Annotated in this window: 56 protein-coding genes and 2 riboswitches (1 of these 58 only partly in view); of the genes, 21 read left to right on the forward strand and 35 right to left on the reverse strand. The window is 70.4% G+C overall.

The window, feature by feature from the left end; translation table 11 throughout:
- Window positions 1–153 precede the first annotated feature (153 nt).
- From ACFVDP_RS38985 to ACFVDP_RS38995, 3 genes are all read right to left on the reverse strand, one after another.
- Complete coding sequence (locus ACFVDP_RS38985; protein ID WP_383500893.1) at window positions 154–519, reverse strand: Rv2175c family DNA-binding protein; 366 nt, start codon at window positions 517–519, stop codon at window positions 154–156.
- A gap of 100 nt (window positions 520–619) precedes the next feature.
- Complete coding sequence (locus ACFVDP_RS38990; protein ID WP_383501031.1) at window positions 620–1783, reverse strand: NAD(P)/FAD-dependent oxidoreductase; 1164 nt, start codon at window positions 1781–1783, stop codon at window positions 620–622.
- Between the two features lie 158 nt (window positions 1784–1941).
- Complete coding sequence (locus tag ACFVDP_RS38995; RefSeq protein ID WP_383500896.1) at window positions 1942–2286, reverse strand: hypothetical protein; 345 nt, start codon at window positions 2284–2286, stop codon at window positions 1942–1944.
- Window positions 2287–2338: 52 nt separating this feature from the next.
- Window positions 2339–2452, forward strand: a riboswitch (TPP riboswitch).
- On the opposite strand from ACFVDP_RS38995, the gene thiO reads away from it, so the two are divergent.
- The 6 genes from thiO to ACFVDP_RS39025 all read left to right on the forward strand — a co-directional run bounded on the left by thiO (window position 2450) and on the right by ACFVDP_RS39025 (window position 8235).
- Complete coding sequence (gene thiO, locus ACFVDP_RS39000) at window positions 2450–3652, forward strand: glycine oxidase ThiO (protein ID WP_383500899.1); 1203 nt, start codon at window positions 2450–2452, stop codon at window positions 3650–3652. It overlaps the preceding riboswitch by 3 nt.
- Entirely contained in the window at window positions 3649–3849 is a 201-nt protein-coding gene (gene thiS, locus ACFVDP_RS39005) for a sulfur carrier protein ThiS (protein ID WP_111661808.1), read from the forward strand. The genes thiO and thiS overlap by 4 nt, the downstream gene beginning before the upstream one ends.
- Before the next feature lie 7 nt (window positions 3850–3856).
- Entirely contained in the window at window positions 3857–4651 is a 795-nt protein-coding gene (locus ACFVDP_RS39010) for a thiazole synthase (protein ID WP_383500902.1), read from the forward strand.
- Window positions 4652–4762: 111 nt separating this feature from the next.
- Complete coding sequence (gene pknB / locus ACFVDP_RS39015; RefSeq protein ID WP_383500904.1) at window positions 4763–6703, forward strand: Stk1 family PASTA domain-containing Ser/Thr kinase; 1941 nt, start codon at window positions 4763–4765, stop codon at window positions 6701–6703.
- A gap of 66 nt (window positions 6704–6769) precedes the next feature.
- Window positions 6770–7633, forward strand: a complete 864-nt coding sequence (locus tag ACFVDP_RS39020; protein WP_383500907.1) for a deoxyribonuclease IV — start codon at window positions 6770–6772, stop codon at window positions 7631–7633.
- A gap of 98 nt (window positions 7634–7731) precedes the next feature.
- Window positions 7732–8235: a DUF4396 domain-containing protein gene (locus ACFVDP_RS39025; protein ID WP_383500909.1), complete on the forward strand. Its 504-nt coding sequence runs from the start codon at window positions 7732–7734 to the stop codon at window positions 8233–8235.
- A gap of 26 nt (window positions 8236–8261) precedes the next feature.
- Here the strand turns inward: ACFVDP_RS39025 and ACFVDP_RS39030 are convergent, their stop codons facing one another.
- Window positions 8262–8894: a sulfite oxidase-like oxidoreductase gene (locus ACFVDP_RS39030; protein ID WP_383500911.1), complete on the reverse strand. Its 633-nt coding sequence runs from the start codon at window positions 8892–8894 to the stop codon at window positions 8262–8264.
- A 176-nt stretch (window positions 8895–9070) separates the two neighbouring features.
- Between ACFVDP_RS39030 and bfr the strand changes: the two genes are divergently transcribed.
- Window positions 9071–9550 carry a bacterioferritin gene (gene bfr, locus ACFVDP_RS39035; protein WP_383500913.1) on the forward strand — a complete coding sequence of 160 codons (480 nt, stop codon included), beginning with the start codon at window positions 9071–9073 and terminating at the stop codon, window positions 9548–9550.
- An 11-nt stretch (window positions 9551–9561) separates the two neighbouring features.
- On the opposite strand, the gene ACFVDP_RS39040 is transcribed toward bfr, so the two are convergent.
- Window positions 9562–9801, reverse strand: coding sequence for a bacterioferritin-associated ferredoxin (locus ACFVDP_RS39040; protein WP_383500915.1), 240 nt, complete (start codon window positions 9799–9801; stop codon window positions 9562–9564).
- 169 nt (window positions 9802–9970) lie between these two features.
- Window positions 9971–11323, reverse strand: coding sequence for a class II 3-deoxy-7-phosphoheptulonate synthase (locus ACFVDP_RS39045; protein ID WP_383500918.1), 1353 nt, complete (start codon window positions 11321–11323; stop codon window positions 9971–9973).
- Window positions 11324–11423: 100 nt separating this feature from the next.
- Here ACFVDP_RS39045 and ACFVDP_RS39050 point away from each other — a divergent pair, with 100 nt between their 5' ends.
- Together ACFVDP_RS39050 and ACFVDP_RS39055 are read left to right on the forward strand one after the other, a co-directional pair.
- Window positions 11424–11483, forward strand: coding sequence for a trp operon leader peptide (locus ACFVDP_RS39050; RefSeq protein WP_383501034.1), 60 nt, complete (start codon window positions 11424–11426; stop codon window positions 11481–11483).
- A 122-nt stretch (window positions 11484–11605) separates the two neighbouring features.
- Entirely contained in the window at window positions 11606–13489 is a 1884-nt protein-coding gene (locus ACFVDP_RS39055; RefSeq protein WP_383500921.1) for an anthranilate synthase family protein, read from the forward strand.
- Here ACFVDP_RS39055 and ACFVDP_RS39060 read toward each other — a convergent pair.
- From ACFVDP_RS39060 to ACFVDP_RS39080, 5 genes are all read right to left on the reverse strand, one after another.
- The gene (locus tag ACFVDP_RS39060) at window positions 13441–14439 is read right to left on the reverse strand and encodes a 2-hydroxyacid dehydrogenase (protein ID WP_383500924.1); all 999 of its coding nucleotides are present in this window, start codon (window positions 14437–14439) and stop codon (window positions 13441–13443) included. The two genes, ACFVDP_RS39055 and ACFVDP_RS39060, sit on opposite strands and share 49 nt — an antisense overlap.
- Before the next feature lie 94 nt (window positions 14440–14533).
- Window positions 14534–15562, reverse strand: a complete 1029-nt coding sequence (locus ACFVDP_RS39065; protein WP_383500927.1) for a 6-phosphofructokinase — start codon at window positions 15560–15562, stop codon at window positions 14534–14536.
- Between the two features lie 52 nt (window positions 15563–15614).
- Window positions 15615–16331 (reverse strand): response regulator, encoded by a 717-nt coding sequence (locus tag ACFVDP_RS39070; RefSeq protein WP_383500929.1) that lies wholly within the window; start codon window positions 16329–16331, stop codon window positions 15615–15617.
- 42 nt (window positions 16332–16373) lie between these two features.
- Window positions 16374–17594, reverse strand: a complete 1221-nt coding sequence (gene macS, locus ACFVDP_RS39075; RefSeq protein ID WP_383500932.1) for a MacS family sensor histidine kinase — start codon at window positions 17592–17594, stop codon at window positions 16374–16376.
- Between the two features lie 29 nt (window positions 17595–17623).
- Window positions 17624–18394, reverse strand: a complete 771-nt coding sequence (locus ACFVDP_RS39080; RefSeq protein WP_383500935.1) for a lysophospholipid acyltransferase family protein — start codon at window positions 18392–18394, stop codon at window positions 17624–17626.
- A 193-nt stretch (window positions 18395–18587) separates the two neighbouring features.
- On the opposite strand from ACFVDP_RS39080, the gene ACFVDP_RS39085 reads away from it, so the two are divergent.
- The 4 genes from ACFVDP_RS39085 to ACFVDP_RS39100 all read left to right on the forward strand — a co-directional run bounded on the left by ACFVDP_RS39085 (window position 18588) and on the right by ACFVDP_RS39100 (window position 21848).
- Window positions 18588–19406 carry an alpha/beta hydrolase gene (locus ACFVDP_RS39085; RefSeq protein ID WP_383500938.1) on the forward strand — a complete coding sequence of 273 codons (819 nt, stop codon included), beginning with the start codon at window positions 18588–18590 and terminating at the stop codon, window positions 19404–19406.
- Window positions 19399–20043: a hypothetical protein gene (locus tag ACFVDP_RS39090; protein WP_383500940.1), complete on the forward strand. Its 645-nt coding sequence runs from the start codon at window positions 19399–19401 to the stop codon at window positions 20041–20043. Before ACFVDP_RS39085 ends, ACFVDP_RS39090 begins: the two co-directional genes overlap by 8 nt.
- Before the next feature lie 148 nt (window positions 20044–20191).
- Entirely contained in the window at window positions 20192–20821 is a 630-nt protein-coding gene (locus ACFVDP_RS39095) for an RNA polymerase sigma factor (RefSeq protein WP_383500943.1), read from the forward strand.
- On the forward strand, window positions 20814–21848 hold the full coding sequence (locus ACFVDP_RS39100; RefSeq protein ID WP_383500946.1) for a CU044_5270 family protein: 1035 nt from the start codon (window positions 20814–20816) through the stop codon (window positions 21846–21848). Before ACFVDP_RS39095 ends, ACFVDP_RS39100 begins: the two co-directional genes overlap by 8 nt.
- Before the next feature lie 3 nt (window positions 21849–21851).
- On the opposite strand, the gene ACFVDP_RS39105 is transcribed toward ACFVDP_RS39100, so the two are convergent.
- From ACFVDP_RS39105 to ACFVDP_RS39130, 6 genes are all read right to left on the reverse strand, one after another.
- Window positions 21852–22622, reverse strand: coding sequence for an endonuclease/exonuclease/phosphatase family protein (locus ACFVDP_RS39105; RefSeq protein ID WP_383500948.1), 771 nt, complete (start codon window positions 22620–22622; stop codon window positions 21852–21854).
- A gap of 66 nt (window positions 22623–22688) precedes the next feature.
- Complete coding sequence (locus ACFVDP_RS39110) at window positions 22689–23642, reverse strand: ROK family glucokinase (protein WP_361548293.1); 954 nt, start codon at window positions 23640–23642, stop codon at window positions 22689–22691.
- A gap of 77 nt (window positions 23643–23719) precedes the next feature.
- Window positions 23720–24181, reverse strand: a complete 462-nt coding sequence (locus ACFVDP_RS39115) for a DUF5304 domain-containing protein (protein WP_383500952.1) — start codon at window positions 24179–24181, stop codon at window positions 23720–23722.
- A gap of 78 nt (window positions 24182–24259) precedes the next feature.
- Window positions 24260–25372, reverse strand: coding sequence for an ArsA family ATPase (locus ACFVDP_RS39120; RefSeq protein WP_383500954.1), 1113 nt, complete (start codon window positions 25370–25372; stop codon window positions 24260–24262).
- An 82-nt stretch (window positions 25373–25454) separates the two neighbouring features.
- The gene (locus tag ACFVDP_RS39125; RefSeq protein ID WP_383500957.1) at window positions 25455–25898 is read right to left on the reverse strand and encodes an SRPBCC family protein; all 444 of its coding nucleotides are present in this window, start codon (window positions 25896–25898) and stop codon (window positions 25455–25457) included.
- Window positions 25899–26002: 104 nt separating this feature from the next.
- Window positions 26003–26764, reverse strand: a complete 762-nt coding sequence (locus tag ACFVDP_RS39130) for a metallophosphoesterase (protein ID WP_383500959.1) — start codon at window positions 26762–26764, stop codon at window positions 26003–26005.
- Between the two features lie 300 nt (window positions 26765–27064).
- On the opposite strand from ACFVDP_RS39130, the gene ACFVDP_RS39135 reads away from it, so the two are divergent.
- The gene (locus tag ACFVDP_RS39135) at window positions 27065–28861 is read left to right on the forward strand and encodes an AMP-dependent synthetase/ligase (RefSeq protein WP_383500962.1); all 1797 of its coding nucleotides are present in this window, start codon (window positions 27065–27067) and stop codon (window positions 28859–28861) included.
- A gap of 204 nt (window positions 28862–29065) precedes the next feature.
- Here the strand turns inward: ACFVDP_RS39135 and ACFVDP_RS39140 are convergent, their stop codons facing one another.
- Entirely contained in the window at window positions 29066–30217 is a 1152-nt protein-coding gene (locus ACFVDP_RS39140) for a glycosyltransferase family 4 protein (RefSeq protein WP_383500965.1), read from the reverse strand.
- Window positions 30218–30309: 92 nt separating this feature from the next.
- On the opposite strand from ACFVDP_RS39140, the gene ACFVDP_RS39145 reads away from it, so the two are divergent.
- Complete coding sequence (locus ACFVDP_RS39145; protein WP_383500968.1) at window positions 30310–31551, forward strand: glycosyltransferase 87 family protein; 1242 nt, start codon at window positions 30310–30312, stop codon at window positions 31549–31551.
- Here the strand turns inward: ACFVDP_RS39145 and ACFVDP_RS39150 are convergent.
- Window positions 31515–32846, reverse strand: a complete 1332-nt coding sequence (locus ACFVDP_RS39150) for an MATE family efflux transporter (RefSeq protein ID WP_383500971.1) — start codon at window positions 32844–32846, stop codon at window positions 31515–31517. The two genes, ACFVDP_RS39145 and ACFVDP_RS39150, sit on opposite strands and share 37 nt — an antisense overlap.
- A gap of 114 nt (window positions 32847–32960) precedes the next feature.
- Here ACFVDP_RS39150 and ACFVDP_RS39155 point away from each other — a divergent pair, with 114 nt between their 5' ends.
- Complete coding sequence (locus tag ACFVDP_RS39155; RefSeq protein WP_383501037.1) at window positions 32961–33488, forward strand: PadR family transcriptional regulator; 528 nt, start codon at window positions 32961–32963, stop codon at window positions 33486–33488.
- A 10-nt stretch (window positions 33489–33498) separates the two neighbouring features.
- Here the strand turns inward: ACFVDP_RS39155 and ACFVDP_RS39160 are convergent, their stop codons facing one another.
- The 5 genes from ACFVDP_RS39160 to ACFVDP_RS39180 all read right to left on the reverse strand — a co-directional run bounded on the left by ACFVDP_RS39160 (window position 33499) and on the right by ACFVDP_RS39180 (window position 38949).
- Window positions 33499–34707: a hypothetical protein gene (locus tag ACFVDP_RS39160; protein ID WP_383500974.1), complete on the reverse strand. Its 1209-nt coding sequence runs from the start codon at window positions 34705–34707 to the stop codon at window positions 33499–33501.
- A gap of 35 nt (window positions 34708–34742) precedes the next feature.
- On the reverse strand, window positions 34743–35774 hold the full coding sequence (locus ACFVDP_RS39165) for an NlpC/P60 family protein (protein WP_383500976.1): 1032 nt from the start codon (window positions 35772–35774) through the stop codon (window positions 34743–34745).
- A 229-nt stretch (window positions 35775–36003) separates the two neighbouring features.
- Complete coding sequence (locus tag ACFVDP_RS39170) at window positions 36004–37029, reverse strand: NlpC/P60 family protein (protein ID WP_383500978.1); 1026 nt, start codon at window positions 37027–37029, stop codon at window positions 36004–36006.
- A gap of 286 nt (window positions 37030–37315) precedes the next feature.
- Window positions 37316–38674, reverse strand: a complete 1359-nt coding sequence (locus ACFVDP_RS39175; RefSeq protein ID WP_383500981.1) for an NYN domain-containing protein — start codon at window positions 38672–38674, stop codon at window positions 37316–37318.
- 35 nt (window positions 38675–38709) lie between these two features.
- The gene (locus ACFVDP_RS39180; protein ID WP_111661836.1) at window positions 38710–38949 is read right to left on the reverse strand and encodes a hypothetical protein; all 240 of its coding nucleotides are present in this window, start codon (window positions 38947–38949) and stop codon (window positions 38710–38712) included.
- A 115-nt stretch (window positions 38950–39064) separates the two neighbouring features.
- On the opposite strand from ACFVDP_RS39180, the gene ACFVDP_RS39185 reads away from it, so the two are divergent.
- Window positions 39065–39817 carry a rhomboid family intramembrane serine protease gene (locus ACFVDP_RS39185; protein ID WP_383500986.1) on the forward strand — a complete coding sequence of 251 codons (753 nt, stop codon included), beginning with the start codon at window positions 39065–39067 and terminating at the stop codon, window positions 39815–39817.
- On the forward strand, window positions 39814–40095 hold the full coding sequence (locus ACFVDP_RS39190; protein WP_381837670.1) for an Lrp/AsnC family transcriptional regulator: 282 nt from the start codon (window positions 39814–39816) through the stop codon (window positions 40093–40095). Before ACFVDP_RS39185 ends, ACFVDP_RS39190 begins: the two co-directional genes overlap by 4 nt.
- Before the next feature lie 107 nt (window positions 40096–40202).
- Here the strand turns inward: ACFVDP_RS39190 and ACFVDP_RS39195 are convergent, their stop codons facing one another.
- The 6 genes from ACFVDP_RS39195 to ACFVDP_RS39220 form a co-directional block, all read right to left on the reverse strand.
- Entirely contained in the window at window positions 40203–41567 is a 1365-nt protein-coding gene (locus ACFVDP_RS39195; RefSeq protein ID WP_383500989.1) for an aminotransferase class V-fold PLP-dependent enzyme, read from the reverse strand.
- Window positions 41568–41754: 187 nt separating this feature from the next.
- A riboswitch (SAM riboswitch) is annotated at window positions 41755–41872 on the reverse strand.
- Window positions 41873–41958: 86 nt separating this feature from the next.
- Complete coding sequence (gene trpD / locus ACFVDP_RS39200) at window positions 41959–43023, reverse strand: anthranilate phosphoribosyltransferase (protein WP_383500992.1); 1065 nt, start codon at window positions 43021–43023, stop codon at window positions 41959–41961.
- Window positions 43024–43174: 151 nt separating this feature from the next.
- The gene (locus tag ACFVDP_RS39205; protein WP_383500995.1) at window positions 43175–44812 is read right to left on the reverse strand and encodes a cytochrome bc complex cytochrome b subunit; all 1638 of its coding nucleotides are present in this window, start codon (window positions 44810–44812) and stop codon (window positions 43175–43177) included.
- Window positions 44809–45864 (reverse strand): Rieske 2Fe-2S domain-containing protein, encoded by a 1056-nt coding sequence (locus ACFVDP_RS39210; protein WP_383500998.1) that lies wholly within the window; start codon window positions 45862–45864, stop codon window positions 44809–44811. The genes ACFVDP_RS39205 and ACFVDP_RS39210 overlap by 4 nt, the downstream gene beginning before the upstream one ends.
- Window positions 45861–46670 carry a c-type cytochrome gene (locus ACFVDP_RS39215; protein ID WP_383501001.1) on the reverse strand — a complete coding sequence of 270 codons (810 nt, stop codon included), beginning with the start codon at window positions 46668–46670 and terminating at the stop codon, window positions 45861–45863. The genes ACFVDP_RS39210 and ACFVDP_RS39215 overlap by 4 nt, the downstream gene beginning before the upstream one ends.
- A gap of 81 nt (window positions 46671–46751) precedes the next feature.
- Window positions 46752–47372 carry a heme-copper oxidase subunit III gene (locus tag ACFVDP_RS39220; RefSeq protein WP_026246331.1) on the reverse strand — a complete coding sequence of 207 codons (621 nt, stop codon included), beginning with the start codon at window positions 47370–47372 and terminating at the stop codon, window positions 46752–46754.
- A gap of 185 nt (window positions 47373–47557) precedes the next feature.
- On the opposite strand from ACFVDP_RS39220, the gene ACFVDP_RS39225 reads away from it, so the two are divergent.
- A complete protein-coding gene (locus ACFVDP_RS39225; protein WP_383501004.1) occupies window positions 47558–47959 on the forward strand; it encodes a hypothetical protein in 402 nt (133 codons plus the stop codon).
- Window positions 47960–48020: 61 nt separating this feature from the next.
- On the opposite strand, the gene ACFVDP_RS39230 is transcribed toward ACFVDP_RS39225, so the two are convergent.
- The 4 genes from ACFVDP_RS39230 to coxB form a co-directional block, all read right to left on the reverse strand.
- Entirely contained in the window at window positions 48021–49271 is a 1251-nt protein-coding gene (locus ACFVDP_RS39230; protein WP_383501006.1) for an Ig-like domain-containing protein, read from the reverse strand.
- A gap of 140 nt (window positions 49272–49411) precedes the next feature.
- Entirely contained in the window at window positions 49412–49810 is a 399-nt protein-coding gene (locus ACFVDP_RS39235; protein WP_383501009.1) for a cytochrome c oxidase subunit 4, read from the reverse strand.
- A complete protein-coding gene (gene ctaD / locus ACFVDP_RS39240; protein ID WP_383501012.1) occupies window positions 49807–51552 on the reverse strand; it encodes a cytochrome c oxidase subunit I in 1746 nt (581 codons plus the stop codon). The genes ACFVDP_RS39235 and ctaD overlap by 4 nt, the downstream gene beginning before the upstream one ends.
- Window positions 51549–52508 (reverse strand): cytochrome c oxidase subunit II, encoded by a 960-nt coding sequence (gene coxB / locus ACFVDP_RS39245; RefSeq protein ID WP_383501014.1) that lies wholly within the window; start codon window positions 52506–52508, stop codon window positions 51549–51551. Before coxB ends, ctaD begins: the two co-directional genes overlap by 4 nt.
- Window positions 52509–52850: 342 nt before the next feature.
- Here coxB and ACFVDP_RS39250 point away from each other — a divergent pair, with 342 nt between their 5' ends.
- Window positions 52851–54230 carry a cysteine desulfurase/sulfurtransferase TusA family protein gene (locus ACFVDP_RS39250; RefSeq protein WP_383501017.1) on the forward strand — a complete coding sequence of 460 codons (1380 nt, stop codon included), beginning with the start codon at window positions 52851–52853 and terminating at the stop codon, window positions 54228–54230.
- 152 nt (window positions 54231–54382) lie between these two features.
- On the opposite strand, the gene ACFVDP_RS39255 is transcribed toward ACFVDP_RS39250, so the two are convergent.
- Window positions 54383–55357, reverse strand: coding sequence for a carbohydrate kinase family protein (locus tag ACFVDP_RS39255; RefSeq protein ID WP_383501020.1), 975 nt, complete (start codon window positions 55355–55357; stop codon window positions 54383–54385).
- A gap of 132 nt (window positions 55358–55489) precedes the next feature.
- Between ACFVDP_RS39255 and ACFVDP_RS39260 the strand changes: the two genes are divergently transcribed.
- Window positions 55490–55576, forward strand: the 5' end (the start) of a protein-coding gene (locus ACFVDP_RS39260; protein WP_383501022.1) for a hypothetical protein. 123 nt of this gene lie beyond the right edge of the window; the window shows 87 of its 210 coding nt (coding positions 1–87); its start codon is at window positions 55490–55492; the stop codon falls past the right edge of the window.

Below are 55576 nucleotides of genomic sequence, written 5' to 3' on the forward strand. Positions count from 1 at the left end.
CTCCCGATTTTTTGCGCTGGTGGGTAAAGAGACACACGTGTTTGTGGGAACCCTTCCCGCTTTTTGGTCCGCCCAGGAAAACTCCCCCTTGGGTTTGTCCCGGGGGGGGGGGGCAGGTGGTTCGCGTCCCACCCCTGCCGGACGGTTGTCAGGTCAGACGGCGAGCGCCTGGGCGCGGCGCTTCACCTCCGTGCCGCGATTCTCGCTCAGGGCCTGCGCGGGCGTGCCCGGCAGGGTCGGGTCGGAGGTGAAGAGCCACTCCAGGATCTCTTCGTCGCTGAAGCCGTCGTCCCGCAGAACCGTCAGGAGGCCGACGAGCCCCTTGACGATCTTGTCGCCGTCGATGAAGGCGGCAGGCACGTGCAGTGCCCTGTTCTCACCACGACGTACGGCGATCAGCTGGCCTTCCTTCACCAGCTGTCGCACGCGCGTCACCTCGATGTCGAGTTGCTCCGCGATGTCGGGGAGGGTGAGCCATGCAGGGACGAGAGCATCGATCTTTGCGTCAATCTCGGTCACAGGACAAGCCTGCCATCCCGGACCGACAGTCGGAAGTCGGGGCGGCCTGACCAGGCGATTCCCTGACGCGCCGGATACGGCTCGGCGTCGTGGACCCGGATCACGCCACGGCGGACTTCAGCGGCCGGGCGGGGTCGGCCAGCAGGTCGGGGTCCAGGACGGTTCCGGCCTCGATCAGTTTGCGGCCCTGGGCCAGGTCGCGGGGCTTGCCGACGGCGAGGACGGCGACCAGGGCGCCCTCGCGCAGCCAGCACACCGACCAGGCGGCGCCCGCCGGGTCGCCGCGCCACACGGCCGAGTCGGCGCTCTCGTGGTGGCCCGCGTACTGCACGAAGCGGCCGAACTGCTCGGACCAGAAGTAGGGCACCGGGTCGTAGACGGCGGGCGTCTCGCCGATGATGTTCGCTGCCACGGTGCGCGGGCCCTGCAGTGCGTTGTCCCAGTGGTGGACCATCAGCCGCTGCCCGTAGCGCCCCGAGGGGAACGACGAGCAGTCCCCCACCGCGTAGACGTCGGGCACGGACGTGCGCAGACGGTCGTCGGCGACGACCTCGTGGTGATCGCCCAGGTCGATGCCGGAGCCGGCCAGCCAGCGGGTGGCGGGGCGGGCCCCGATGCCGACGACGACGGCTCCGGCGGGCAGGCGCGTGCCGTCGTCCAGGACCACGGCCCCGGGTTCGACGCGCTCCACCCGCGCGCGGGTGCGCAGTTCGGTGCCGGAGTCCGCGTACCAGGCCGCCATGGGGGCCGCGACCTCGGCGGGCAGCGTCCCCGCGAGAGGCCGCTCGGCCGCCTCCACGACGGTGACCCGGCAGCCCGCCTCGCGCGCGGCGGTGGCGAACTCGGCGCCGATCCAGCCCGCGCCGACGACCACCACGTCGTGCTGCTCGGCGAGGACGGGCCGCAGCCGCTCGGCGTCGTCGAGGGTGCGCAGCAGGTGCACTCCGGGAAGGTCCTCCGTGCCCGGCAGCCGTACCGGTTCGGCGCCGGTGGCGACGACCAGTACGTCGTACGGGACCGGGCCCCGGGCCGTGTCCAGCTCGTGGTCGCCGGGCCGCAGGCCGGTGACTTCGAGCCCCAGCTCCAGCGTGACGCCGAGCGCCTCGAAGTCGACGTCGAAGGCGGAGCCCTCGGCCTTGCCCAGCAGCACCGCCTTGGACAGCGGCGGCCGGTCGTAGGGCTGGTGGGGCTCGGCGCCGATCAGCGTGACCGTGCCGGCGAAGCCCTGTTCGCGCAGGGCCACCGCCGTCTGCACTCCGGCCATGCCCGCGCCGACGATGACGACGCGCCGTTGCGCCGAAGCCGTGTTCCCGCTCTGCTCGCTCACAGGATCACCTTAGGCACCTGATCTTGCGTCAGTCAGCGGAGCGGGCCACTCGGACTCCGTGACGTCCTGCACACGTGTCACCGGGTTTGAAACCGTCAGGCGGGGGCGATCTCCTCGACGACGCTGGTGCCGCGGCCCTCCTGCGACTCCCACTGCCAGCTCTCGTCGAGCCGTATCCGCCCGTCGGGCAGCTCGGACACGGCGGAGACGCAGTGCCCCGAGGAGGTGGACCCGTCGGTCTTCAGCTGGACGTAGCGGAAGTCGAGCCGGTCGCCGGAGCGGGTACCGACGAGGTGGCCCCGGACGATGTCGCCGCCCTCGTAGCCGGCCCAGATCCGGCCGTCCTCCTCGTGGTAGGCGAAGCGGGTCCGGGTCCCCACCTGGCCCGGCGCCTGGTCGGCGACAGGGGCGAGGAAGAGGCCGTCGAGCGAGCGGGCCACGGGCGTGGGCTCCCTTACTGGGGCGGGGACGGAAGAGCTAGGGTGGCCACCGTAAAGCACTCGCGGGAGCCCGTACGCAGCGGGCTGAGAGGGAGGCTGGGACGGCCTCCGACCGTACGAACCTGATCCGGGTCATGCCGGCGAAGGGAGGGGCTGGACGCCCATGTCGCGTACGCCACCCGAAGCATCGAAATCCAACGCTTCAAAGAAGGTCCCCGCCACCGACGTCCTCGTCGTGGGGGGCGGCATCATCGGTCTGGTCACCGCGTGGCGGGCCGCGCAGCGCGGTCTGTCCGTCGCGGTCGTGGACCCCGAACCGGGCGGCGGCGCCGCCCAGGTCGCGGCCGGGATGCTGGCCGCCGTCACCGAACTGCACTACGGCGAGCTGACGCTGCTCGGCCTGAACGTCGCCTCGGCCCGCCGCTACCCGGAGTTCGCCGCCGAGCTGTCCGAGGCCACCGGCCAGGACCTCGGCTACCGCGCGTGCGGCACACTCGCCGTCGCGCTCGACTCCGACGACCGGGCCCACCTGCGGGAACTGCACGCGCTGCAAGAGAGGTCGGGACTCGACTCGGAGTGGCTGTCGGGCCGCGACTGCCGGCGCCTGGAGCCGATGCTCGCTCCGGGCGTGCGCGGGGGCCTGCGGGTCGACGGCGACCACCAGATCGACCCGAGAAGGCTCGCGAGCGCCCTGGTGACGGCCTGTGAGCGGGCCGGCGTGGTCTTCCACCGGGCGTGGGCGGACCGGCTCCGCGTCGTGCGGGACCGGGCGTGCGGCGTCACGCTGGCCGACGGCACGGACCTCGCCGCCGGTCAGGTGGTCCTGGCGGGCGGGAGCCGCAGCGGGCAGCTCGCGGGAGTCCCCGACGAGGTGCTGCCGCCGGTGCGTCCGGTCAAGGGCCAGGTGCTGCGGCTCACGGTGCCCCGGCGGTACGCGCCGTTCCTGAGCCGCACGGTGCGCGCCGTGGTCCGCGGCAGCCACGTCTACCTGGTGCCGCGCGTGAACGGCGAGCTGGTCGTCGGCGCGACCAGCGAGGAGCTGGGCTGGGACACCACGGTCACCGCGGGCGGCGTCTACGAGCTGCTGCGCGACGCCCACGAACTCGTCCCCGGCATCACGGAACTGCCGCTGACGGAGACCCGCGCGGGCCTGCGCCCGACCTCCCCCGACAACGCCCCGCTGCTCGGCCCGACCGCGCTGCCGGGCCTGCACCTCGCCACCGGCCACCACCGCAACGGCGTGCTGCTCACACCGGTCACCGGCGACGCCCTGGCACACGTCCTGGTCACCGGTGAACTCCCGGAAGAAGCACGTCCGTTCACCCCGAAGCGGTTCAGCGCCGCCACTCTGGAGCAGCCCGCATGAACGTCACCGTCAACGGCGAGCCGCGCGCCGTGGCCGCCGGGGTCACCCTCGGCGCCCTGGTGGCCACGCTCACCACCGCGCACTCGGGTGTCGCCGCCGCGCTCAACGAGACCGTCGTGCCGCGCACCCGATGGCCCCTCACGGCGCTCTCCGAAGGAGACCGCGTCGAAGTCCTCACCGCCGTCCAAGGAGGCTGACTCACTGATGGCTGACGACGCTTTCGTCCTCGGCGGCACCACCTACTCCTCGCGCCTGATCATGGGCACGGGCGGGGCGCCGAGCCTCGACGTCCTCGAACGCTCTCTGGTCGCCTCCGGCACCGAGCTGACCACGGTGGCGATGCGGCGCGTCGACGCCGGTGTGCACGGCTCGGTCCTGTCGGTCCTGGAGAAGCTCGGCATCCGGGTGCTGCCGAACACCGCGGGCTGCTTCACCGCGGGCGAGGCGGTGCTCACGGCCCGCCTCGCGCGCGAGGCGCTGGGCACGGACCTGGTCAAGCTGGAGGTCATCGCGGACGAGCGCACCCTCCTGCCGGACCCGATCGAGCTGCTCGACGCCGCGGAGACGCTGGTCGACGACGGTTTCACCGTCCTGCCCTACACGAACGACGACCCGGTCCTGGCCCGCAAGCTGGAGGACGTGGGCTGTGCGGCGGTCATGCCGCTCGGCTCCCCCATCGGCTCCGGGCTCGGCATCCGCAATCCGCACAACTTCCAGCTGATCGTCGAGCACGCGCGCGTGCCGGTGATCCTGGACGCGGGCGCGGGCACGGCCTCCGATGTGGCGTTCGCCATGGAGCTGGGCTGCGCCGGTGTGATGCTCGCCTCCGCGGTGACCCGCGCCCAGGAGCCGGTCCTGATGGCCGACGGCATGCGGCACGCGGTGGAGGCCGGGCGGCTCGCACACCGTGCGGGGCGCATCCCGAGGCGCCATTTCGCCGAGGCGTCCTCGCCCCGGGAGGGGCGCGCGCACCTCGATCCCGAGCGCCCCGCCTTCTGACGCCCTGCGCCGGTCACAGCTCTGCTTACGCCGGTCACAGCTCTGCTGCAGTACGGGTCCGGTCCTGCCGCACGGGACCGGCCTGTCGGTGACTCCTCGTAGACTCCCTGCGTGGACACGACCCTCCAAGACCCGTTGCTCGGGCATGTGCTCGACGCCAGGTACCGCATCGACGCACGCATCGCGGTCGGCGGGATGGCCACGGTCTACCGGGCCGTGGACACCCGCCTCGACCGCGTGCTCGCGCTCAAGGTGATGCATCCGTCGCTGGCGGCCGACGCCTCGTTCGTCGACCGGTTCATCCGCGAGGCCAAGTCGGTGGCCCGTCTCTCGCACCCCAATGTGGTGGGGGTCTTCGACCAGGGCACCGACGGTCCGTACGTCTATCTGGCGATGGAGTACATCGCGGGCTGCACGCTCCGCGACGTCCTGCGCGACCGCGGGGCGCTGCGGCCGCGCGCGGCTCTCGACATCCTGGAGCCGGTGCTCGCCGCGCTCGGAGCGGCGCACCGCGCGGGTTTCGTGCACCGCGACATGAAGCCGGAGAACGTGCTGATAGGGGACGACGGCCGGGTGAAGGTCGCCGACTTCGGTCTCGTGCGCGCGGTGGACACGGTCACCAACACCACGGGATCGGTCCTCGGCACGGTGTCCTATCTGGCGCCCGAGCAGATCGAGCACGGCACGGCGACACCCTCGGTGGACGTCTACGCGTGCGGCGTCGTCCTGTACGAGATGCTCACCGGCGGCAAGCCGCACCTGGGGGACTCCCCCGCGCAGATCCTGTACAAGCATCTCAACGAGGACGTGCCCCCGCCGTCGGCCGCCGTCCCCGGCCTGCCCTACGAGCTGGACGAGCTGGTCGCCTCGGCGACGGCGCGCACGCCCGGTGTCCGCCCGTACGACGCGGTGGCGTTCCTCGCCCAGGTCCGCGCGGCCCGTTCGACACTGGCCGACGCCCAGCTGGACGCGGTGCCGCCGCAGGCCCATGACGCGGAGCACGTGGGGGCCGACGACCGGACGAGCGTGATCCCGCGCGCGGTGGGCGGCACGAGCCCGGTGCAGCTGCCGCTGCCCGTGCAGGACGAGGATCCGTACCACCGCACGAGCGTGCTGCAGACCCCGCCGCCCATGCCGCCGGCCCCGCCGCGCGGCAGAGGCGGCGCCCCGCGCCGCAGGCTGTTCGTGATCATCGCGGCGGTGCTGCTCGCCCTCGGCGTCGGCACGGGCGTCTGGTACATCAACTCGGGCCAGTTCACCAAGGTCCCCACGATCCTGAGCCAGAGCCGGGCCGAGGCCGAGCGCCGCGTCGAGGCGGCGGGCCTGAGAGTCGGCAAGGTCACCGGGAAGTACAGCGACGCCTACGACCGCGGCACGGTCATGGGCAGCGACCCGGCGCCGGGCAGCCGCATCAGGGACAACGGCACGGTGAATCTGACCGTGTCCAAGGGCCCCGAGACCGTGAAGGTCCCCGATCTCAAGGGCACCCCGCTCGCCAAGGTCAGGAGCGGGCTCAAGGAGGCGGGGCTCGAACCGGGCATGGTCACCAAGGCGTTCAGCGAGGACATCGCCAAGGGCTCCGTGATCAGCTCGGACCCGAAGGCGGGCTCGACACGCAAGGCCGGCACGGCGGTGGCCCTCGTCGTCTCCAAGGGCTCGCCCGTCGACGTCCCGGACGTCACCGGTGAGTCGCAGGAGGACGCGGTCGCCGATCTGGCGGACGCGGGCCTGAAGGCGAAGATCGCCCCGGACCGGGTCACCTCGGACGAGGACAAGGGCGACGTGGCGAAGCAGTCGCCCGGCGAGGGCAGGCAGCTCGCCGAGGGCGACACCGTGACCCTGACGATCTCCAAGGGCCCCGTCATGGTCGAGGTCCCGGACGTCACGGGCATGGACGTCGACAAGGCGACGTCCACGCTGGAGGACGCCGGGTTCCAGGTCGACGAGGACCGGGGGCTGCTCGGGCTGTTCGGCGACCACGTGGACAAGCAGTCCCCGGAGGCCGGCGACGAGGCGCCCAAGGGCTCGACCATCAAGATCACGATCAGGTAGTCCGGCGGGCCCCGCCCCGGGGCCCGCCGCCGGATCACCCCCGGCCCCCATGACACCCTGGGCCGGGTGAACAGCAGCATCCGCAACCCGATCGGCGGGCACGTCCCCGTGGCCGGCGGCCTCGCCTCCGTAGGACTGTCCTACGCGCGTGACCTCAAGGCCGAAACCGTCCAGGTCTTCGTCGCCAACCCGCGCGGCTGGGCCACTCCCCCCGGCAACCCCCGGCAGGACGAGGACTTCCGCGCCGCGTGCGCCGCCGAGAACATTCCCGCGTACGTCCACGCGCCCTACCTGATCAACTTCGGGTCGCACACCGAGGCCACCGTCGAGAAGTCGGTCGAGTCGCTGCGCCACTCCCTGCGGCGCGGCCGCGAGATCGGCGCGCTGGGCGTGGTCGTGCACACCGGTTCCGCCACCGGCGGGCGTCCGCGCGAGGTCGCGCTGGCGCAGGTGCGGGAGTACCTGCTGCCGCTGCTCGACGAGCTGACGCACGACGACGATCCGTTTCTGCTCCTGGAGTCGACCGCGGGGCAGGGTTCGTCGCTGTGCTCGCGCACCTGGGACTTCGGGCCGTACTTCGACGTGCTCGACCGCCATCCCAAGCTGGGTGTCTGCCTCGACACCTGCCACATCTTCGCGGCGGGCCACGACCTGACCGGCCCCGCGGGGATGAAGCAGACCCTCGACCTGCTCGTGGAGACGGTCGGCGAGGGCCGCCTCAAGCTGATCCACGCCAACGACTCCAAGGACGTCGCGGGCGCCCACAAGGACCGGCACGAGAACATCGGCTCCGGCCACATCGGCGCCGACCCGTTCCGCGAGCTCATGGCGCATCCGGCGACCGAGAACGTGCCCCTGGTCATCGAGACCCCGGGCGGCAAGGAAGGCCACGCCGCGGACGTGGCCCGCCTCAAGGAGCTGCGCCCGTAACGATCACCTCCCCCGAAACAATCCCCATGACGGAATACCCCAGGGGGGTATACGGTTCTTGTCGGTGACAGGAACCGCGTACGGACATTGGGGGACCCATGCAGCACGCCGGGCACACGGAGCACCACCACACCCACGACCACGGGCACGGGCGCGGGGCAGGGAGAGTCAGCTGGTCGACGGCCGCGCAGGCGACCCTGCACTGCCTCACCGGCTGCGCCATCGGCGAGGTCCTCGGCATGGTGATCGGCACCGCGCTCGGCTGGGGCAATGTGCCGACGATGGTGCTGGCGATCGCGCTGGCCTTCGCCTTCGGCTACTCGCTCACGCTGCGCGGGGTGCTGCGGGCGGGCGTCGGCTTCCGGACCGCGTTCCGGGTCGCGCTCGCCGCCGACACCCTGTCGATCGCCGTCATGGAGCTGATCGACAACGGGGTCATCGCCCTGTGGCCGAGCGCCATGGACGCGCACCTCGACGACGCGCTGTTCTGGGGCGCCCTCGCCGTGTCCCTCGCGCTCGCCTTCGTGGTGACGACGCCGGTCAACCGCTGGATGATCGGCCGCGGCAAGGGCCATGCGGTGGTGCACCGGTACCACCACTGAGGACGGACCCCGGGAAGGGCGGGAGCTTAGAGCTCGGGCCCTTCCCCCGGCCCCTCCTGGTACGAATAGCGCTGCTCACGCCACGGGTCCCCCACGTTGTGGTACCCGCGCTCCTCCCAGAAGCCCCGCCGGTCCGCGGTCATGTACTCCACACCGCGGACCCACTTGGGGCCCTTCCACGCGTACAGGTGCGGCACCACGAGGCGCAGCGGGAAGCCGTGCTCGGCGGTGAGCTGTTCACCGCCCTTGTGGGTGGCGAAGATCGTGCGCTCGGAGACGAAGTCCGAGAGCCGGAGGTTGGAGCTGAAGCCGTACTCGGCCCAGACCATCACATGGGTGACGTCGGCGGCCGGCGGAGCCAGTTCGAGGACGGTCGAGGCCCGTACCCCGCCCCACTCGGCGGCGAGCATGCTGAACTTGGTGACGCAGTGCAGATCGCCGACCACGGTCCCGTACGGCAGCGCCGAGAACTCCTCGTGGTTCCAGGTGTGCTTGTCACCGTCGGCGGTGGCCCCGAAGACCCTGAACTCCCAGCGCTCGGGGCGGAACTTGGGCACCGGGCCGTAGTGCGTGACGGGCCAGCCGCGCTGCAGACGCTGTCCCGGCGGAAGCTCCTGCTGCACCGCTCCCCCAGACTCGCGACCCACCGGATGACCCATGCCTCCATCCTGACAGACCCCGGGCAGTGGGCATGACCACGCGGACGGCGACGGTCGACAGTCGATCATCGATTCGGGCAACTCCTACTAAGCGTGCACTTACTGGACGCGTTTCTGCGCCGGTGCGAGGATGCGCGAAACCTGCCCAGTCCACCCGCTTGGAAGGAGCCTCTGCGATGCAGGGCGACCCCGAGGTCATCGAATTTCTGAACGAGCAGCTGACCGCCGAGCTCACCGCGATCAACCAGTACTTCCTGCACGCCAAGATGCAGGAGAATTTCGGCTGGACGAAGCTCGCGAAGTACACGCGATCCGAGTCGTTCGACGAGATGAAGCACGCGGAGCTGCTGACCGACCGGATCCTCTTCCTGGACGGCCTGCCCAATTACCAGCGGCTCTTCCACGTCCAGGTGGGCCAGACGGTCACCGAGATGTTCCAGGCCGACCGGCAGATCGAGGTCGCGGCGATCGACCGTCTGAAGCGGGGCATCGAGGTGATGCGGGCCAAGGGCGACGTCACGTCCGCAAACATCTTCGAGTCGATCCTCGAGGACGAGGAGCACCACATCGACTATCTCGACACGCAGCTGGAGCTGGTGGAGAAGCTGGGCGAGCCGCTCTACATCGCGCAGCTCATCGAGCAGCCCGACAGCTGAGCCAGGGACCCTCAGGCCGCGTCCGGCAGCTCCACCCGCGGCGTCAGGGCGGCGACGGTCTCGCCCTGCTCGACGAGTTCCCGGCGGGGGCACGCGCCGCGGCCGAGCAGCGCCTGGATCTTGCGGACGCACGAACCGCAGTCGGTGCCGGCCTTGCAGGCCGAGGCTATCTGGCGGGGGGTGCAGGCACCGTCCGCCGCGTGCTTCTTGATCTGCGCATCGGTGACGCCGAAGCAGTTGCAGATGTACACGCGGGTTCACCTCCCGGTCGGGACGAGGTCGAGACTCATCAGCGGTGCCGTCCCGATTGATCGGTGAGGCTAACCTAACCTTACCCGGCCTCCCGGGAGCACAAAAGTGCCGTGGGGCGCGGATCGTTGTGATCCGCGCCCCACGGCTTTTACGCAGGGTGAGGGAACCTCACTGGTCGCGGTACATCTCCGCCACCAGGAACGCGAGGTCGAGCGACTGGCTGCGGTTCAGGCGCGGGTCACAGGCCGTCTCGTAGCGCTGGTGCAGGTCGTCGACGAAGATCTCGTCGCCGCCGCCCACGCACTCGGTGACATCGTCACCGGTGAGCTCGACGTGGATGCCGCCCGGGTGCGTGCCGAGCTCCTTGTGGACCTCGAAGAAGCCCTTGACCTCGTCGAGCACGTCGTCGAAGCGCCGGGTCTTGTGACCGGAGGCCGCCTCGTACGTGTTGCCGTGCATCGGGTCGGTGATCCAGGCGACGGTCGCGCCGGAGGCGGTGACCTTCTCGACCAGCTCGGGCAGCTTGTCGCGGACCTTGTCGGCGCCCATGCGGACGATGAAGGTCAGCCGGCCGGGCTCGCGGTCGGGGTCGAGGCGCTCGATGTACTGAAGCGCCTCCTCGGCCGTCGTGGTCGGGCCGAGCTTGATGCCGATCGGGTTGCGGATCTTCGAGGCGAACTCGATGTGCGCGCCGTCCAGCTGACGGGTGCGCTCGCCGATCCAGACCATGTGGCCCGACACGTCGTACAGGTTGCCGGTGCGCGAGTCGACGCGGGTCAGCGCCGACTCGTAGTCGAGCAGCAGCGCCTCGTGGGAGGCGTAGAACTCGACGGCCTTGAACTCGGCCGGGTCGGTGCCGCAGGCCTTCATGAAGTTCAGCGCGCTGTCGATCTCGCGGGCCAGCTGCTCGTAACGCTGGCCGGAGGCGGACGCCTTCACGAAGTCCTGGTTCCAGGCGTGCACCTGGCGCAGGTCGGCGTAGCCGCCGGTGGTGAAGGCGCGCACCAGGTTGAGCGTCGAGGCGGACGCGTTGTACATCCGCTTCAGGCGCTCGGGGTCCGGGACGCGCGCGGCCTCGGTGAACTCGAAGCCGTTGACCGAATCGCCGCGGTAGGTCGGCAGGGTCACGCCGTCGCGGGTCTCGGTGTTCTTGGAGCGCGGCTTGGAGTACTGGCCGGCGATCCGGCCGATCTTCACGACCGGCACGGAGGCGGCATAGGTGAGGACGGCGCTCATCTGGAGCAGGGTCTTCAGCTTCGCGCGGATGTGGTCCGCGGAAACAGCGTCGAAGGCCTCGGCACAGTCGCCGCCCTGGAGGAGGAACGCCTCTCCCTTGGCGACGGCCGCCAGGCGGGTACGCAGCTGGTCGCACTCGCCTGCGAAGACGAGCGGCGGATACGACTCGAGGTCCGCGATCACATCGCGCAGAGCCTCGGCATCGGGGTACTCGGGCTGCTGCGCCGCGGGCAGGTCTCGCCAGGTGTTGCCAGCGCTGGCGCTGGTCTTAGCGTTCACGGTCACCTCGCCAACATTACGGGGTCATGTCGTGTGTCCATTCCGCCGCTCATCTTTTGAGACGGCGTCGCCACGCATGAGCCTCCGCTCGGGTATGGTTCCGCACATGTTCGCGCAGCTTCAGACCCGCACCTGGTGGTGGACCGCACATCCGGCGGCCCACTGACTGCGCGTATCCGAATCCGCGAAGGCCGCCCGAGGGGCGGCCTTCAGTGTTTTCCGACACCGCCGGCGGCCGTTCCTCCCGATCGACTCTCACCTCTGACAGTCACTGGAAGGAACACCCCCGTGTTTGCTCCGATCCACCAGCTGCTCACCGACGACCGCCCCTTCGCCCTGCTGCGCCGCCGCACCCCCGGCCGCGACCACGACACGGTCGAGGTCCTGATCGGTTCGGTCGGCACGTACGAGAAGCTCGCGGACGTCCCCGAAGGTCTGGCCCTGGTCCCCTTCCGGCAGATCCGCGAGCGCGGCTTCGACGTCCGTGACGACGGGACCCCGCTGGCCGTCCTGCGCCCCGAGGAGTCCTGCGAGATCCCGCTCGCCGAGGCGCTGCGGCAGCTGCCCGCCCACGACGTGGCCGTCCGGGACGGCGGCTTCGACGTCGACGACGACCGGTACGCCGACATCGTCGGCCGGGTCCTGCGCGAGGAGATCGGGCGGGGCGAGGGCGCGAACTTCGTGATCCGCCGGACGTACGAGGGTGAGATCCCGGGGTTCTCACGGGCCGACGCCCTCGCCCTGTTCCGGCGACTGCTCGACGGTGAGCGGGGCGCGTATTGGACGTTCGTCGTGCACACCGGGGAGCGCACCCTCGTCGGTGCCAGCCCCGAAGTGCATGTGCGGATGTCCGGCGGCACCGTCGTCATGAACCCCATCAGCGGCACCTACCGCTATCCGGCCGCCGGACCCACCCCGGACGATCTGCTGGAGTTCCTCGCCGACGGCAAGGAGATCGAGGAGCTGTCGATGGTCGTCGACGAGGAACTGAAGATGATGTGCACCGTCGGCGACATGGGCGGGGTCGTGATCGGCCCGCGGCTGAAGGAGATGGCGCACCTCGCGCACACCGAGTACGAGCTGCGCGGGAAGTCGACGCTCGATGTGCGCGAGGTACTGAAGGAGACGATGTTCGCGGCGACCGTCACGGGGTCGCCGGTGCAGAACGCCTGCCGGGTCATCGAGCGGCACGAGGTCGGGGGCCGTGGGTACTACGCGGGGGCGCTGGCGCTCATCGGGCGGGACGCGGGCGGGGCGCAGACCCTGGACTCGCCGATCCTGATCAGGACCGCGGACATCGACGCGGCCGGGCGGCTTCGGGTCCCCGTCGGCGCGACGCTGGTCCGCGGTTCGGACCCGAGGAGCGAGGTCGCCGAGACGCACGCGAAGGCCGCCGGGGTGCTGGCCGCCCTGGGGGTGCGGCCCTCCCGGCCGCGCGAGGAGAGCGCGCGCCCGGCGCTGGCCGACGACCCTCGGGTGCGGGCGGCGCTCGACGGGCGCCGGGCCTCCCTGGCCCCGTTCTGGCTGCGGATGCAGGAGCGGGCCGGAGAGCTGAGCGGGCATGCGCTGGTCGTGGACGGCGAGGACACGTTCACCGCGATGCTGGCGCACGTGCTGCGCTCGTCGGGGCTCGACGTGAGTGTGCGGCGCTACGACGAGGAGGGGCTGCGGGAGCGGGTGCTCGCGCACGAGGGGCCGGTCGTGCTCGGTCCCGGCCCCGGCAATCCGTCGGACCTCACCGACCCGAAGATGCGCTTCCTGCGCTCCCTCACCGCCGAGGTGCTGCGCACGCACGGCCACGGTGTCCTCGGCGTCTGCCTCGGGCACGAGCTGATCGCGGCCGAACTGGGCCTGGACATCGTCCGCAAGGAGGTGCCGTACCAGGGGGCGCAGACCGGCATCGAACTGTTCGGCCGCACCGAGACCGTCGGGTTCTACAACAGCTTCGTGGCGGCCTGCGACGACGAGGCGGCGCGCGAGCTGGCCGCCCACGAGGTGGAGGTCGCCCGGGACGCCGGCGGTGAGGTGCACGCGCTGCGCGGCCCGGGGTTCGCGTCGATCCAGTTCCACCCGGAGTCGGTGCTGTCGCTGCGCGGCGCCGGGATCGTACGGGAACTGCTGACTCAGCTGACGGCCGGCACCAGGACGTTCTCGGAGCGGCGGCCCGCCTGATAGTCCAGGACGTTGTTCACCGTGGCCTCGATGATCTGCCCGATCGCGTCCACGGTGTAGTACGCCTGGTGGGACGTGACCAGCACGTTCGGGAAGGTGACGAGGCGGGCCAGGGTGTCGTCCTCGACGACGTCGAGGGACTTGTCGAGGAAGAACAGGCCCGCCTCGGCCTCGTAGACGTCGAGGCCCACGCCCGTGAAGCGGCCCTCGCGGAGTTCGGCGACCAGCGCCTTGGTGTCGATGAGGCCGCCGCGGCTGGAGTTGATGAGGATCGCGTCGTCCTTCATCGCGCGCAGCGCGGCGGCGTCGACGATGTGCTCGGTGGCCGGGAGCAGCGGGACGTGCAGGCTGATCAGGTCGGCCTCGCCGAAGAGCTGCTCCTTGTCGACGTACTTCATGCCGAGCTCGACGCAGTTCGGGTTCTCGGCGACGTCCCAGCCGAGCAGGTTCATACCGAAGCCGTGCGCGATCCGGGTGAACGCCTCGCCGATCTTGCCGGTGCCGAGGACGCCGACGGTGCGCCCGCGCATGTCGCGGCCCATCAGGCCGTCGAGGCGGAAGTCGAAGTCGCGGGTGCGGGTGCTCGCCCTCACGATGCGCCGGTTGACGGCCATCGTGAGGGCCCAGGCGAACTCCGCCACCGAGTACGGCGAGTAGTACGAGACCCGGGACACGGTCAGTCCCAGGCGCTCGGCGACCTCCAGGTCGATGTTGTTGAAGCCGGTGGAGCGCTGGGCGATCATCTGCGTGCCGCCGGCCGCGAGGGTCTGCAGGACGCGGTTGTTCAGGGTGGCGTTGACGCTGGTGGAGATGATCTCGTAGCCCGCCGCGATGGGCGCCGTGTCCTCATTGAGAAAGACATCCAGGCACCGCACGTCGTGGTGCCCCGCGAAGGCCTTCTCAATGAGGGGCTTTTCATCCGATTGCACACCAAATGCGAGAATCTCCATGGCCCGAGTCTAGGCCGCCCAGCCCCCTCCGGCGATTCCCGCTCAAGCCCCTCCGGCGATTGAGGAGCGGGGTCCGGGGCGGAGCCCCGAGACCTCAGCCGAAGAACACCCCCACCTCTTCATAGAGGGCCGGATCAACGGTCTTCAACCGCGCCGTGGCCTCGGCGATGGGCACCCGCACGATGTCGGTCCCCCGCAACGCGACCATGGCCCCCCACTCCCCGTCCCGCACGGCATCGATGGCATGCAGCCCGAACCGCGTCGCCAGCCACCGGTCGAAGGCCGACGGAGTCCCCCCGCGCTGCACATGACCGAGGACGGTGGTGCGCGCCTCGTTGCCGGTGCGCTTCTCGATCTGTTTCGCCAGCCACTCGCCGACGCCGGACAGCCGCACGTGCCCGAAGGAGTCCAGGGACTCGTCCTTGAGGACCATCTCGCCGTCGCGCGGCATGGCGCCCTCCGCGACGACCACGATCGGGGCGTACGACGCTCGAAAACGGGAGGTGACCCAGGCGCAGACCTGCTCGATGTCGAAGCGCTGCTCGGGTATCAGGATGACGTTGGCCCCGCCGGCCAGGCCGGAGTGGAGGGCGATCCAGCCGGCGTGCCGGCCCATGACCTCGACGACCAGGACCCGCATGTGCGATTCGGCCGTGGTGTGCAGCCGGTCGATCGCCTCGGTCGCGATGCCGACGGCCGTGTCGAAGCCGAAGGTGTAGTCGGTGGCGGACAGGTCGTTGTCGATGGTCTTCGGTACGCCGACGGCCCGGACCCCGTACTCGTCGGTGAGGCGCGCCGCGACACCCAGGGTGTCCTCGCCGCCGATGACGATGAGGGCGTCGACCTCTCCCTCGGCCAGGTTCTCCTTGACCCGGCGGACCCCGTCCTCCACCTGGAAGGGGTTGGTGCGCGAGGAACCGAGGATGGTGCCGCCGCGGGGCAGGATGCCGCGTACCGCGGGGATGTCGAGACGGACGGTGTCGTTCTCCAGGGGACCGCGCCAGCCGTCCCGGTAGCCGACGAAGTCATAGCCGTACTCCTGCACGCCCTTGCGGACGATGCCCCGGATCACGGCGTTGAGCCCGGGGCAGTCGCCGCCGCCGGTCAGTACTCCGACCCTCATCGCGTAACTCCCTTGTCACGGTGAGCAGTTCAGGAAACTGTCCCGCGCGGGGTCACTCGTCGTCCAGACCCCGCTCGATCGCGTACCGGACGAGCTCGACGCGGTTGTGCAGCTGGAGCTTGCCGAGGGTGTTCTGCACATGGTTCTGCACCGTGCGGTGGGAGATGACCAGGCGCTCGGCGATCTGCTTGTAGCTCAGCCCCTTGGCGACCAGGCGGAGCACCTCGGTCTCCCGGTCGGTCAGCTCGGGCGCCTTCGGCCCGCCGGTGTCCGCGGCGGGCGCGGGCTCCGAGGCGAGGCGGCGGTACTCGCCGAGCACGAGACCCGCGAGACCCGGAGTGAACACCGGGTCGCCGACGGCCGTGCGGCGCACCGCGTCGGTCAGCTCCTGCGTCGACGCGGACTTGAGGAGATAGCCGGTCGCGCCGGACTTCACCGCCTCCAGGACGTCCGCGTGCTCGCCGCTCGCGGACAGCACCAGGACGCGCAGCGCGGGGAACGCGGCGACGAGTTCCTTGCAGACCTGGACGCCGGGCTTGACCGGCAGGTTCAGATCCAGGACGAGGACGTCGGGGGCCACGGCCCGGGCACGGCGCACCGCCTGCTCGCCGTCGCCCGCGGTGGCGACGACGTCGAAGCCGGCGGCGGCCAGGTCGCGGGCGACGGCGTCGCGCCACATCGGATGGTCGTCGACCACCATGACTCTGATCGCCGGCTGTCCGGTCGGCTCCTGCCCCGTCGGCTCCTGCTCGGCCTGCTGTTCGCTCATCGCCCTGTCCCGCCTTCCCCCGTGCGGCCCTTTCGGGCCCTTTCACTTCTTCTTCGGTACGTGCAGTTCGACCTCGGTGCCCTGGCCGGGCACGGAGATCAGCTCGGCGGTGCCGCCGATGTCGCGCAGTCTGCCCCGGATGGACTGGGCCACGCCGAGCCGTCCCTCGCCCTCGGCCTGGGCGAGGCGGCCCTCCGGGATGCCGGGTCCGTCGTCCCGTACGGTCACGATCACCGCGTCCGGCTCGTCCTCCACCAGGATCCAGGCCCGCGCGCCCTCGCCCGCGTGCTGTCGCACATTGTCCAGGGCGGCGCCGACGGCGGCGGCCAGTTCACGGGCGGCCGCGGGCTTCATCAGGACGGCGGTGCCGGGCGCGGAGAACGTCGTCCGGGCGTCGGCGTGTGGGGACAGCAGGGGACGCAGGTCCTGCGGGTCGTCGGCGCCGCCCGGTGCGTCGGCCGCGGCATAGGTGGTGACCGCGCGGACGACCGCCCCCTGGGAGAGGTCCTCCGAGGTGCGGGACGGCTGGCGCAGGCCCGCGGCGACCAGGGTGCGCAGCGCGATCTCCTGCTCGCCCGCCATCCGGCCCAGCTCGGCGGCCTCGCCGCCCAGGGCGGTGCCGCGCCGCTGCACCATGGCGAGGACCTGGAGCACGCTGTCGTGGATGTCGCGGGCCAGGCGCTCCCGTTCCCGGGTGGCGGCCTCGATCTCCAGGGCGCGGGCGAGGGTCCGCTCGGAGGCGCGGGCCACCTCGACCACGTAACCGATCGCTATGCCGGCGATGCAGACCAGCAGGACGTTGTGGATGATGCTGCGGCTGATGTCGCCGCGCTGCACGACGTTGACCACGCCGATCAGCACCGACGCGAAGGCCGCCCACCGCCAGCCGCCCTTGAGCGCCCAGGCGAGGACCGCGCCCGCCGTCCAGATCGACGGCAGTGTCGAGCCGCCGGTGATGGCCCGCTCGTGCCCGGCGACCGGGGAGAGCAGGATGCCCGCGACCGCGACGGCCAGGTCGATGGTGAGGAACCGCTTGGTGCAGCGCCGGGCGCCCGACACCTGGGGCAGCGTCGCCAGGGTCCACACCGCGAGGACGACGAAATAGGTGATGCCGACCCACGGACGCTCGTACACCTCGTACGCGGAGGCGAAGAGCCCGATCGCGTACACCATCGTCAGCACGCGGTAGGCCGTCAGGGCACGCCACAACGGCTGCTCCACCGACATCCGCACCACGCGTTCCCGCCGGGTCGCGCTCCCCATGTCCCCCACCCCCTGGGAAGACGACGCGGCTAGGCGCCGCTCCGTTCCCCGCTCTTCTCCACTGCCTTCTGCGCTTCTTTCTGCGCTTCCTTCTGTGCTTCCTTCTCGGCCTTCGCCGCGTCCGCGATCTGCCGCTTGGCGGCGGTCGCGTACATGTCGACGTACTCCTGGCCGGAGAGCTTCATGATCTCGTACATGACCTCGTCGGTCACCGCCCGCAGCACGAACCGGTCGCCCTCCATGCCCTGATAGCGGGTGAAGTCGAGCGGCTTGCCGATGCGGATGCCCGGGCGCATGAGCTTCGGCATCACCTTGCCCGGAGGCTGGATCTTCTCCGTGTCGATCATGGCGACCGGGATGACGGGCGCGCCGGTGGCGAGCGCCACGCGCGCGAGGCCGCCCGGCTTGCCGCGGTAGAGACGGCCGTCGGGCGACCGCGTCCCCTCCGGGTAGATGCCGAACAGCTCGCCGCGCTCCAGGACCTCGATGCCGCTCTTGATGGCGGCCTCGCCCGCGCCGCGCGAACCCGAACGGTCCACCGGCAGCTGTCCGACGCCCTTGAAGAAGGCGGCCGTCAGCTTGCCCTTCACACCGGGAGTGGTGAAGTACTCGGCCTTCGCGATGAAGGTGACCTTGCGGTCGAGCATCGTCGGCAGGAAGAAGGAGTCGGAGAAGGAGAGGTGGTTGCTGGCCAGGATCGCGGGGCCGGTGGCCGGAATGTTCTCCAGGCCCTCCACCCACGGCCGGAAGCCGAGCTTGAGCGGCCCCCCGATGGCCACCTTCATTGCGCCGTAGATCAACCCTCTGCCTTCCCTCGTTCTCGGACCCCGTACACGGACTCGTACGCGGATCGGTCCGAGGATCAGACCTTAACCCGCAGGGCCGGTACGGGGCCCGACGACCCTGGTCGGTGTCAGTCCGGTCGCGTACGGTGAAGACCTCACGCGCGATGTCCTCATGCCCTCCCGCATACCCACGAACAGGAGACCGAAGGTGCCGGTCCTTCCTGGAGCCGAGCCGTACCGCCACGAAGGCGGCGAGATCGGCGTCCTCCTCTGTCACGGCTTCACCGGAACACCCCAGTCCCTGCGCCCCTGGGCGGAGTATCTGGCCGGGCACGGTCTGACCGTCTCGCTCCCCCTGCTGCCCGGACACGGCACCCGCTGGGAGGACCTTTCGGTCACCGCCTGGCAGGACTGGTACGCGGAGGTGGACCGCGCGCTGCGCGATCTCGGGGAGCGCTGCTCGCAGGTCTTCGTCTTCGGCCTGTCGATGGGCGGCGCGCTCGCGCTGCGGCTCGCGGCCCGGCACGGGGACGACGTGGCGGGCCTCGTTCTGGTGAACCCGGGGAACAAGGTGCACGGGCTGGCCGCGCACGCCCTCCCCGTCGCCCGGCACCTGGTCCCCACGGTCAAGGGGATCGCCAGCGACATCGCCAAGGAGGGCTCGCAGGAGGTCGGCTACGACCGGGTGCCGCTGCACTCGGCGCACCAGCTGCGCCAGTTCTTCCGGCTCGTCGACCGTGAACTGCCGCAGGTGACCCAGCCACTGCTGGTGCTGCACAGCGTGCAGGACCACGTGGTGCCGCCCGCCGACTCCGCGCGCGTGCTCAGCCGCGTCTCGTCGACGGACGTCACGGAGATCCTGCTGGAACAGAGCTACCACGTCGCGACGTTGGACCATGACGCGGACCGGATCTTCGACGAGAGCCTTGCGTTCATCGACCGGATCGCCCCCCGCGTCGGCAAGATCCCCGGCGAGGGCGGGACAAGCCCCGGCGAGAGCGCGGAAGGGACGGCCAGCGGTGGCTGAGCAGGAGGAGCGGCGGGAGCCCGACAAGCCCGAGCCGCAGGAGCCGGAGCAGACGGAGAAGACGGAGCAGACAGAGAAGACGGAGCAGCCGGACGGACAGCAGCAGCCCGACCCCCTGCTGCCGGCCGACGAGGACGCCGCCTGGGCCGAGATCGTCGCCGGGTACGGCGTGGAGCCGCCGGACCCGCCGGGCGCGAAGCCGTTCAAGTCGGTGGAGGACCTTGCGCTCCTGGACCCGGAGAGCAATGACTCCCCCGACGCCGGACCGCGGCACGACACCCCGGGCCCGCTCGGCTCCTCGGTGTCCTTCGCCCCGGGTGTCGCCTCGGCCCCGGGCCCGCGGGACCACACGGTGCCCGAGCCCGCGGACGACGACCTCGGGGACGACGACGAGGGCCACTTCGTGCCGCCGGACCCGCAGCTCCCGGAGGCCGACGTCACGGCGAAGTTCGCCTGGCTGGCCGTGGTCGGCGGCCCGCTGCTGCTGCTCCTCGCGGTGCTGCTCGGCTGGGACATGACGTGGTGGCTGGCGACGCTCTGCATCGGCGGCTTCCTCGGCGGTTTCGCGACGCTGGTCGCCCGGATGCAGCCGGGCGACGAGGAGGACGACGACCCGGGGCGCGGCGCGGTCGTCTGACCTGCACACGTACGGGGATGAAGGCCCGGCCGGGCTGCTTCCGGCCGGGCCTTCGCCGTGCCGGATGGAACCCGATCGGGCGCTGCGGCGAAGTACCGGTGAACCAGCCCAAGCCTTCAAGGCGTTCACACGGACGAAAGGAGCCCCGATGGCCGTCAGACCCCGGGAGCACTGCCGGCATCCGCACGGCGAGAGCGACGCCCGGGCGATCGAACGGTCCCGGGAGGAGCCCGAGCAGTTCGCCGCCCTCTTCGACCGGTACGCCGACGCCGTGCACCACTACGCGGCGCGGCGACTCGGCCCCGAAGCGGCGGAGGATCTGACGGCGGAGACCTTCACCACCGCCTTCAAGCAGCGCCACCGCTACGACCCCACCAGGTCCGACGACGCCCGCCCCTGGCTCTTCGGGATCGCCACCAACCTCGTCGGCCGACACCGCAGGGCGGAGGCGCGCCGCTTCAAGGCGCTGTCCCGCCTGCCGGAGCCGGTCGAGCACGAGGAGCCGGTGGCCGAGCGCGCGGTGTCCCGGGCCGGCGCGCACGGCCTGCGCCGGGAACTGGCGGCCGCCCTCGCCGCTCTGCCGGCGAGACAGCGGGACGTGGTGCTGCTCGTGGCCTGGACCGACCTCAGCTATGACGAGGCGGCCGAGGCCCTGGGGGTGCCGGTGGGCACGGTCAGGTCCCGCCTGAGCCGGGCTCGCAGCGCGTTGCGTGAAGCACTGGGCGGTACCGATCCGACCGCTCCGACCGCCCTCCGGGAGGCATCCGCCCATGAATGACCGCGACTTCGATCCCGTTCTCGACGAATTGAGCACCTGGGCAGGGGACGCCGGGCCCCTCGACCCCGCCGCCCGCCACCGTGTCCGTAACCGTCTGCTGTCCACGATGGAGGTCCGCCGCCGTCCGCTGTGGGAGCGGCCCGGTCCGCGCATCGCCGTGTCGGGACTGGCCACGGCGGCGATCGCCGCGACCGTGCTGGTGGCGGTGCGCGACGACGGCGGCACGGACCAGGGCACGGCCACGGCCAAGCCGACGGCCACGGCCGACACCCGGCAGCCGGCGATGCGCCCGGTGTCGGCCCGCACCGTGCTGGCCGGGGCCGCCGCCTACGAACGCAAGCACTCGCAGGCGCCCGCGACGCCGCCGCGCGGCGACCAGTTCATCTACACGAAGGAGATCATCAAGGAGACGAACCAGAAGACCGGCGAGACCAAGACGCACGTCGACGAGATCTGGCGCTCGGTCGATGACTCCCAGCGCTCCTGGATCATGGAGATCGGCAAGGGCTGGTGGTCGGATCCCCCGAAGAAGGACGAGTCGTCCTGGCCGCCGCAGGACTGGGCGACCCTGGAGAAGCTGCCGACCGACCCGGAGAAGCTGATCCTCTCGCTGGTCCCCAAGAGCGGCCCGAACGACAAGAACGACTCGCTCGCCGGGATCACCGACCAGGAGTGGTCCGTCGTCCACTCCGACCTCGCCGGGCTGCTCAAGCTCGTCCCGGTGATGCCGGAGGGCCTGCGCCCGGCGGCGTACGAAGCCCTGAGCAGGGTGCCGGGGGTGCGGACGGTGCCGGACCAGAAGGACGCGAAGGGCCGGACCGGCGTGGCCATCACGTACAAGGACCCGACGCTCCCCAAGGGCGTCACCAGCTTCGGCGGCTACTTCATCTTCGATCCGAAGACCTACGAATTCCTGGGCTTCAAGGACGACCGCACCTCCGGTGACGGCGCGAAGAAGAAGACCTACATCCAGCTGTCCTACCTGGACAGCTGGGCGATCACCGACAAGGTGAAGCAGCGCCCGTAGGCGTCACGCGGCGGGGATTCTGAGGGCGGCCAGGACCGGCAGATGGTCCGTGGCCGCCCTCAGTTCGTCCGCGTCCAGGAAGTCCGGCACCCCGCACCCCAGCACCTCCAAGCCCTTCGTCGCCAGGATCGCGTCGATCCGCTGATGGGGGTCGTCCGGCGTCGACGTGTACTCGCCGCCCCAGGGTGCCTTCGCCCAGCAGTCCTGGAGCGCCGCGCTCAGCCGCCGGAAGGTCCGCCCGTCCGGCCGCTCGTTGAGATCGCCGCCCGCGACGACGTGCTCGACGCCCAGCTCCGCGATCCGGTCGAGCAGCAGCTCGCCCTGCGCGTACCGCTCGTCCTTCTGCAGGCTGAGGTGGCAGCTGACCACACCGAGGCGTGGCCCCTGGGCGTCCCCGAACCGCACGACGGCCGTGGCGAAGCCGCGCCGGTGCAGCCCCGGCGTCATCGGCAGCAGCACGTCCTCGGTCCGCTCGACGGTGGCGCGCAGGGAGCAGAGCAGCGCGGGCCCGGCCGCGCTGCCGCCGCCGGAGAGGTACACCAGGTTCGCGGCGCGGGCCAGCCGGGCGAGGTGCTTGCGCCAGCGGAAGAACCGGGGCGCCTCCTGGATCAGCACCAGGTCGGGGTCGCAGGCCTTGATCACCCGGGCGAGGGCGACGGGGCTGTCGCGCATCGAGCGGATGTTGTAGCTGAGGACGCGGATGACGGCCGAACCGTCGGGTTCCGTAACGGAGTTGGGCAGTTCGGGAAGGTCGCTGAGGGAGCCGGAGTCCATGACGATCAAGATACGCCGGTGCCCGCCGCCCCTGTGGGGAACGACGGGCACCGGGCCGTACGGATGTCACATGACGGGGTCGGGCTCCCGCGCCAGGTCGGCGGCGCCGACCAGGCCCGCCTTGTTGCCGAGCTGGGCCGCGATCACGTCGGCCACCGGCCGCCAGTTGCCGCCGACCAGCCAGCGCTTGTACGACTTGCGGATCGGGTCGAGGACCAGCTCGCCCTCGTCGGAGAGGCCGCCGCCGACGATGAACGCCGACGGGTCGAAGAGCGAGGCCAGGTCGGCCAGGCCCGCGCCGGCCCAGCGGGCCAGCTCCCGGTAGGAGTCGACGGCCACCAGGTCGCCCTGCCGGGCGGCCATGGAGATGTGCTTGCCCTCGATGCCCTCGGGGGTGCCGTCGCCGAGCGACAGCAGGTACTCGGCGCTCTCCGGCGTCGCGTTGGCCCGCTGGCGTGCGTAGCGCACCAGGGCGCGCCCCGACGCGTACTGCTCCCAGCAGCCCTGCGAACCGCAGCCGCACAGCAGTCCGTCCGGCACCATGCGGATGTGGCCGAACTCGGCGGCGACGCCGAAGTGACCACGGCGCAGCTTGTTGCCGATGATGATGCCGCCGCCGAGGCCGGTGCCCAGCGTGATGCAGATGACGTTGCGGTGGCCCTTGCCCGCGCCGAACTTGTACTCGCCCCAGGCCGCCGCGTTCGCGTCGTTCTCCACGACGACGGGCAGGCCGACGCGGCCCTCGACCTTCTCCTTGAGCGGTTCCTGGCGCCAGTCGATGTTCGGCGCGAAGTACACGGTGGAGCGCTGACGGTTGACGTATCCGGCGGCTCCGATGCCGACGCCGACGATCTCGTGTCCGGCCCTGGCACCTTCCACGGCCGAGGCGATCGCGTCAACGATCCCGTCAGGCGTGGAAGGCGTCGGCACCTTGAACGTGGAGAGGATGTTCCCCTCCTCGTCGACCACGCCGGCCGCGATCTTCGTGCCGCCGATATCGACGCCGATGGTGAGTCCCATGAATCCCTCAGTTCGGTCGAGCCCCGCTACGGCCCACCGTACCTGAGCGCCTGTGGACGACAGGTCCTCGCCGGGGGTCAGTCGAGATCGATTTGCTCCCCGCCGGGGCCTTCGTCCTCGCCCTTGCGGGGTGCGGGCGGCCTGGGCTCCTGGGAATCCTTGGTCCAGCGCCGCTCCTGGCCCTCGACCGCGGAGCGGTAGGCGGCGAGCAGCTCGGACCCGGCGGCGGCGAGGTGGTCGAAGACGTCGGAGTTCCGCTCGATGACGGGCTCGACGACGGACCTGGCCTGCCGGACGACCTGTTTGGCGACCTGCTCCGCGGTGCCCTGCGCGACGGAGCCGAGGAAGGGGGCCTGGGCGCCGGAGAAGCCGGAGAGCTTTTCGGCGACCGCGTCGACGAGCTTCTTCAGCTCCTCGGCGGCCGAGCCGGGCGGTGGGCCGTACTCGGCGCGGCGGCGGGCCTTCTCCTCCGCGAGGTCCTCGGCGCACGCCTTCTCCCACGCGTCGGCGTCTACGGGCTTCTCGGTGGCGTCGCTCATGGCGCTGACTCCTGCGGAGAGCTGAGGGTTTCCTGAACCGGTTGCACCTTCGACGTTACCCGAACGGGTGCATGGGGTTCACCGTGCTTGCGGCCACAGATCCGGGTCGGGTGCGAACCGCACGCACAGTTCCCCGTCGACGAGACCGGCTCCGGCGACGGTGCAGCGGCGCGGGGCGGAGGGCAGCGGGACGATCCGGCGGAAGGGGCCCGCCCCGATGACCAGCTCGTCGCCGCGGCGGATCAGGCTCAGCTCCTCGCGCACGGCGCCGGGCAGCGGGATGCGCCAGACCAGCACCCCGTCGTCCGCGAGCCGGTCCTCGACGGGCCAGGTCACGGCAGGGACGGACTCGGCGGGCGGCGGCGGCACGTCCAGGTCGGCGGGGCGCGGGTCCCGTCCCAGGTGCGCGATCGCGTACGTCTCGTGCTCCCATTCGGCGATCACCTTGCGCTGCCGGGCCGCGGCGTCGGCGAGCCAGGGGTCGGTGGATCCGTCGGGCAGGAGGCGGTTGGCGAGTACCGCGTCGAGGCGCAGTCCGTGCAGCGCGAGCCCGGCGACGGTGGTGCGCAGGATCTCGGCGGCGGCCTCGGTGGGCTCGGCGACGAGGCGCACGCAGGTGTCGTCGGAGTCGATCACGGCCTGCGCGGCGGCGAGTTCGCCGTCCCAGCGGGTGGCGGCCTCGTACAGCCACTCGGCGGGCATCGGCACTCCGGCCAGGCGGCCGAGGACGGGCCGCAGCGCGCGGGCGGCCTGCCGTTCGGCGGGCAGCAGCCGGCGCAGGTAGCGGCGCAGCTGCTCGGGCAGGGCGAGCAGGGCGACGGCGCGCGGGGCGGCCGGGAGGTCGACGACGACCAGGTCGTACGGTCCGTCGGCGGTGTCCCGCAGGGCGCGCAGCAGGGCCAGTTCCTCGGCTCCGGGCAGCGCGGTGAGTTCGTCGCCGTCGAGCCGGGAGGCGCCCAGCAGATCGAGGCCGGAGCCGGCCCGCTCCTGGAGCGCGAGGAGATCGGCGCGGAAATCGTCGGCCGGGGTGAGCCGGGTGACGGTGACGCCGGGAAGATCGTCCTCGGCGCCCACGGCGTCCCCGGTGATCAGATGCGCGCGCAGCCCGTCGCGAGCGGCCCGGAGAGCGGTGGCGGAGGCGACGGTCGTCCTGCCGGAACCGCCGGGGCCGGTGACGAGAAGGGTGCGCATGAGCCTTGAGGCTACCTGGAGGCGGGCGCCCCCTTCAGGGGCGCCGGGAACCTCCGGCGCCCGGGGCCTGTCCGGAGGGGCGCTACTTGGCGGCGCCCGACTCCACCCACTTCTTCAGCCCGGCCAGCGCGCGGTCCGTGATGACCTTCTCGGCCTTGCGCTTGATCATCCCGAGCAGCGGGATCTTGACGTCCACGGTCAGGGAGTACGTGACCTCGGTGCCCGAACCGGCGGGCTTGAGGACGTAGGACCCGTCGAGCGAGCGCAGCATCTGCGACTTCACGAGGGACCAGGACACCTCGTTGGGACCGGCCCAGGTGTACTTCAGGACCTGGTCGTCCTTGATCGCGCCGGCGTCCATGACGAGCCGGACCTGCTCGGCGCGGCCGGCGTCGTCGGTCCCGAGGACCTCGGCCTCCTTCACCTCGCCCGTCCAGTCCGGGTAGCGGGCGAAATCGGCGATCACGCCCATGACGTCGGCCGGTGCCGCCTCGATCGTGATGCTCGAACTGGTGTGTTCCGCCATCGCCGTGGCTCCTCCGGATACCGGTCAGGGGTAGGTGCGCCGTGCTGGGGTGCGTGCCTGCACGCGCGTCCCGTGCAGGCTATCGCGCGTGAGTGGCCGCGCCGTCACCACTCCAGGGCCCAGGGCCTGCCGGAACCCGCGAAATGGCCGACGTTGACGCATTCCGTGGCGCCGATCCGCATCCGCCGGGCCAGCGGCTGGTGGACGTGGCCGAACAGGGAGTAGCGGGGGCGGGTCCTGCGGATGGCTTCGAGCAGCGCCCGGCTGCCGCGCTCGAACCGCCGCGCCACGGTGTCGTACACCAGCTCGGGCACCTCGGGCGGGATATGGGTGCACAGCACGTCGACCTCGCCGACGGCCTCGATCTTGGCGGCGTACTCCTCGTCGTCGATCTCGTAGGGGGTCCGCATCGGGGTGCGCAGGCCGCCGCCGACGAACCCGAAGACACGGCCGCCGATCTCGACCCGCTGGCCGTCGAGCACGGTCGTGCCCGGTCCCGCGTACTCGCTCCACAGCTGCGGCATGTCGACGTTGCCGTACGTGGCGTACGTCGGAGTGGGGAAGGCCGCGAACATCTCCGCGTACTGCTTGCGCACCGCCTTTTCGATGGCGGGCCTACGGTCGATGCCCGCCCACAGCCGCGCCCCGAACTCCCGTGCCTCCTCGAAACGGCGGGCCGTGCGCAGTTCCACGATGCGCGAGGCGTTCTCCTTTCCGAACAAGTCGGGGAAAATGCCGCGCGAGTGATCCGCGTAGTCGAGGAAGAGCACCAGGTCACCGAGGCAGACGACAGCGTCCGCCCCGTCGCCGGCCCGTGCGAGGTCGGTGGAGTTTCCGTGCACATCGCTGACCACATGAACGCGCATGCGATCACCCTAGGACGACCGGCCTAAGGTGGGTAGAGCCCGCCGGACCTGCGGTTACTTCCGAGTCGGGAAACTCCTGGACTACTGTGCGCAGAGCAACGCCTTGACGTGTGACGCAGCGAACATCTGGCCTGGACCCCCTACCGAAAAAGCAGTACCGGTGGGTAACGTCCGGGCAGTCCAGTCGTGCTCAGTTCAACCAGATCGACCAGTTCAGGGACTGAGCACCTGCCCGATCTTGGACCGCACCGACGCAGCACACAGAGTCGTGGCGCCGGCGCCCTATGAGGAGCAGCAGTCTTGCGCGAGTTCAGCCTTCCGGCTTTGTACGAGGTCCCTGCCGACGGCAATCTGACCGACATCGTCCGCAGAAACGCCGCGCAGCATCCGGACGTCGCCGTCATCGGCCGCAAGATCGACGGCACCTGGCAGGACGTCACCTCGACCGTCTTCCTCGCCGAGGTCCGCGCGGCGGCCAAGGGCCTGATCGCCTCCGGCGTGCAGCCGGGCGACCGCGTCGCCCTCATGTCCCGTACGCGCTACGAGTGGACGCTGCTCGACTTCGCCATCTGGAGCGCGGGCGCGGTCACCGTCCCGGTCTACGAGACCAGCTCGCCGGAGCAGATCCAGTGGATCCTCGGTGACTCCGGCGCCGTCGGGATCGTCGTCGAGTCGGACGGGCACTCCGCGGCCGTCGACTCCGTGCGCGGCGCGCTGCCGCAGCTCGCGCACGTCTGGCAGATCGACGCGGGCGGGGTCGAGGAGCTGAACCGGACCGGCGCCGAGGTCCCGGACACGACGGTCGACGAGCGCAGCGCCGTCGCCAAGGCCGACGACCCGGCGACCATCGTCTACACCTCGGGCACCACCGGCCGCCCCAAGGGCTGCGTGCTCACCCACCGCAGCTTCTTCGCGGAGTGCGGCAATGTGGTGGAGCGGCTGAAGCCGCTGTTCCGCACGGGCGAGTGCTCGGTCCTCCTCTTCCTCCCGGTCGCGCACGTCTTCGGCCGGCTGGTCCAGGTCGCCTCGCTGATGGCCCCGATCAAGCTGGGCCACGCCCCGGACATCAAGAACCTCACGGACGAACTCGCGGCGTTCAGGCCTACGTTGATCCTGGGCGTCCCGCGCGTCTTCGAGAAGGTCTACAACTCGGCGCGGGCCAAGGCGCAGGCCGACGGCAAGGGCAAGATCTTCGACAAGGCCGCCGACACGGCGATCGAGTACAGCCGCGCGCTGGACACCCCCAAGGGCCCGTCGCTCGCCCTCAAGCTGAAGTACAAGACGTTCGACAAGCTGGTCTACAGCAAGCTGCGGGCCGTGCTCGGCGGGCGCGGCGAGTACGCGATCTCCGGCGGCGCCCCGCTCGGCGAGCGGCTCGGCCACTTCTTCCGCGGCATCGGCTTCACGGTCCTGGAGGGCTACGGCCTCACCGAGTCCTGCGCGGCCACCGCCTTCAACCCGTGGGACCGCCAGAAGATCGGCACGGTCGGCCAGCCGCTGCCCGGCTCGGTCGTCCGGATCGCCGACGACGGCGAGGTGCTGCTGCACGGCGAGCACCTGTTCACGGGCTACTGGAACAACGAGGGCGCGACGGAAGAGGCTCTCGCCGACGGCTGGTTCCACACCGGTGACATCGGCACCCTCGACGAGGACGGGTACCTCCGGATCACCGGGCGCAAGAAGGAGATCATCGTGACGGCCGGCGGCAAGAACGTCGCCCCCGCCGTCATCGAGGACCGCATCCGCGCGCACGCGCTGGTCGCCGAGTGCATGGTCGTCGGGGACGGGCGGCCGTTCGTCGGCGCGCTCGTCACGATCGACGAGGAGTTCCTCGGCAAGTGGGTCGCCGATCACGACAAGCCCGCCGGGTCGACGGTGGCGTCGCTGCTCGGGGACGCCGATCTGCTGGCCGCGATCCAGTCGGCGGTGGATGACGGGAACGCCGCCGTGTCCAAGGCGGAGTCGGTCCGTAAATTCCGCGTCCTGGGTACGCAGTTCACCGAGGAGTCGGGGTATCTGACGCCCTCGCTGAAGCTGAAGCGAAACGTTGTGGCGAAGGACTACGCCGACGAGATCGAGGCGCTCTACCAGGGCTGACGCTTCCGCGCCGCTGGGTCCGGTGCCGGTGAACGGGCGCGGCTCTCGTCGTGGCTGATCGCGCAGTTCCCCGCGCCCCTGAAGGCTGCGGCTTCGCCGCATGCCTTCATCGATGGAGATCGCGCACGAAGTGCGCATCTCCAGGGGCGCGGGGAACTGCGCGAGAAGCGGCCACCGGAGCCGCGCCCGAAGACGAAACCGGCGTTACAGAAGACCCCGCAGGCGATCGGCGAGCAGATCCCAGCGCCACCGTTCCTCGACCCAGGCGCGCCCCCGCGCCCCCATCCGCGCCCGCAACTCGGCATCGAGCAGCAACGGCACCACCCGATCCGCGGCCTCCTCGGCGGAGCCGCCCCGCACGACCCAGCCCGTCTCCCCGTCGAGCACGGCGTCCGGCGCCCCGCCGGAGTCCCCGGCGACCACGGGCAACCCCGTGGCGGAGGCCTCCAGATACACGATGCCGAGCCCCTCGACGTCCAGCCCCCCGCGCCGCGTCCGGCACGGCATCGCGAAGACGTCACCGGCGCCGTAGTGCCCGGGAAGCTCCGCCCACGGCACCGCCCCGGTGAACCGCACGGAGTCCGCCACCCCGGTCTCCCCGGCGAGCCGCCGCAGCTCCTTCTCGTACGGCCCGCCCCCGACGACGAGCAGCACGGCGTCCGGCACGGAGGCCAGAATCCGCGGCATGGCCAGGATCAGCGTGTCCTGCCCCTTGCGCGGCACGAGCCGCGACACACACACGACGACCGGCCGGTCGGCCAGCCCGAGCCGGGCCCGGATCGCGTCCCCGCCGGACCCGGGGTGGAAGGTCTTCTCGTCGACCCCGGGCGGCAGTTGGACCATCCGCGCCGCGGCCTCGGGCGTGAGCGCGGCGGCGATCCGGGAGCGCGTGTACTCGCCCAGGTAAGTGATGCAGTCCGTCGACTCGCCGATCCTGCGCAGCAGTTGGCGCGAGGCCGGCAGCTGCGCCCACCCCGCCTCGTGCCCGTGCGTCGTCGCGACCAGCCGCCGCGCGCCGGCTTTGCGCAGCGCGCCGCCCATCAGGCCGAGCGGGGCGGCCGCCCCGAACCACACCGACGTACAGCCGTGCTCCTGCAACAGACCCACCGCGCGCCGCGTCACGCGCGGTGTCGGCAGGAGCATCGTCGTACGGTCGCGTACGACGGTGAAGGGCTGCTCGGCGTCGAACGCCGCGGTCTCCTCGGCGCCCTCCCGGCCACGCTTCCACGTGGAGGCGTACACAACCAGCCGCTCTGGATCGAGCCGCAGCGCCATGTTGTGCAGAAACGCCTGGATGCCGCCGGGACGGGGCGGGAAGTCGTTGGTCACGAGCAGCGTCTTGTTTGTCTTGTGCATCGCCGCAGACAGTACCGAACCGGGCCGTTCGATCGCGCCACGCCGCCGGGTTCCATGGCCACGGCACAGTTCTCCCCGGCATGATGACTCGAATGAAGACGCGAAACCCCGCCGCACTCCTGTTCACCTGGGCCCTGACCAGGACCCTGCTGCTGCTCTGCGTCTTCAAGGTCGTCGTCGTCCCCGGACCGGATGTGACCAGCGATGTCTCGGTGATCTACCACGGCTGGTTCGACATTCTGCGTACCGGAACGTTCCCTCTGGACGACGTGACGTGGCAGTACCCGCCGGCCGCCGCGGTCGCGATCCTCTCGCCCGCCCTGCTGCCGTTCCTGGAGTACGCCTCCGCGTTCTTCCTGCTGGCCTTCCTGGCCGACGCGGCCGTCTTCCTGATGCTGCTCCACGTCTCCGGCGGGCAGGGCAGGTCGCGGCGCGGCGTGTGGGTGTGGGTCGCCGGTCTGCCGCTGCTCGGACAGACGGTGTACGCGCGCTACGACGTGATGGTCACCGCCGTCGCGGTCGCCGCGCTGCTGGCCGCGGCCCGGCACCCGAAGGCCGCTGGGGTGCTGGCCGCGATCGCCGCGATGCTGAAGGTGTGGCCGGCGCTGCTGCTGCTCGGCACCCGGCGCGGCCGGGCCACCCGGGAGGCGTGGAGCGCCGCCGCGCTGACGGTCGGCGGTCTTGTCGTGGCCTTCACCGTCGCGATGCCGGGCGCCATGGCCTTCCTGACCTTCCAGCGGGACCGGGGCACCGAGGTCGAGTCGCTGGGCTCGCTCGTCTTCCATGTGGCGCGGCAGTTCGGCTGGTCGGGCACGGTGCAGCTGAACTACGGCTCGGTGGAGTTCCTCGGCCCGTACGTGGACGTGGTGAGCATGCTCGCGCAGGTGCTCACCGCGCTCGCCTTCGGCTGGCTGCTGCTGTGGCGGCTCAAGGCGCGTGCCTGGGGTCCTGCCACGCTCGCCGACGCGGCGCTCACGGCGGTGCTGCTGTTCACGACCACCAGCCGGGTCATCAGCCCGCAGTACATGCTGTGGCTGGTCGGGCTCGCGGCGGTCTGTCTGCTGTTCCGCGACAGCCGGATGGCGCTGCCGGTGTGGCTGGTGCTCGCGGCCACGTTCGTCACCTTCCTGGAGTTCCCGATCTGGTTCTCGCACGTGGTCGCGAGCGACTCGCTGGGCCTGACCCTGCTGCTGGTCCGCAACGGCCTGCTGGTCGTGGCCTCACTGTCGGCCTGCCGCCGCCTGTGGCGGGCGACGGTCACCGAGCCGCGCCGCGCCGAGGGGCAGCGGCTCCCCGCTCAGGCCGCCCGCGAGAACTCGGTGATCGGCTCCTGAGCCAGGTCCCGCCGGGCCAGGAACAGCAGGGCCGCGCACTGCACGGCCATGCAGGCCCCGAGCGCGGCGCACACCCCGGGCAGCCCCCACAGCCCTGACAGCCAGAAGGCGCACGGGAGCTGAAGGACCGTGCCCAGCAGCGTCACCCGCAGCACCCGGCCCGCTCTCCCGCTGCCCTCGAAGACGCCGCCCAGCGCGATGAAGACGGCCATCAGGACCAGGTACGGGCCCACGCAGCGCAGGAACAGGGCCGCATCGGCGGTGACCTCGTGCGGTGCGCCGAACGCCCGCGGCAGCCACGGCGCGAGGGCGAGGAAGAGCCCGGCCGCGACGAGCCCCGCCGCCCCGGCCACCAGGACCGCCTGCCGGCCGACGGCCCCGCGCTCGTCGTGGCCCGCGCCCCGGCGGTGCGCGGTGTGGATGGAGGCGGCCTGGCGCACCGCGTAGGCGGCCATCGTCGCGAGGTAGAGGACCTTGTAGGCGACGGCGTACGCGGCCACCGACGTCACCCCGAGCCGCGCCACCACCGCGATCAGCGCGAGCGTGCCCGTCTGCCGCACGGTGAAGTCGGCGGACATGGGCAGGCCGGTGCGCAGGGTACGCCGCACCGAGGTGATCACCCGCTCCCCGACGGCCGCCGCGCGCGCCGCGCGCACCACCGCGTCGCGCCGCATCACCACCACCCCCACGGCCAGCGAGACGAGCCGGGCCGCCACCGTGGAGACGGCGGCGCCCACGACCCCGTACGCATGGATGAGCAGCGGGTCCGCGGCGAGGATCAGGCCGTTCGCGAGCAGGGCGAGCCGCATCGGGGTGCGGGTGTCGCCCGCGCCCTTGAGGATCCCGTCGACGAGCTGCTGGGCGAAGAAGACGGCCATGCCGGGCATCGACACGGCGAAGTACGAGGTCGCGAGGCGCAGCGCGCCCTGCTCGTCCCCGCCGCCCAGCACGAGCCGCGCCAGGTCCGCCCGGAACAGCCAGCCGCCGGCCACGACGACCGGCACGACCAGCGCGCACAGCCAGGCTCCCCCGCGCACGGCGGCCCGCACCGCGCCCGGGTCCCCGGCGCCCCGCGCGTGGGCGACCAGCACGGTCGTGCCGGAGCCGAAGACGAGGGCCACGCCGAGCAGCACGTTCTCCACGTTCGTGGCGACGGCGACGGCCGCGACGGCGTCGCCCCCGAGCCGGGCGACCCACACGGTGTTGATGATCCCGGCCGCCACGGAGGCGAGCAGCGAGAAGTAGACGGGCCGTGCCAGCCCGATGAGCGTTCTGCGGTGTTCGGCGTCCTTCATTCCCGCCACGGTTTCCATCCCAGCCCCCACGCCATGCCTCTTTTCGAGGTATCGATTACCTCGAAAAGAGGTAGCATGAGCGTCCCCGCATTCACAAACCCCACCGGAGACCGCGTGCTGGAGCTGCCGATTCTCGGCTTCCTCTGTGAACGGCCGCTGCACGGCTATGAGTTGAAGGAGCGCATCAAAGCGCTCAGCGGCCACGTCCGCCCGGTCAGCGACGGCGCGCTCTACCCGGCGATCACCCGGCTGGTGAAGGCGGGAAGTCTCGACGAGCACACGGCGCCGGGCACACGGGCGGCCCAGCGGCGCGTGCTCACGCTCACCGACGCGGGCCGCGCGGACCTCCTGGACCGGCTGCGCCGGCCCAAAGACATCGAGATCAGCGACCACACCCGCTTCAACACGCTCCTGGCGTTCCTGCGCCATCTGCCCGACCCCGCCGAGCAGGCCGCGGTCCTGCGCCGCCGCCTGGACTTCCTGGAGACCCCCGCGAGCTTCTTCTACGACGCGAAGGGCCGGCCGGTGCGCGCGGAGGAGCCCGACGATCTGTTCCGGCGCGGCATGCTGGAGGTGGCGCGGGCGACGGGGCGGGCCGAGCGGGCCTGGCTGCGGGAGGCGCTCACCGCGCTCGGGGCCTGACCCGGGCGGCTCAGCCCAGCTGTTCCTGCACGTAGGCGCGCCAGCGCGCCACGAACTCCCGCTCGTCGATGCCGAGCACGCTCTGCGCCGCGTCGTCCACGGCCCCGGTCCGCTGCCGGTGGCCGCCGACCGCCTTGTAGAAGGCGTTGAGCTTCTCCTCGCCCCAGCCGTCGGCGATCATCCGGCAGGCCAGCCAGCCGCTCTCGTAGGCCTGCGCGAGGTCGGCGGAGTCGCCGCTGAAGCCGAAGTCGGCGTCGTCCGGGAGGGTGCCGGGGGCGGCGCCGCCGCGCACCGCGCGCTGCAGCTCGGGCGCGGCCTCGCCGGGGGTGCGGCCGCTGCCGCGGTATCCGGCCCAGTCCGCGTACCCCTCCGACAGCCACAGCGGCGTCGCCGCCGAGGTGACCGACCGCGTCGCCACGTGCGCCGTCTCATGGGTGAGGACGACCTGCTTGCCGAAGTAGCCGAGCACGCTGTACGCCTCGGGGTTGACGATCACCCGGTCCGCGGGCGCGGTGCCCGAGCCGCCCGCCTCGCCCGTCGTGACGGCCGCGATCCCCTGATAGCCGGAGGCCGGCGCGCCCAGCAACTCCCCCATGCCGTCCAGCGACTTGGGGACGACGACGACCACGCGCCGCGCCCAGTCGGTGCCCCACGCGCTGTCCACGGCGGGCACCGCGTCATCGGCGTCGTCGGCGTAGGAGCGCAAGGTGGAGCGGCGCTGGCCCACTCCGAGGACCAGGCTGTGCTCCCCCTCGACCACCGTCACCCTGCCCTGTTCCCACAGCTGCTCGGCGGACTTCTTCGCGGGCCGGTCGTCGGTGACGGTCCAGTGCCCGCCGCTCTGGCGGAGGGTGAGGGTGCGCTCGGTGACGACGGGGGCCTTGTCATAGCCCTCGACGCGGTAGCGCAGTTCGGCGGTGGCGGTGGCGCGGGCGTGCTCGGTGCGGCCCAGCGCGGTGAGCCGGTAGCTCCAGCCGTCGAGCGGGACCTCCGCCAGGTCGGACAGGAGCGTCGGGTCGGCGCCGCCGGTGGCCCGGTACGCCGTCGCGTCGCCCGCGACGACGGCCGCGGCCCGCCGGTCCAGGACGTGCTGCACGGCGGTCGAGCGGGCGTCCGCGGGCGCCCCGTCCCCGCCGCCGCACGCGGACACGGCGGCGAGCAGGGCGCCGAGCGCCACGAAGGACCCCGCCCTGCTCATCGCACGCCGACGACCAGCCATCTTTCCGATCGTACGGCGGACCGGCGCAGGAGTGCCTACGGCCGGGTCACGGATGAGACGGGCATCATGCCGACCGGGTCGTAGCGGACCGCGGCGCCCGGGTAGGGCGCGTGGATCACCTGCCCGTTGCCCGCGTAGATGCCGACGTGGCTGGCGTCGTTCCGGTAGGTGACCAGATCGCCGGGGCGGGCCTGCGACAGGCTCACCTGCTGCCCCGCGTACCGCTGCGCCTGCGAGGTGCGCGGAAGGCCGACGCCCGCCTGTGCGTACGACCACTGGGTCAGGCCCGAACAGTCGAACCCGGACGGCCCGTTGGCGCCCCAGATGTAGGGCTTGCCGAGCGCGGACTGCGCGGCGGCCAGGGCGGCGGCGGCGCGCGACGAGGACGCCGGGCCCGCGCCCGCCAGGTCGGGGCGGGCGCCGCCGCGCGAGGCCCGCTCGAACGCGGCCCGCTCCGGCGCCGCCATGTCGTTGAGCAGCCGCCGCGCCTTGGCCAGCTTCTTCTCGACGGTGTGCTTGTGCCGGGCGACGGCCTTGCGGCTCTGCTCCAGCTCGGCGAGCTTGTGCTGGGCCTCGGCGCGCTGCTGCGCCAATTGCCGCTGGGCGTCCTGCAGTTCTGCCAGCTCGTCGGCCTGCCGGGCGCTGATCCGGTCCATCGTGCCGGCCCGGTCGAGGTAGCCCTCCGGGTCGGAGGAGAGCATCAGGACGAGTGAGGGATCCATGCCGCCGGTGCGGTACTGGGCGCCGGCCACCATGCCGAGCGCCTGCCGCATCCGGTTGATCCGCTCCTGCCCGCGGGCCACCTCGTCCTGGGTCCTGGCGAGGTCCTTGCGGAGCCCGTCGGCGCGCTCGTCCGCCTTGTTGAAGGACTCGGTGGCCTGCTCCGCCTGCTCGTAGAGGCGGTCCACCTCGGCCTTGGTGTCGGCGGGCCTGTCCTGCGGCGCGGCGCCCGCCGGAGCGGCGCCGAGTGCGCCGACGGCGCCCGCCGCGGCCACCGTGAGGACGGTGATACGCGTGCCCAGGTCGAACCCTGACCGAGAGTGCGCTGTACGGCGATGGGACCCCACGGGCGGCAGCTCTCCCTTCGGCTGACGGTCCCCCGTGCTCGCGCTCGGGGGAAGTGCGGGCCGACAGTAGCCGGGCAACCACCCCCTCACCAAAGACCCTTCACGGGGCGCACACACCGGCGCCCCGCCTCTGACGCAGGTCATGGGCGGGGCGCGGGGTCAGCGAAAGGTGTCGGGATTCGCCCGAACGGGCGCGTTTCTCGATCTCCTCAGACCGTTGGTACGAGGATCAGATGCGGACGCCGAACTGGAACGAACCGATCGTGCTCATCGACTCGTAGCGGACGACGGCGCCGGGGTGCGGGGCGTGCAGCACCTGACCGTTGCCGGCGTACAGGCCGACGTGCGCGAGGTTGTTGAAGAAGACGAGGTCACCCGGCTTGAGCTGGCTCATGCCTATCTTGGTGCCGTCGTTCTGCTGGGTGTACGTGGTCCGGGTGATGCCGACCCCGGCCTGGTTGTACGCGAACTGGGTAAGCCCCGAGCAGTCGTACGAGTTGGGGCCGGTGCCACCGGAGACGTACGGCTTGCCGAGCTGGGTCGCCGCCGCGCTCAGGGCGGCGGCGCCGAACTTGGAGGCGGCCGCCTCGTTGCCGAGGTCGACACGGCCCGCGGAGGAGCGGCTGGCGCGCGTCTCCGCGTCGGCCATCGCCTGGCGCTCGGCGGCGGTCAGGGAGTTGAGCAGCTTCTGCGCCTCGCCCAGCTTGCCCTGGACTTCCTTCTTCTTCTTGCCGAGCTCGGTGCGGGTGTCGGCGAGGTCCTTGAGCTTCTCGGACGCCTCGGCACGCTCCTGGGCGAGCGTGCGCTGCTTCGCCTGGACCTTCTTCAGCGACTCCAGCTGCTGCGCGGAGAGCGCGTCGAGCGTGGACGCCTTGTCGAGGTAGTCGTCCGGGTCGGCGGAGAGGAAGAGCTGGACGGAGGAGTCGATGCCGCCGGAGCGGTACTGCTCGCTGGCCATCGCGCCGATGCCGGTGCGCAGTTCGTTGAGCTCGTCCTGCTCGCGGGCGACCTTGTCCTGGAGGTCGCCGATCTCCTTCTCGAGCTTCTTCTGCTTTTCCTTGGCCCCGTTGTAGAGGTCGGTCGCCTTGCCCGCCTCTTCGTAGAGCTTGTCGACCTTGGCCTTGACCTCGCTCTTGTCGGGCTTGGGGGCGGCACTGGCCGCCTGCGACGTAAGGGCCACGGCAGCGGCGGCGGTCGCGGTGAGCACGGTCACGCGGGTGCGGCTCGGCTGCTTGGGTCGACGGTGGGACGCCACGAAGGCGAGCTCCTTCTTCCTCCAGCCGCCCAAAGAACACCCGATGGGCGGTGCCCCTCCACCGTCACTCACCTCATGTGAGTGATCAACCGAGCGGAGGTTCGAGGCCTGACCCTAGTGACCTTCTTGTGATCAGTTCAAATCCTGTCGAGAAAAATCTCGGTCACCGACTGCATTCTTTGCACTCAACTCACATGCAGTGATGTCACTTTGACGCTACGTTGCGTGAAGGTTTCGCCAATTCGGGCAAGCGGAACGGAGGTTGCAGTTCCGCCGAATGCGGACATCAGCCCCGGGAGAGGCGCTTCAGGAGCATGACGGACGCGACCGGACGTGCGCCCGCCTTCGCGACGCCGTCGGCGACCTCGCGGTCCGTCGAGACGACGATCACGGGCCGGCCGGGCGGCTCGGCGCGCACCAGCTGCCGGATCAACTCGTCGGCCGTGACACCCGCCTTGGAGAACAGCACCCGGACCCCGCGCGGCGGCGCGAGCAGCACCGGCGCGGCCAGCTCCGCCCCGTCGAAGACACAGGTCACCTCGGCGCCGGTCTGCGCGGCCAGCTGCGAGAGCGAACCGAGCAGCCGCAGCCGCTGCTTCTCCAGCGGCATCGTCGGATAGCCGGTCTTGGTGACGTTGTAGCCGTCGACCACGAGGTGGGCCTGCGGCAGCGCCAGCAACTGGTCGAGGATCGCGGGGTCGTGCTCGTGCAGGGCGCGCGCCGCGATGTCCTTGGGGGTCATCTTCCCCGGCTCGACGGCGTCCACGGAGTCGGCGGGCCGCGCCGACACCGGCGGCAGCGCCAGCTCCCGGCGCAGCCCCTGGGCCGCGTCGAGCACGGTGTCCAGGAGCAGCCGTACGCGCATGTCCTCGACGCTGCGCCCTTCGCGGGCCGCGCGCCGGGAGGCCTCCAGAGCCGCCTCGACCTCGCCGAGCCGCCCCTTGAGCCGCCGCGACTCGCTCTCCGCGGCCGACACCTGCGCCTGCGCCTCGGCGCGCGCCGCGTCGATCTCGCCGCGAGCCTTGCGCACCGCGGCCTCGCCGCGCTTGACGTCGCTCTGCGCGGAACGCAGTTTGCGCTGCACGGCGTCGCACTCGCGCCGGGCGGCGTCCAGCTCCGTGCGCAACCGTTCCGTCTCGGTCCTGGTCTGGGACTGCGCCTCGGCGAGCTCGGCGCGCAGCCGCTCCAGCTCGGCGCGGGTCTCGTCGTCGGCGCGCTCGGCGTCGGCACGCTGCGCCTCCTCGCCGGCGGCGGCGACGAGCTTGACCCAGCCCGTGGGCCGCAGCACGTACGCGGCGGCGGCGACGTCGAGGGGGTCGGCGGCGGGCGGGGGCGAGCCGGACTCCAGGGCGCCCGCCAGCTCGGGCTGCGCCTCACGGAACCGCTCGGCGATCCGCTGCCGGAAGATCGTGTCGCTCTCCACCGCGGCGGCCATGGCGTTGCCCGCGAACTTGGCCCGTCGCGTGGGGGTGAAGCGGGCATACTGCCGCAATTGCGAGGGAAGTTCGCCGATGGTCAGCCCACCGAAGCCGTCGGAGACGATCTGCACGACCCTGCGCCGTACGCCTTCGGGCAACGGCCGGTCGAGCACCTCGGCGGCGGCCTGCTCAGGGTCTTTGGCCTCCCCGCCCGTGCTCTGCACCATCCGTCACCCCAACTGTCTCGAGTGCACCGGCTCCGTCAGGAGTCGGTGCCCGGCCTGTCGACGAGCTCCACCTGGTCCACCGCGTTGCACCAGCGGCAGCGGACCGACTCGATGGTCTCACTGACCACGTCGCGTTCCTCGACCTTCGGCTCACCGGCCAGGTCGAGGTGGACGTACTCGACGACCTTCGAGGAGCGCGTCACGTCGAACCGCGTCAGATTGCCGCACAGCGTGCAGCGCCAGCGGGTGGTGGCGGTCGGCAGGGGAACCGTCATCTCAGAGCATCTCTTCCTCGCGTGCACGGCGTGGTGCGTGGTGCTTGCTGTATTGCCCGTAACCCTACGGCCTGCCGTACGCCGCCCGCTCCCCGCCTTGCGTCATGCTCTTCCCATGATCGGCGACGGACGCGACACGACCGGAAAATTCGGAAAAGTGATCGCATTCCTCAGAGGGCATCCGGCCCCGGTCACGTACGGAATCATCGCGCTGTGCTGCGCGGTCTTCGTGATCTCCCCGGCATCGGGCTTCAACCCCACCTACGGCACGGGTGCCCGGCTGCTCACCGAACAGACCGCCTACTTCGACCGCTGGGGCGTGGTTCCCGTCGATCTCTTCACGGGATCGGCGCGGGCCGCCCTCACTCCGCTCACCGCGCTGTTCGTGCACGGCAGCTGGCTGCACCTGCTGGGCAACATGCTCTTCCTCTATGTCTTCGGCGCGATGGTCGAGGAGCGTATGGGCCGCGTCCAGTACGGGCTCTTCTACCTGATCACCGGTTACCTGGCCCTGCTCGGGTACGCGGTCGCGCACGCCGACTCCGACCAGAGCCTGGTCGGCGCCTCGGGGGCGATCTCCGCGGTCCTCGGCGCCTTCCTGTACCTGTTCCCCGGGGCGCGCGTGACGAGCCTCTTCCCGTTCCTCCTCTTCCTGCCCCTGCGCTTTCCCGCCTGGGTGGTGCTGCCGTTCTGGGTGGCACTGCAGTGGGCTGCGGCGGGCCAGGACACCCAGGGGCCCGCGGTGGCATATCTGGCGCACCTGGTCGGCTTCTCGCTCGGGTTCTTCTACGCGTGGGTGAGGTACAGGGGCCGGGCTAAGGTTGAGCAGACCCATGCCACGGCCACCGAGGGAGACAGCCAGCCGTGATCACCGCGATCGTGCTCATCAAGACCAGCGTGGACCGGATCCCCGAGATCGCCGAGTCGATCGCGGCTCTGGACAGCGTCAGCGAGGTCTTCTCCGTCACCGGCACGTACGACCTGATCGCCATGGTCCGCGTCGCCCGCCACGACGACCTCGCGGATGTCATCCCCGGCCGGATCAGCAAGATCCAGGGCGTAGAGGGCACGGACACCCATGTTGCTTTCCGCACGTATTCCCAGCACGACCTCGAGGCCGCCTTCTCGATCGGCCTGGACAGCTAGCCCCGCAAGGGGCGCGGGGAACTGCGCGAGCAACCACGACGAAAGCCGCGGCCGCAACTGCCCATGAACCAGGCAGACGCGACCGCGGCTTTCGTCAAGCCCGAGCCTCACGACGCCGGGACACAGCGCCCCTGCTCGGTGCGGTAGCTCCACGCGGCGCCGTCCCGGACCAGCTCGGCGACGGCGGCGACGAACCGCTCGACGTGCTCGTCGGGCGTACCGGCCCCGAAGCTGACCCGGATCGCGTTCAGCGACTTCTCCCCCGGCGCCGCCTCGGGCGCCCCGCACTCGCCCTGCGTCTGCGGGTCCGACCCGAGCAGCGTCCGCACCAGCGGGTGGGCGCAGAACAGTCCGTCGCGGACCCCGATCCCGTACTCGGCGGAGAGCGCGGCGGCGAAGTGCGAGGAGTTCCAGCCCTCCACCACGAACGAGATGACGCCGACGCGGGGGGCGTCGTCGCCGAACAGGGACAGCACCTTGACCTCGGGCACGGCGGCGAGCCCGGCGCGCACCTTCCCGATCAACTGCTGCTCCCGCTCGACGAGGCTCTCGAACCCGGCCTCGGTCAGCGCCTTGCAGGCGGAGGCGATGGAGTAGACGCCGATGACGTTCGGCGAACCGGCCTCGTGCCGGGCGGCGTTCTCGTGCCACTCGACGTCCACGCCGCCGTCCGTGCGCCGGGCGACCTTGCGGGAGGCGCCGCCACCGGCGAGGTACGGCTCGGCCTCGGTCAGCCAGTCGGAACGCCCGGCGAGCACCCCGGAGCCGAACGGCGCGTACAGCTTGTGCCCGGAGAAGGCGACCCAGTCGACGTCCAGGTCCTGCACGGAGACGGGGTGGTGGGGCGCGAGCTGGGCGGCGTCGAGCACGATGCGGGCACCGTGCGCGTGAGCGGCCGCCGCCAGCTCGCGCACCGGCCACAGCTCCCCGGTGACGTTGGAGGCGCCGGTGACGCAGACGAGGGCCGGACCGTACGGGTCCCTGTCGGCGAGCGCCCGCTCCAGGGTGGCGACGGCCTCGTCCGGGGTGCGCGGCGCGTTCAGGTAGGTCACGCGGGCGTCCCGCCACGGCAGCAGCGAGGCGTGGTGCTCGGTCTCGAAGACGAAGACCTGGCAGTCGGCGGGGAGGGCGGCGGCCAGCAGGTTCAGCGAGTCGGTGGTCGAGCGGGTGAAGACGACCTGGTCGCCCTCGCGGCAGTCGAGGAACTCGGCGACCGTCGTGCGGGAGTTCTCGAACAGGTCGGTGGAGAGCTGGGAGAGGTACCCGGCACCACGGTGCACGCTGCCGTAGTACGGGGCGTACGCGGCGACGTCGTCCCACACCCGCTGCAGGGCCGGCGCACTGGCGGCGTAGTCGAGGGCCGCGTAGGTCACTTCGCCACCGGTGACGAGCGGCACGGTGACGTCCCGGCCGAGCACGGCGAGCGGGGCGGCAGTCTGGGTACAGGCAGCGGCGTCGACGGAAACAGACATGGGTGAACTCCCTGGCGCGGTAAGCGAATTGACCATGCCGAAGCCACGACTGAGCTCTACGGAACAGGGCTCGACGGCATGGAAAGAAAGATGGAACGGGTACGCAGAGGCGGGGCCGATACGCCCTATCGCATTCGCTTGCTCACGAGACTGCTCCCTCGAGGACCAGGACCCCAGGGTGTGCAGGGGTCCGCGCTTGCCATAGACCTCGCTGCCTACGGCCTGGTCTTCACCCAGGGCACCCCGCCACGGACGGAGGGTTGCCGGACAGCGGGCTGGGGCCTCGATCGCTGTCACTCATGACCTTGAAAAGCATCCTGCCATACGTTCCGCATACGGCAAGGGCGCAGTCCACCTCCTGAGACGAGTCGGACTGCGCCCTGCGTCACACTCAGCGGTTGCTGGCGACGACCCACCGCTCCAGGGTCGCCTTCGCGGCGCCGGAGTCGATCGACTCGGCGGCCCGCTCCATGCCGGCCGCGATCTGCTCGGCGAGCGTGCCGCTTCCGGGGCGTACGGCGACGAGCGCGGCGGCGGAGTTCAGCAGCACGGCGTCCCGCACCGGCCCCCGCTCCCCGTCGAGGATCCGCCGGGCGACCTCGGCGTTGAACGACGGGTCGCCGCCGCGCAGCGCCTCGATGCCGACCGGCTCGATGCCGACGTCGCGCGGGTCGAAGACCTCCTCGCGCACGGCTCCGTCGCGCACCACCCAGACCCGGGAGGTGCCGGTGATGGTCAGCTCGTCGAGCCCGTCGTCGCCGCGGAAGACCAGCGAGGAGTTGCCGCGCTCGGCGAAGACCCCGGCGACCACCGGCGCCATCCGCGGATCGGCGACCCCGACGGCCTGTGCCTTCACCCGAGCCGGGTTGGTCAGCGGGCCGAGCAGGTTGAACACCGTACGGATGCCGATCTGGCCGCGGGCCGCGCCCGCGTACCTCAGCGCCGGATGGAACTTGACCGCGAAGCAGAAGGTGATGCCCGCCTCCTCGGCCACCTGGGGCACGCGGGCCGGCGTCAGGTCCAGATTGACGCCCAGCTTCTCCAGCACGTCCGAGGAGCCGGAGGCGGACGAGGCCGCGCGGTTGCCGTGCTTGACGACCTTGGTCCCCGTGCCCGCGATCACGATGGCGGACATGGTGGAGATGTTGACGGTCTTCGCGCCGTCGCCGCCCGTCCCGACGATGTCGACGCTCTCGCCGGGCACCTCGATGGTGTTGGCGTGCTCGTACATGGCGCGGACCAGTCCGGTGATCTCCTCGACCGTCTCGCCCTTGGCGCGCAGCGCGACCACGAAGGCCGCGATCTGGGCGTCGGTCGCCTCGCCGCTCATGATGCGGTCCATCGCCCACGCGGTGTCGTCGGCGCTCTGGTCGTGCCCCTCCAGCAGGCCGTTCAGCACACTGGGCCAGGAACGGCCCGCCGCGGTGTCGCCTCCAGCGGGGGTCAAAGCGCTCATGGCCGCTCCTGTGGTGTTGTCCGTAAGACGTGACGCTCGATAGGGAACGGACCCACCTTATCGAGGTACGAAGACGGCAAAGAGCCCCCGTCCAGTGCCTGGACGAGGGCTCTTGCCGTGGCGAACAGTGTCTGAGGCAGAACCTCAGAGATCAGTGGTGGCCGTGGCCGCTGGTGATCTCCTTGTACTCCTCGACGGTGGGCTTGGGGATCTGGTTGTTCTCCCCGTAGTAGCCCTTCGACAGCTTGGCGCGCGTCTTCTGCAGGCGCGACACCTTGCGCTCCACACCGTTCTCGTCGACCTCGGGGCCGATCTCGACGGGCTGGTACTGCTCGTGCGCGGTGAGCGTGTGCAGTGCCTCGGAGTCGAGCGGCTGGTGGACCTCGACGAACTCACCGTGCGGCAGGCGCTTGATGATGCCGGACTCGCGTCCGTGCAGCACCTTGTCCTTGTCGCGGCGCTGGAGGCCGAGGCAGATCCGCTTGGTGGCGATGAAGACCACGACCGGCATCACGAAGAAGCTGATGCGGACGAACCAGGTGATCGCGTTGATCGACAGGTGGAAGTGCGTGGCCCAGAGGTCGTTGCCACCACCGATCATCAGCACGAAGTACCAGGAGATCCACGCGGCGCCGAAGGCGGTACGCGTCGGCGCGTTGCGCGGGCGGTCCAGGATGTGGTGCTCGCGCTTGTCGCCGGTGACCCAGGACTCGATGAACGGGTAGACCGCGATCGCGACCAGGACCAGCGGGAAGATCACCAGCGGGATGAACACACCCAGGACGAGCGTGTGACCCCAGAGGTTGATCTCCCAGCCCGGCATGACACGGATCAGGCCTTCGGAGAAGCCCATGTACCAGTCGGGCTGCGCACCGGTGGACACCTGGTCCGGACGGTACGGGCCGATGGCCCAGATCGGGTTGATCGAGGCGATCGCCGCGACGATCGCGATGACACCGAAGACCAGGAAGAAGAAGCCACCCGCCTTGGCCATGTAGACCGGGAGCAGCGGCATGCCGACGACGTTCTTCTCGGTCTTTCCGGCACCCGCGAACTGCGTGTGCTTGTGGTAGAAGACCAGGATCAGGTGGGCCACCATCAGGCCGAGCATGATGCCGGGCAGCAGCAGGATGTGGACCGAGTAGAACCGCGCGACGAAGTCGCCGCCCGGGAACTCGCCGCCGAAGAGGAAGAACGACAGGTACGTGCCGACGATCGGCACGGACAGGACCGCGCCCTCCATGAAGCGGACACCGGTGCCGGAGAGCAGGTCGTCCGGGAGCGAGTAACCGGTGAAACCGGTGAACATGCCCAGGACGAACAGCAGGAAGCCGAACAGCCAGTTGACCTCACGGGGCTTGCGGAACGCACCCGTGAAGAACACGCGCATCATGTGCACGAACATGCCGGCGAGGAAGATCAGCGCGGCCCAGTGGTGGATCTGCCGGATCAGCAGACCACCGCGCACATCGAAGGAGATGTGCATGGTCGAGTTGAACGCCTCGGACATCAGCTGACCCTGCAGCGGGATGTAGCTGCCGTGGTACTCCACCTCGTTCATCGACGGGTGGAAGAACAGCGTCAGGTACACACCCGTGAGGATGATGATGATGAAGCTGTACATGCAGATCTCGCCGAGCATGAAGGACCAGTGGTCCGGAAAGATCTTGCGCATGTTGGACTTGGCCAGGGAGTAGATCCCGAGGCGTCCGTCCGCCCAGTCGGCCACACGCTCGCCGGCCGGTGCCTTCTCGCGAGAAGGCGCGTCGTTCGTGGGTTCAGTACTCATCCGCGCTCCCAGAAGGCAGGACCGACGGGCTCCGCGAAGTCGCCCTGCGCCACGAGGTAACCCTCGTCATCGACGGCGATGTGCAGCTGCGGCAGCGCGTGTCCGGCGGGGCCGAAGATCACCCGCGCACCGTCGGAGAGGTCGAAGGTGGACTGGTGACAGGGGCAGAGCACGTGGTGCGTCTGCTGCTCGTACAGGGAGATCGGGCAACCGACGTGGGTGCAGATCTTCGAGTACGCGACCACACCTTCGTGCGACCACTCGAGCTCCTGCTTGTCCTTGATGTTGTCCGGCTGGATGCGGACGAGCATCAGAGCCGCCTTGGCGATCTCCTTCTGGAAGTCCTCGTCGTGCTCCTCCAGGCCCTCGGGCTTGGCGAAGGTGAGCGAGCCGACCGCGATGTCCGAAGCGCGCAGCGGCTCGTCCGTGTTCATGTTGACGAGCTTCAGGCCCTTCTTCCAGGCCGTGGTGCGCAGCTTCTTCTCGGGCAGCGGGCCGAGGTCGCGCAGCAGGACGACGCCGGAGAGCGGCACCAGGGCCAGCGCGCCGAACATCGTGTTGCGGATCAGCTTGCGCCGGCCGAACTGCGACTCCCGCGCACCGTCCGCGAAGTCGGCCAGAACCTGGGCCTTGACCTCGGGCTCGGCCTCGATCGGGTGACGCTCGGAAGCGACCTCGACGTCCGACATCAGGGTGCGGGCCCAGTGGACCGCGCCCGCGCCGATGCAGAACAGCGCCACGCCCAGGGTCGTGCCCAGGGCGAAGTTGAGGGCGCTGATGTGCCCCAGCGGGAAGATGTAGACGCTCGTGTGGGCGCCGATGGTCACGTAGGACGCGATGAAGCCGATGGTGGCCAGCATCGAGATCGTGAACAGCATCGCCACGACACGCTCGGACCGCCGGGCGGCCCGCTCGTCGATGTCCTGGATCCGGTGCTCGTGCGGGGGCAGGCCCGGGTCGGCGAAGGGGTTGTCCTTCGTCGGCTCGACGGACCCGTGTCCGTCACCCTGCTCTTCGGGCAGGTTCTCTTCTGGAATGTCTTGGCTACTCATGACTTCTTGGCCTTTGCGGTCCGAGCGGCAACCCAGATGGCGACGGCGATCAGGGCGCCGAGACCGAAGATCCAGGCGAACAGACCCTCGCTGACCGGGCCGAGCCCGCCCAGCTTGAGACCACCGGGGCTCTCGGACTTGTCACCGTTGACCGCGTCGAGGTACGCGATGATGTCCTTCTTGTTCTGCTTGGTCATCGTCGTGTCCGGGAAGGACGGCATGTTCTGCGGGCCGGTCTGCATGGCCTCGTAGATGTGCTTCGGGCTGACGCCCTCGAGGCTCGGCGCGAACTTGCCGTGCGTCAGTGCGCCACCTTCACCGGTGAAGTTGTGGCACTGGGCGCAGTTCGTGCGGAACAGTTCGCCGCCCTTGGCGACGTCCGCCCCGCTCGGGTCGTAGTCCTCCTTGGTCGGCGAGACCGGACCGGCGCCGAGGGAGGCGATGTACGCGGCGAGCTGGTCGATCTCGGCCTGCGAGTAGATGACCTTCTTCTTCGGGACCTGCGCGCCCGGCTGCTGGGCAGGCATGCGCCCGGTGCCGACCTGGAAGTCGACGGCGGCGGAGCCGACGCCCACGAGGCTCGGCCCGTCGGTGGTGCCCTGACCGCCGGTTCCGTGGCAGCTGGCGCAGCCGACGGAGTAGAGCTTCTTGCCCTCGTCGATGGCGAGGGACTGGGCGGTTTCATCGGCCTGCGCCTTGTCCGCGGGCGCGAACGCGGCGTAGAGCCCCCCGGTGGCCGCCAGCGCGAGGAGTAGGACGACGACCGCCGCCAGCGGATGGCGTCGTCGTGCGGAGAGCTTTTTCACGGATTACCCCGGTGTCAGGATCTTCTGCGTCGGTGCTGCGGGAATGTTTCGGGTGCTTCGCCCGATGCTGCGATCTGCGAACTACTTGATCAGGTAGATCGTGGCGAAGAGGCCGATCCATACGACATCGACGAAGTGCCAGTAGTAGGACACGACGATGGCCGCGGTCGCCTGTTCGTGAGTGAACTTCCGGGCCGCGTACGTCCTGCCGAGGACGAACAGGAAGGCGATGAGGCCACCTGTCACGTGCATGCCGTGGAAGCCGGTGGTCAGGTAGAACACCGAGCCGTACGGGTCGGACGAGAGCGAAAGCCCGTCCTTCTTGACCAGCTCGGTGTACTCGAAGACCTGACCGCCGATGAAGATCGCACCCATGATGAAGGTGACGATGAACCACATTCTGAGCTTCTTCACGTCCCCGCGCTCGGCGGCAAAGACGCCGAGCTGGCAGGTCAGAGAGGAGAGCACCAGGATCGTGGTGTTCGTCGCGGAGAACGGAAGGTTCAGGCTGGACGCCATTTCCTTCCAGTGATCCGGTCCTGTCACCGATCGCAGGGTGAAGTACATCGCGAAGAGGGCCGCGAAGAACATCAGCTCGGAACTCAGCCAGATGATGGTTCCGACGCTGGTGAGGTTCGGTCGATTGACCGACGGGTGCGCGTGCCCGGTTTCTACTGTCGTTGCTGTCGCCACGACCGACATTATGTCGGTCGCTTATCTCGCCCTCACTCCGGGGGGTGCCGTTCGGAGTGTCTGGGGGGTGTGTCCAGCCCATATGGCCCATCGGAGGCGTGTGCGAACCGGTGTTGACGGGGTGTCGGGAGGAGTAGGCTCCGCGCCAACGACGCCGTACAGATGCCCCATGACGACGATGTCTCGGAGGAACGATGCAGTCGACCGCGACGGTTCTGGTCTACAGCGACGACGCGAACACCCGCGAGCAGGTCCGGCTCGCGACCGGCCGCAGGCCCGCATCCGATGCCCCCGAGGTCCAGTTCATCGAGTGCGCGACGCTTCCCGCGGTCCTGAAGGAGCTGGACCGGGGCGGGATCGACGTGTGCGTGCTGGACGGCGAGGCCGTTCCGGCCGGGGGCATGGGGGTCTGCCGGCAGATCAAGGACGAGGTCTTCCGCTGCCCGCCGGTGCTGCTCCTGATCGGCCGCCCGCAGGACGCCTGGCTGGCCACGTGGAGCCGCGCGGACGCCGCGGTGACGCTTCCGGTCGAACCGGTCGAGTTCGCCGACGCGCTGGCCTCTCTGCTGCGCGCACGGCTCGCCGTCGGGGCCTGACACGCGCCGACTCCCGTGCGCGGACCGCGTACGGGAGTCGGAAGTCTCACATCCGGCGTGTTCAGAGCTGCGGGCTGAGCCGCGCCTGCTGCGCCGGGCCGGGCGTGTCCGTGGTGTTCAGGGCGCTGCCCTTGCCCCATTCCTTCCAGCCGAGGTTCCAGTCCCCGAAGCCGTTGCCGAACGGGTCCATGTCCTCGCCGTAGCTGTTGACGACCTTGACGACGTCACCCTTGCGGAAGGTGTCGAAGAACCACTCGGCGTTCCCCGTGCTCATGCCGGTGCAGCCGTGGCTGACGTTCGCGGCGCCCTGGGAGCCGGTGGACCACGGCGCGGCGTGCACATATTCACCGCTCCATGTGACCCGGGTGGCGTAGTACACGGGCAGGTCGTACGAGTCCGACGAGCCGTCCGCGATGCCGATGCTGGTGCCGCGCATCCGGACGTAGTACTCCTGGCCGAGCACGACCTTGGTGCCGTTGCGGGTCTCGAAGCCGGGCTTGCCGGTGGTGATCGGGATGGAGTTGATCTCCTCCCCGTTGCGGTAGACCGTCATGTAGTGCGAGCCGGCGTCGGTGATGGCGACCATCTTGTCGCCGGTGGTGATGGTCAGCGGCTTGGACTTGCCGCCCCACAGCCGGTCGGTGACCTTGATGCCCTGCAGATTGCTGCGGGCGGTGATCGTGGCGTGGGCGGGCCAGTACTCCTTGGGGCGGAAGTGCAGTTCCTTGCTGTCCACCCAGTACCAGGAGCCGTCCACGGCGGGCTTGGAGTCGACCTTCAGGGCGCGCTCCACGATGGCGCGGGCCTTCTTGTCCTTGATGGGCTTGTTCAGCTCGGCGACCAGGGGCTGGCCCACGCCGTACTTGCCCGCGTCGGGACCGAAGGTGACCTTGAGGGCCTTCTCCTTGGACGGGTTGCCGGTCTCGAAGGTGAGGACCTTGCGGCCGGGTGCCCCGTCCTCGTCCTCGGTGGAGACGCGGACCGTGTACTGGGCCTCTGCGGCCAGCGGAGCCGTGGAGTGCCACCGGCGGCCGTCGGCGGTGAGTTCGCCCGCGACGTAGCGCCCCATGGCGTCCGTGGCCGTCACATCGGTGATGCGCGTCTCGTCGCCCTGTGCGGTGACTTCCAGCGGCTTGTCCGGATCCGCCTTCTTGGCTCCCACGGGCCCGCTGAAGGCGATCTGGCCCGCCGCGTCGTACGGCGTGGCGGAGAGCGGGTGCGAGGAGCTGCCGCAGGCCGTGAGGCCCGCACCGAGGGCCGCCACGACGAGCGTGCAGCCCAGAACCGTACGGATGCGCGGTGAGTGGTTCATGAACAGAACCGTATGAAGGTTCATCAGGTCCGGCACGGTGATTGGGCCGCACGGGGCATGTCGGACACACGGAAGGGCCCGGACGCTCCCTCAGGAGTGTCCGGGCCCTTCACGTACGACAGTTCAGAACACGTGCGGTGCTACTGGTTCTGGTTCTCGCCGCGGTAGTACTCGAAGACCCAGCCCCACAGGCCGAACAGGATCACGGGGCTGGCGAAGTACAGCAGCCACCAGCCGAAGACGACGCCCAGGAAGGCGAGCGCGCCACCGACGGCCAGGGAGAGCGGCTGCCAGGAGTGCGGGCTGAAGAAGCCCACCTCGCCGGCGTCGTCCGCGACGTCTGCCTCCTTGTTGTCCTGCGCACCGGTGTCGACCCGCCGGGCCGTGAAGGCCAGGTAGTAGCCGATCATGATGCACAGGCCGAACGCCAGGAAGAGCGCCGTCGTACCGGCCGGCTCCTTCGACCACACGCCGTAGACACCGGCCATGATCAGGACGAAGAGGCTCAGCCAGATGAACATCTTGCCTTGGACCTTCACTTGCCGGCCTCCTTGCCGCCAGCGAGGGCGGTGTCGCCCTTGGCCCCGTGTCCAGCGTTCTCCAGCTGGTCGAGGGCCGCGATCTCAGGGTGATGCAGGTCGAACGCCGGCGATTCCGAACGGATGCGCGGCAGGGTGAGGAAGTTGTGCCGCGGCGGCGGGCAGGAGGTGGCCCACTCGAGCGAACGGCCGTAGCCCCACGGGTCGTCGACCTCGATCTTCTTGCCGTACTTGGCGGTCTTCCACACGTTGTAGAAGAACGGCAGGATCGACAGACCGAGCACGAACGAGGAGATCGTCGAGATCGTGTTCAGAGCGGTGAAGCCGTCGGCCGCGAGGTAGTCCGCGTAACGACGCGGCATGCCCTCGACGCCCAGCCAGTGCTGCACCAGGAACGTGCCGTGGAAGCCGCAGAACAGCGTCCAGAACGTGATCTTGCCGAGCCGCTCGTCCAGCATCTTGCCGGTGAACTTCGGCCACCAGAAGTGGAAGCCGGCGAACATCGCGAAGACGACCGTTCCGAAGACGACGTAGTGGAAGTGCGCCACCACGAAGTACGAGTCGGAGATGTGGAAGTCCAGCGGCGGGGCCGCCAGGATGACACCGGTCAGACCACCGAAGGTGAAGGTGATCAGGAAGCCGATCGCCCAGAGCATCGGTGTCTCGAAGGACAGTGAGCCCTTCCACATCGTTCCGATCCAGTTGAAGAACTTCACGCCTGTTGGCACGGCGATGAGGAACGTCATGAAGGAGAAGAACGGCAGTAGCACGCCACCGGTGACATACATGTGGTGCGCCCACACGGTCACGGAGAGACCACCGATGGCGATGGTCGCGCCGATGAGGCTGGTGTAGCCGAACATCGGCTTGCGTGAGAACACTGGAATCACTTCGGAGACGATTCCGAAGAATGGCAGAGCGATGATGTACACCTCTGGGTGTCCGAAGAACCAGAAGAGGTGTTGCCATAGCAACGCGCCGCCATTCGCGGCATCGAATACATGGGCCCCGAACTTGCGGTCCGCCTCCAGGGCGAACAGCGCGGCCGCGAGGACCGGGAAGGCCAGCAGGACCAGCACACCGGTCAGCAGCACGTTCCACACGAAGATCGGCATGCGGAACATCGTCATGCCGGGAGCGCGCATGCAGATGATGGTGGTGATGAAGTTGACCGAGCCGAGGATCGTGCCGAAGCCGGAGAAGGCCAGACCCATGATCCACATGTCGGCGCCGATGCCCGGCGAGCGGACGGCGTCCGACAGCGGGCTGTAGGCGAACCAGCCGAAGTCGGCCGCGCCCTGCGGGGTGAGGAAGCCACCCACCGCGATCAGCGAGCCGAACAGGTACAGCCAGTAGGCGAACATGTTCAGTCGCGGGAACGCGACGTCGGGGGCACCGATCTGCAGCGGCATGATCCAGTTCGCGAAGCCCGCGAACAGCGGCGTCGCGAACATCAGCAGCATGATCGTGCCGTGCATCGTGAACGCCTGGTTGAACTGCTCGTTCGACATGATCTGCGTGCCGGGACGGGCCAGCTCGGCGCGCATGAAGAGCGCCATCAGACCGCCGATGCAGAAGAACGCGAACGACGTGACCAGGTAGAGCGTGCCGATCGTCTTGTGGTCAGTGGTGGTCAGCCACTTGATCACCGTCGCGCCGGGGCGCTTGGGCCGAACCGGCAGCTCGTCCTCGTAGGAGTCATCAGCTGCGGCGGCACCCTGGGGTTCATTGAGGATGCTCACAGGTTGTTCGTCTCCCGGTTCTTCTCGTGTTCCGTCTGGGCGATGCCAGACGGGACGTAACCGGTCTGCCCCTTCTTGGCGAGGTCCTTGAGGTGCTGCTCGTACTTCTCCGGAGAGACGACCTTCACGTTGAACAGCATCCGGGAGTGGTCGACGCCGCAGAGCTCGGCACACTTGCCCAGGAAGGTCCCCTCCTTGTTGGGGGTCACCTCGAAGGAGTTGGTGTGGCCCGGGATGACGTCCATCTTCATCAGGAACGGCACCACCCAGAAGGAGTGGATGACGTCACGCGAAGTGAGGACGAAGCGAACCTTCTCGCCCTTGGGGAGCCAGAGGGTCGGACCGGGGTTGTTGGTCTGCGGGTTCCGCGTACCGGGGGTGCCGACCTCGTAGACGCCGCCGGCATTCGCCGGGAAGTCCTTCTTGAAGCGGTCGGGGATCGCCGAGAGCTCCTTGGAGGTCTTCGCGTCGCCCTCGACACCGGGCACGTTCTCGACGTAGTTGAAGCCCCAGCTCCACTGGTAGCCCACGACGTTGACTGTGTGCGCCGGCTTGTCGTCGAGCTGGAGAAGCTTCGACTCGTCGCGGGCGGTGTAGTAGAAGAGCACCGAGACCATGATGAGAGGCACTGTGGTGAACAGCGCTTCCATGGGCATGTTGTAGCGGGTCTGGACAGGAGCCTCGATCTTGGTCCTGCTACGCCTGTGGAAGATGATGGACCACAGGATCAGCCCCCAGACCAGCACGCCCGTGGCGAGCGCAGCCGCCCACGAGCCCTGCCAGAGGGAGAGGATCCGGGGACCCTCCTCCGTCACTGGGGTGGGCATACCAAGACGAGGAAAGTCCTTGTATGTGCAACCGGTAGCGGTTACCAGGATCAGGCCCGCAGTCAGCACCTGCGGCAGCTTCCGCCGCATCGGGCGCCGCGACGAGCGGTCGGAGCCGTTGGGACTCACGTAGCGCCTTCCCGAGAGTCTCGCCCGCGCTCTTTGGTTGGCTACGGCCGCCATCTCGCTGGTCGCTCGCCGCCCTGGCACACGGGCAGGGGTTTGGATGTTTATGCGGAGCAAACCCTACTGGACGCTATTTGGGGTCGCGCGGGGAGGGTGCCTAACGCGCCGCGGGTCACTCCGAAGGGTGGGATGTGGCTGCTCCGGGGGTTTCTGACGGGGGGTCGGGGGCGTCCTGGGGGGTGGGGGATTTGTCCGGTGGGCGGGTGCGGCTTTCGCGGTGGCTGAGCGCGCAGTTCCCCGCGCCCCTGGCGGCGCTCTTCTTGCTCGGGGTTCTAGCCTCGGCGTGTGTCGTACTTCGATGTGGCCTCGTCCGCTCCCCTGCATCCCGTTGCCCGGCAGGCCCTGCAAGCCTCTCTCGACGAGGGATGGGCCGATCCGTCGCGGCTGTACCGCGAGGGGCGGCGGGCCCGGATGCTGCTCGACGCCGCTCGGGAGGCGGCCGCCGAGGCGGTCGGGTGCCGGGCCGACGAGCTGGTGTTCACGCCCTCCGGCACGGCCTCCGTGCACACCGCGGTCGGCGGCGCACTCGCCGCACGTCGGCGTGTCGGACCGCACTTGGTGGTATCGGCGGTGGAGCACTCGGCCGTACTCCATTCGGCGGCGGCCCACGAAGGACGCGGCGGTTCGGTGACCGAGGTGGGTGTGGAGCGGTCCGGCGCGGTGCGCGCCGACGCGTTCCGGGAGGCGCTGCGCGAGGACACCGCCCTGGCCTGTCTGCAGTCCGCCAACCACGAGGTGGGCACCGTGCAGCCGGTCGAGGAGGTCGCCGAGAGCTGCCGGGCCGCCGGCGTACCGCTGTTCGTGGACGCCGCGCAGTCGCTGGCGTGGGGGCCGGTGGCGGGCGCGTGGTCGCTGCTGGCGGGCAGCGCCCACAAGTGGGGCGGGCCCGCGGGGGTCGGGCTGCTCGTGGTGCGCAAGGGTGTGCGGTTCGCGCCCCAAGGCCCCGGTGACGAGCGCGAGTCGGGGCGGGCGCCCGGGTTCGAGAACATTCCGGGCATCGTGGCCGCCGTGGCGTCGCTGCGCGCGGTCCGCGCCGAGGCCGCCGCCGAGGCGGTGCGGCTGACGGAGTTGACGGACCTGATGCGGGCGCGGGTGCCGCGCCTTGTGCCGGACGTGGAGGTCGTCGGGGATCCGGCGCGGCGGCTGCCGCACCTGCTGACGTTCTCGTGTCTGTACGTGGACGGGGAGAGCCTGCTGCACGGCCTGGACCGGGCCGGCTTCTCGGTGTCGTCGGGTTCGTCGTGCACCAGCAGCACGCTGACGCCCAGCCATGTGCTGCGGGCTATGGGCGTGGTGAGCGAGGGGAACGTACGGGTGTCGCTGCCGCTCGGGACGCCCCGGTCGGAGGTGGAGCGGTTCCTGGAGGTGCTGCCGGGTGTGGTGCACGAGGTTCGCGAGCGGCTGGGGGCGCCGGTCGCCGCGGCGCCGGGTGACGCCGACGCCGTCACCGTGGACGCCCTGGGCATGACCTGCCCGCAGCCCGTCATCGAGCTGGCCCGCGCCATCGGCAAGGTGCGGGCCGGGGGCACGGTGACCGTCATCGCCGATGACGAGGTCGCCGCCGTGGACATCCCGGCGTGGTGCTTCACGCAGGGCCACGAGTATCTGGGGGCCGAACCACGGCCCGGCGGTGCTACGGCTTATGCCGTGCGTCGGGCCCCGTAAGGGGCGCGGGGCTGTGTCGATTTGCGGCTCCGCCGCGTGGGCGCGCTCAGCCATAGAAAAGCCGCAGACGCGTCTGCTCGGTGCATGAGCAGTCGCGTCTGCGGCTTCGTCGTGGTTGCTCGCGCAGTTCCCCGCGCCCCTTACGGGGCGCTTCAGCTGAGGTAGGACTCGACCTCGGCGGCGGCGTCGTCGCCGTAGGCCTTGCGGAAGCGCTCCATGAAGGGGACCCGGCGCAGCGCGTACTCCTGGGTGCCGAGGGTCTCGATGACCAGCGTGGCGAGCATGCAGCCGACCTGCGCGGCGCGCTCCAGGGAGACGCCCCAGGACAGACCGGACAGGAAGCCGGCCCGGAAGGCGTCGCCGACGCCGGTCGGGTCGACCTTCGCCTCCTCGTCCGGGCAGCCGACCTCGACCGGCTCGTCGCCGACGCGCTCGATGCGGACGCCGCGCGCGCCGAGCGTGGTCACGCGGTGGCCGACCTTGCCGAGGATCTCGGCCTCGGTCCAGCCGGTCTTGGACTCGATGAGCCCCTTCTCGTACTCGTTCGAGAAGAGGTACGTGGCGCCGTCGAGGAGGGTGCGGATCTCGTCGCCGTCCATGCGCGCGATCTGCTGCGAGAAGTCGGCGGCGAACGGGATGGAACGGCTGCGGCACTCCTCGGTGTGCCGCAGCATCGCCTCCGGGTCGTCGGCGCCGATCAGGACGAGGTCGAGGCCGCCCACCCGGTCGGCGACGGTCTTCAGCTCGATGAGGCGGGCCTCGCTCATCGCGCCCGTATAGAAGGAGCCGATCTGGTTGTGGTCGGCGTCCGTGGTGCACACGAAGCGGGCCGTGTGCAGCGTCTCGGAGATCCGCACCGACGTCGTGTCCACGCCGTGGCGGTCGAGCCAGGCGCGGTACTCGTCGAAGTCGGAGCCGGCGGCGCCGACCAGGACGGGGCCCGTGCCCAGCTGGCCCATGCCGAAGGCGATGTTGGCGCCGACGCCACCTCGGCGCACGTCGAGATTGTCGACGAGGAAGGAGAGGGAGACCGTGTGCAGCTGGTCGGCGACGAACTGGTCGGCGAAGCGGCCGGGGAAGGTCATCAGGTGGTCGGTGGCGATGGAGCCGGTGACTGCGATTCGCACAGCGGGAACACGCTTCCTGAGGGGCGGCGGTTGACAGTTCACGCTACCCGGTCGGCACCCCTGCCCTGAAGTGCGGAAACTACCTGATAGTAGGTCTTTTTTCCGGAGCTGCCGCGTGCCTACGGTGCGTACATGACCTACGACGTGTCCTTCATGACGCAGGACGGGCTCGCGGCGCTGCGCGGCGACTGTGCCCGGATGGTTCCGCACTGGGTGCTG

It is taken from the genome of Streptomyces sp. NPDC057694, from assembly GCF_042799415.1.
Classification (GTDB): domain Bacteria; phylum Actinomycetota; class Actinomycetes; order Streptomycetales; family Streptomycetaceae; genus Streptomyces.

Bases quoted from the DNA above. Each gene is read 5' to 3' on its own strand.
- ACFVDP_RS39230 (WP_383501006.1), bottom strand. From the start codon at position 49,271: ATGAACCACTCACCGCGCATCCGTACGGTTCTGGGCTGCACGCTCGTC.
- ACFVDP_RS39210 (WP_383500998.1), bottom strand. From the start codon at position 45,864: ATGAGTAGCCAAGACATTCCAGAAGAGAACCTGCCCGAAGAGCAGGGT.
- ACFVDP_RS39025 (WP_383500909.1), top strand. From the start codon at position 7,732: ATGCAGCACGCCGGGCACACGGAGCACCACCACACCCACGACCACGGG.
- trpD (WP_383500992.1), bottom strand. From the start codon at position 43,023: ATGAGCGCTTTGACCCCCGCTGGAGGCGACACCGCGGCGGGCCGTTCC.
- ACFVDP_RS39115 (WP_383500952.1), bottom strand. From the start codon at position 24,181: ATGAGCGACGCCACCGAGAAGCCCGTAGACGCCGACGCGTGGGAGAAG.
- ACFVDP_RS39160 (WP_383500974.1), bottom strand. From the start codon at position 34,707: ATGGCTGGTCGTCGGCGTGCGATGAGCAGGGCGGGGTCCTTCGTGGCG.
- ACFVDP_RS38990 (WP_383501031.1), bottom strand. From the start codon at position 1,783: ATGGCCGGAGTGCAGACGGCGGTGGCCCTGCGCGAACAGGGCTTCGCC.
- ACFVDP_RS39030 (WP_383500911.1), bottom strand. From the start codon at position 8,894: ATGGGTCATCCGGTGGGTCGCGAGTCTGGGGGAGCGGTGCAGCAGGAG.
- ACFVDP_RS39175 (WP_383500981.1), bottom strand. From the start codon at position 38,674: ATGGTGCAGAGCACGGGCGGGGAGGCCAAAGACCCTGAGCAGGCCGCC.
- ACFVDP_RS39095 (WP_383500943.1), top strand. From the start codon at position 20,192: ATGGCCGTCAGACCCCGGGAGCACTGCCGGCATCCGCACGGCGAGAGC.
- ACFVDP_RS39125 (WP_383500957.1), bottom strand. From the start codon at position 25,898: ATGGCGGAACACACCAGTTCGAGCATCACGATCGAGGCGGCACCGGCC.
- ACFVDP_RS39145 (WP_383500968.1), top strand. From the start codon at position 30,310: ATGAAGACGCGAAACCCCGCCGCACTCCTGTTCACCTGGGCCCTGACC.
- ACFVDP_RS39195 (WP_383500989.1), bottom strand. From the start codon at position 41,567: ATGTCTGTTTCCGTCGACGCCGCTGCCTGTACCCAGACTGCCGCCCCG.
- ACFVDP_RS39220 (WP_026246331.1), bottom strand. From the start codon at position 47,372: ATGTCGGTCGTGGCGACAGCAACGACAGTAGAAACCGGGCACGCGCAC.
- thiO (WP_383500899.1), top strand. From the start codon at position 2,450: ATGTCGCGTACGCCACCCGAAGCATCGAAATCCAACGCTTCAAAGAAG.
- ACFVDP_RS39180 (WP_111661836.1), bottom strand. From the start codon at position 38,949: ATGACGGTTCCCCTGCCGACCGCCACCACCCGCTGGCGCTGCACGCTG.
- ACFVDP_RS39105 (WP_383500948.1), bottom strand. From the start codon at position 22,622: ATGGACTCCGGCTCCCTCAGCGACCTTCCCGAACTGCCCAACTCCGTT.
- ACFVDP_RS39140 (WP_383500965.1), bottom strand. From the start codon at position 30,217: ATGCACAAGACAAACAAGACGCTGCTCGTGACCAACGACTTCCCGCCC.
- ACFVDP_RS39060 (WP_383500924.1), bottom strand. From the start codon at position 14,439: ATGGAGATTCTCGCATTTGGTGTGCAATCGGATGAAAAGCCCCTCATT.
- ACFVDP_RS39205 (WP_383500995.1), bottom strand. From the start codon at position 44,812: ATGAGTACTGAACCCACGAACGACGCGCCTTCTCGCGAGAAGGCACCG.
- ACFVDP_RS39150 (WP_383500971.1), bottom strand. From the start codon at position 32,846: ATGAAGGACGCCGAACACCGCAGAACGCTCATCGGGCTGGCACGGCCC.
- bfr (WP_383500913.1), top strand. From the start codon at position 9,071: ATGCAGGGCGACCCCGAGGTCATCGAATTTCTGAACGAGCAGCTGACC.
- thiS (WP_111661808.1), top strand. From the start codon at position 3,649: ATGAACGTCACCGTCAACGGCGAGCCGCGCGCCGTGGCCGCCGGGGTC.
- macS (WP_383500932.1), bottom strand. From the start codon at position 17,594: ATGGGGAGCGCGACCCGGCGGGAACGCGTGGTGCGGATGTCGGTGGAG.
- ACFVDP_RS39225 (WP_383501004.1), top strand. From the start codon at position 47,558: ATGCAGTCGACCGCGACGGTTCTGGTCTACAGCGACGACGCGAACACC.
- ACFVDP_RS39010 (WP_383500902.1), top strand. From the start codon at position 3,857: ATGGCTGACGACGCTTTCGTCCTCGGCGGCACCACCTACTCCTCGCGC.
- ACFVDP_RS39065 (WP_383500927.1), bottom strand. From the start codon at position 15,562: ATGAGGGTCGGAGTACTGACCGGCGGCGGCGACTGCCCCGGGCTCAAC.
- ACFVDP_RS39100 (WP_383500946.1), top strand. From the start codon at position 20,814: ATGAATGACCGCGACTTCGATCCCGTTCTCGACGAATTGAGCACCTGG.
- ACFVDP_RS39130 (WP_383500959.1), bottom strand. From the start codon at position 26,764: ATGCGCGTTCATGTGGTCAGCGATGTGCACGGAAACTCCACCGACCTC.
- ACFVDP_RS39110 (WP_361548293.1), bottom strand. From the start codon at position 23,642: ATGGGACTCACCATCGGCGTCGATATCGGCGGCACGAAGATCGCGGCC.
- ACFVDP_RS39120 (WP_383500954.1), bottom strand. From the start codon at position 25,372: ATGCGCACCCTTCTCGTCACCGGCCCCGGCGGTTCCGGCAGGACGACC.
- ACFVDP_RS39070 (WP_383500929.1), bottom strand. From the start codon at position 16,331: ATGAGCGAACAGCAGGCCGAGCAGGAGCCGACGGGGCAGGAGCCGACC.
- ACFVDP_RS39185 (WP_383500986.1), top strand. From the start codon at position 39,065: ATGATCGGCGACGGACGCGACACGACCGGAAAATTCGGAAAAGTGATC.